Annotated in this window: 62 protein-coding genes and 6 tRNA genes (2 of these 68 only partly in view); 41 read left to right on the top strand and 27 right to left on the bottom strand. The window is 50.6% G+C overall.

Annotation, left to right across the window (positions count from 1 at the left end):
- Positions 1-335 carry the 5' portion of a DNA polymerase III subunit beta gene (gene dnaN / locus WC734_03500; GenBank protein ID MFA6198187.1) on the bottom strand. It extends 769 nt beyond the left edge of the window, so only the first 335 of its 1,104 coding nucleotides appear in the window; the start codon lies at positions 333-335; the stop codon falls past the left edge of the window.
- A 234-nt stretch (positions 336-569) separates the two neighbouring features.
- Entirely contained in the window at positions 570-1,961 is a 1,392-nt protein-coding gene (dnaA, locus tag WC734_03495; protein MFA6198186.1) for a chromosomal replication initiator protein DnaA, read from the bottom strand.
- Between the two features lie 176 nt (positions 1,962-2,137).
- On the opposite strand from dnaA, the gene rpmH reads away from it, so the two are divergent.
- Genes rpmH through WC734_03470 form a run of 5 tightly spaced genes read left to right on the top strand, consistent with a single transcriptional unit; the run spans position 2,138 to position 3,934 of the window.
- Positions 2,138-2,275, top strand: coding sequence for a 50S ribosomal protein L34 (gene rpmH, locus WC734_03490; GenBank protein MFA6198185.1), 138 nt, complete (start codon positions 2,138-2,140; stop codon positions 2,273-2,275).
- A 12-nt stretch (positions 2,276-2,287) separates the two neighbouring features.
- Positions 2,288-2,629, top strand: a complete 342-nt coding sequence (rnpA, locus tag WC734_03485) for a ribonuclease P protein component (GenBank protein MFA6198184.1) — start codon at positions 2,288-2,290, stop codon at positions 2,627-2,629.
- A gap of 4 nt (positions 2,630-2,633) precedes the next feature.
- A complete protein-coding gene (gene yidD / locus WC734_03480; GenBank protein ID MFA6198183.1) occupies positions 2,634-2,879 on the top strand; it encodes a membrane protein insertion efficiency factor YidD in 246 nt (81 codons plus the stop codon).
- Between the two features lie 10 nt (positions 2,880-2,889).
- Positions 2,890-3,669 (top strand): YidC/Oxa1 family membrane protein insertase, encoded by a 780-nt coding sequence (locus tag WC734_03475; protein MFA6198182.1) that lies wholly within the window; start codon positions 2,890-2,892, stop codon positions 3,667-3,669.
- The gene (locus WC734_03470; protein MFA6198181.1) at positions 3,641-3,934 is read left to right on the top strand and encodes a PRC-barrel domain-containing protein; all 294 of its coding nucleotides are present in this window, start codon (positions 3,641-3,643) and stop codon (positions 3,932-3,934) included. The genes WC734_03475 and WC734_03470 overlap by 29 nt, the downstream gene beginning before the upstream one ends.
- Before the next feature lie 75 nt (positions 3,935-4,009).
- Here the strand turns inward: WC734_03470 and tsaE are convergent, their stop codons facing one another.
- A complete protein-coding gene (gene tsaE / locus WC734_03465; protein ID MFA6198180.1) occupies positions 4,010-4,435 on the bottom strand; it encodes a tRNA (adenosine(37)-N6)-threonylcarbamoyltransferase complex ATPase subunit type 1 TsaE in 426 nt (141 codons plus the stop codon).
- Positions 4,436-4,536: 101 nt separating this feature from the next.
- Between tsaE and WC734_03460 the strand changes: the two genes are divergently transcribed.
- Entirely contained in the window at positions 4,537-5,670 is a 1,134-nt protein-coding gene (locus tag WC734_03460) for a hypothetical protein (protein MFA6198179.1), read from the top strand.
- Between the two features lie 67 nt (positions 5,671-5,737).
- Positions 5,738-7,462 carry a GspE/PulE family protein gene (locus WC734_03455; protein ID MFA6198178.1) on the top strand — a complete coding sequence of 575 codons (1,725 nt, stop codon included), beginning with the start codon at positions 5,738-5,740 and terminating at the stop codon, positions 7,460-7,462.
- A gap of 300 nt (positions 7,463-7,762) precedes the next feature.
- Here WC734_03455 and WC734_03450 read toward each other — a convergent pair whose 3' ends face one another.
- The gene (locus WC734_03450; GenBank protein MFA6198177.1) at positions 7,763-8,995 is read right to left on the bottom strand and encodes a hypothetical protein; all 1,233 of its coding nucleotides are present in this window, start codon (positions 8,993-8,995) and stop codon (positions 7,763-7,765) included.
- A gap of 4 nt (positions 8,996-8,999) precedes the next feature.
- Positions 9,000-11,363, bottom strand: coding sequence for a valine--tRNA ligase (locus WC734_03445; GenBank protein MFA6198176.1), 2,364 nt, complete (start codon positions 11,361-11,363; stop codon positions 9,000-9,002).
- Between the two features lie 182 nt (positions 11,364-11,545).
- Between WC734_03445 and WC734_03440 the strand changes: the two genes are divergently transcribed.
- Together WC734_03440 and WC734_03435 are read left to right on the top strand one after the other, a co-directional pair.
- Positions 11,546-11,821 carry a hypothetical protein gene (locus WC734_03440; GenBank protein MFA6198175.1) on the top strand — a complete coding sequence of 92 codons (276 nt, stop codon included), beginning with the start codon at positions 11,546-11,548 and terminating at the stop codon, positions 11,819-11,821.
- A 129-nt stretch (positions 11,822-11,950) separates the two neighbouring features.
- Positions 11,951-12,355 carry a response regulator gene (locus WC734_03435; GenBank protein ID MFA6198174.1) on the top strand — a complete coding sequence of 135 codons (405 nt, stop codon included), beginning with the start codon at positions 11,951-11,953 and terminating at the stop codon, positions 12,353-12,355.
- A gap of 147 nt (positions 12,356-12,502) precedes the next feature.
- On the opposite strand, the gene tsaD is transcribed toward WC734_03435, so the two are convergent.
- The 3 genes from tsaD to WC734_03420 form a co-directional block, all read right to left on the bottom strand.
- A complete protein-coding gene (gene tsaD / locus WC734_03430; GenBank protein ID MFA6198173.1) occupies positions 12,503-13,495 on the bottom strand; it encodes a tRNA (adenosine(37)-N6)-threonylcarbamoyltransferase complex transferase subunit TsaD in 993 nt (330 codons plus the stop codon).
- A 73-nt stretch (positions 13,496-13,568) separates the two neighbouring features.
- Complete coding sequence (locus tag WC734_03425) at positions 13,569-14,360, bottom strand: hypothetical protein (protein ID MFA6198172.1); 792 nt, start codon at positions 14,358-14,360, stop codon at positions 13,569-13,571.
- A gap of 446 nt (positions 14,361-14,806) precedes the next feature.
- Positions 14,807-14,878 (bottom strand) — tRNA-Glu (locus tag WC734_03420).
- 142 nt (positions 14,879-15,020) lie between these two features.
- Between WC734_03420 and WC734_03415 the strand changes: the two genes are divergently transcribed.
- The 4 genes from WC734_03415 to WC734_03400 are packed head-to-tail and all read left to right on the top strand — an operon-like array spanning position 15,021 to position 16,520.
- Positions 15,021-15,887 (top strand): SPFH domain-containing protein, encoded by an 867-nt coding sequence (locus WC734_03415; protein ID MFA6198171.1) that lies wholly within the window; start codon positions 15,021-15,023, stop codon positions 15,885-15,887.
- 3 nt (positions 15,888-15,890) lie between these two features.
- Positions 15,891-16,058, top strand: coding sequence for an Arc family DNA-binding protein (locus WC734_03410; GenBank protein ID MFA6198170.1), 168 nt, complete (start codon positions 15,891-15,893; stop codon positions 16,056-16,058).
- 19 nt (positions 16,059-16,077) lie between these two features.
- Complete coding sequence (locus WC734_03405) at positions 16,078-16,314, top strand: hypothetical protein (GenBank protein ID MFA6198169.1); 237 nt, start codon at positions 16,078-16,080, stop codon at positions 16,312-16,314.
- Between the two features lie 5 nt (positions 16,315-16,319).
- On the top strand, positions 16,320-16,520 hold the full coding sequence (locus WC734_03400; GenBank protein ID MFA6198168.1) for a ferritin-like domain-containing protein: 201 nt from the start codon (positions 16,320-16,322) through the stop codon (positions 16,518-16,520).
- Positions 16,521-16,636: 116 nt separating this feature from the next.
- On the opposite strand, the gene WC734_03395 is transcribed toward WC734_03400, so the two are convergent.
- A complete protein-coding gene (locus WC734_03395; GenBank protein ID MFA6198167.1) occupies positions 16,637-17,077 on the bottom strand; it encodes a hypothetical protein in 441 nt (146 codons plus the stop codon).
- A 366-nt stretch (positions 17,078-17,443) separates the two neighbouring features.
- Between WC734_03395 and WC734_03390 the strand changes: the two genes are divergently transcribed.
- The 3 genes from WC734_03390 (at position 17,444) to WC734_03380 (ending at position 19,800) form a co-directional block, all read left to right on the top strand.
- Positions 17,444-17,917, top strand: a complete 474-nt coding sequence (locus WC734_03390) for an NUDIX hydrolase (protein ID MFA6198166.1) — start codon at positions 17,444-17,446, stop codon at positions 17,915-17,917.
- 126 nt (positions 17,918-18,043) lie between these two features.
- Positions 18,044-19,129, top strand: a complete 1,086-nt coding sequence (locus WC734_03385; protein ID MFA6198165.1) for a PilT/PilU family type 4a pilus ATPase — start codon at positions 18,044-18,046, stop codon at positions 19,127-19,129.
- 164 nt (positions 19,130-19,293) lie between these two features.
- Positions 19,294-19,800: a hypothetical protein gene (locus WC734_03380; GenBank protein MFA6198164.1), complete on the top strand. Its 507-nt coding sequence runs from the start codon at positions 19,294-19,296 to the stop codon at positions 19,798-19,800.
- A gap of 53 nt (positions 19,801-19,853) precedes the next feature.
- Here WC734_03380 and WC734_03375 read toward each other — a convergent pair whose 3' ends face one another.
- The 11 genes from WC734_03375 to infB all read right to left on the bottom strand — a co-directional run bounded on the left by WC734_03375 (position 19,854) and on the right by infB (position 28,549).
- A complete protein-coding gene (locus WC734_03375) occupies positions 19,854-20,507 on the bottom strand; it encodes a metallophosphoesterase family protein (GenBank protein ID MFA6198163.1) in 654 nt (217 codons plus the stop codon).
- A gap of 125 nt (positions 20,508-20,632) precedes the next feature.
- A complete protein-coding gene (locus WC734_03370) occupies positions 20,633-20,878 on the bottom strand; it encodes a GIY-YIG nuclease family protein (GenBank protein ID MFA6198162.1) in 246 nt (81 codons plus the stop codon).
- A 76-nt stretch (positions 20,879-20,954) separates the two neighbouring features.
- Positions 20,955-21,030: transfer RNA gene (locus WC734_03365), tRNA-Lys, on the bottom strand.
- A gap of 601 nt (positions 21,031-21,631) precedes the next feature.
- Positions 21,632-21,708, bottom strand: a tRNA-Arg gene (locus WC734_03360).
- Between the two features lie 225 nt (positions 21,709-21,933).
- Positions 21,934-22,260 (bottom strand): HU family DNA-binding protein, encoded by a 327-nt coding sequence (locus tag WC734_03355; GenBank protein MFA6198161.1) that lies wholly within the window; start codon positions 22,258-22,260, stop codon positions 21,934-21,936.
- A 25-nt stretch (positions 22,261-22,285) separates the two neighbouring features.
- On the bottom strand, positions 22,286-23,098 hold the full coding sequence (locus WC734_03350) for a TIGR00282 family metallophosphoesterase (protein MFA6198160.1): 813 nt from the start codon (positions 23,096-23,098) through the stop codon (positions 22,286-22,288).
- Complete coding sequence (gene rny, locus WC734_03345) at positions 23,088-24,614, bottom strand: ribonuclease Y (GenBank protein ID MFA6198159.1); 1,527 nt, start codon at positions 24,612-24,614, stop codon at positions 23,088-23,090. Before rny ends, WC734_03350 begins: the two co-directional genes overlap by 11 nt.
- 225 nt (positions 24,615-24,839) lie before the next feature.
- Positions 24,840-25,418 carry an ATP-dependent Clp endopeptidase proteolytic subunit ClpP gene (clpP, locus tag WC734_03340; protein ID MFA6198158.1) on the bottom strand — a complete coding sequence of 193 codons (579 nt, stop codon included), beginning with the start codon at positions 25,416-25,418 and terminating at the stop codon, positions 24,840-24,842.
- Positions 25,419-25,462: 44 nt separating this feature from the next.
- Positions 25,463-26,425: a bifunctional oligoribonuclease/PAP phosphatase NrnA gene (locus tag WC734_03335; protein ID MFA6198157.1), complete on the bottom strand. Its 963-nt coding sequence runs from the start codon at positions 26,423-26,425 to the stop codon at positions 25,463-25,465.
- Positions 26,422-26,763 carry a 30S ribosome-binding factor RbfA gene (gene rbfA, locus WC734_03330; GenBank protein ID MFA6198156.1) on the bottom strand — a complete coding sequence of 114 codons (342 nt, stop codon included), beginning with the start codon at positions 26,761-26,763 and terminating at the stop codon, positions 26,422-26,424. Before rbfA ends, WC734_03335 begins: the two co-directional genes overlap by 4 nt.
- A 1-nt stretch (position 26,764) precedes the next feature.
- Complete coding sequence (gene infB / locus WC734_03325) at positions 26,765-28,549, bottom strand: translation initiation factor IF-2 (GenBank protein ID MFA6198155.1); 1,785 nt, start codon at positions 28,547-28,549, stop codon at positions 26,765-26,767.
- 128 nt (positions 28,550-28,677) lie between these two features.
- On the opposite strand from infB, the gene WC734_03320 reads away from it, so the two are divergent.
- A complete protein-coding gene (locus WC734_03320; protein MFA6198154.1) occupies positions 28,678-29,058 on the top strand; it encodes an endonuclease domain-containing protein in 381 nt (126 codons plus the stop codon).
- Between the two features lie 138 nt (positions 29,059-29,196).
- On the opposite strand, the gene WC734_03315 is transcribed toward WC734_03320, so the two are convergent.
- Complete coding sequence (locus WC734_03315) at positions 29,197-29,952, bottom strand: diacylglycerol kinase family protein (protein MFA6198153.1); 756 nt, start codon at positions 29,950-29,952, stop codon at positions 29,197-29,199.
- 9 nt (positions 29,953-29,961) lie between these two features.
- Positions 29,962-30,372 (bottom strand): polymer-forming cytoskeletal protein, encoded by a 411-nt coding sequence (locus tag WC734_03310; GenBank protein MFA6198152.1) that lies wholly within the window; start codon positions 30,370-30,372, stop codon positions 29,962-29,964.
- Positions 30,373-30,881: 509 nt separating this feature from the next.
- Here WC734_03310 and WC734_03305 point away from each other — a divergent pair.
- The 3 genes from WC734_03305 (at position 30,882) to WC734_03295 (ending at position 32,124) form a co-directional block, all read left to right on the top strand.
- Positions 30,882-30,956, top strand: a tRNA-Arg gene (locus WC734_03305).
- Between the two features lie 338 nt (positions 30,957-31,294).
- A tRNA-Ala gene (locus WC734_03300) sits at positions 31,295-31,370 on the top strand.
- Between the two features lie 511 nt (positions 31,371-31,881).
- Positions 31,882-32,124, top strand: coding sequence for a hypothetical protein (locus WC734_03295; protein MFA6198151.1), 243 nt, complete (start codon positions 31,882-31,884; stop codon positions 32,122-32,124).
- A gap of 883 nt (positions 32,125-33,007) precedes the next feature.
- Here WC734_03295 and WC734_03290 read toward each other — a convergent pair.
- The 3 genes from WC734_03290 to WC734_03280 all read right to left on the bottom strand — a co-directional run bounded on the left by WC734_03290 (position 33,008) and on the right by WC734_03280 (position 34,851).
- Positions 33,008-33,322, bottom strand: a complete 315-nt coding sequence (locus WC734_03290) for a YerC/YecD family TrpR-related protein (GenBank protein MFA6198150.1) — start codon at positions 33,320-33,322, stop codon at positions 33,008-33,010.
- 91 nt (positions 33,323-33,413) lie between these two features.
- The gene (locus WC734_03285) at positions 33,414-34,313 is read right to left on the bottom strand and encodes a hypothetical protein (GenBank protein ID MFA6198149.1); all 900 of its coding nucleotides are present in this window, start codon (positions 34,311-34,313) and stop codon (positions 33,414-33,416) included.
- 334 nt (positions 34,314-34,647) lie between these two features.
- Positions 34,648-34,851, bottom strand: a complete 204-nt coding sequence (locus WC734_03280) for a DUF475 domain-containing protein (GenBank protein ID MFA6198148.1) — start codon at positions 34,849-34,851, stop codon at positions 34,648-34,650.
- Between the two features lie 288 nt (positions 34,852-35,139).
- On the opposite strand from WC734_03280, the gene WC734_03275 reads away from it, so the two are divergent.
- Positions 35,140-35,469 (top strand): PadR family transcriptional regulator, encoded by a 330-nt coding sequence (locus tag WC734_03275; protein ID MFA6198147.1) that lies wholly within the window; start codon positions 35,140-35,142, stop codon positions 35,467-35,469.
- Positions 35,462-35,809, top strand: coding sequence for a DUF1048 domain-containing protein (locus WC734_03270; GenBank protein ID MFA6198146.1), 348 nt, complete (start codon positions 35,462-35,464; stop codon positions 35,807-35,809). Before WC734_03275 ends, WC734_03270 begins: the two co-directional genes overlap by 8 nt.
- Before the next feature lie 154 nt (positions 35,810-35,963).
- Here WC734_03270 and WC734_03265 read toward each other — a convergent pair whose 3' ends face one another.
- Both WC734_03265 and WC734_03260 read right to left on the bottom strand, forming a co-directional pair.
- Positions 35,964-36,878: a hypothetical protein gene (locus tag WC734_03265; protein MFA6198145.1), complete on the bottom strand. Its 915-nt coding sequence runs from the start codon at positions 36,876-36,878 to the stop codon at positions 35,964-35,966.
- Positions 36,879-36,998: 120 nt separating this feature from the next.
- Positions 36,999-37,074, bottom strand: a tRNA-Ala gene (locus WC734_03260).
- 547 nt (positions 37,075-37,621) lie between these two features.
- Between WC734_03260 and WC734_03255 the strand changes: the two genes are divergently transcribed.
- From WC734_03255 to WC734_03165, 19 genes are all read left to right on the top strand, one after another.
- Positions 37,622-38,815 (top strand): aminotransferase class I/II-fold pyridoxal phosphate-dependent enzyme, encoded by a 1,194-nt coding sequence (locus tag WC734_03255; protein MFA6198144.1) that lies wholly within the window; start codon positions 37,622-37,624, stop codon positions 38,813-38,815.
- A 173-nt stretch (positions 38,816-38,988) separates the two neighbouring features.
- A complete protein-coding gene (gene trxA, locus WC734_03250; GenBank protein MFA6198143.1) occupies positions 38,989-39,315 on the top strand; it encodes a thioredoxin in 327 nt (108 codons plus the stop codon).
- Positions 39,316-39,473: 158 nt separating this feature from the next.
- Positions 39,474-40,712 carry a Glu/Leu/Phe/Val dehydrogenase gene (locus WC734_03245; protein ID MFA6198142.1) on the top strand — a complete coding sequence of 413 codons (1,239 nt, stop codon included), beginning with the start codon at positions 39,474-39,476 and terminating at the stop codon, positions 40,710-40,712.
- Between the two features lie 1,016 nt (positions 40,713-41,728).
- Positions 41,729-43,075 carry a hypothetical protein gene (locus WC734_03240; GenBank protein ID MFA6198141.1) on the top strand — a complete coding sequence of 449 codons (1,347 nt, stop codon included), beginning with the start codon at positions 41,729-41,731 and terminating at the stop codon, positions 43,073-43,075.
- 137 nt (positions 43,076-43,212) lie between these two features.
- Positions 43,213-43,659: a hypothetical protein gene (locus WC734_03235; GenBank protein MFA6198140.1), complete on the top strand. Its 447-nt coding sequence runs from the start codon at positions 43,213-43,215 to the stop codon at positions 43,657-43,659.
- A 180-nt stretch (positions 43,660-43,839) separates the two neighbouring features.
- The gene (locus tag WC734_03230; protein MFA6198139.1) at positions 43,840-45,429 is read left to right on the top strand and encodes a class I SAM-dependent methyltransferase; all 1,590 of its coding nucleotides are present in this window, start codon (positions 43,840-43,842) and stop codon (positions 45,427-45,429) included.
- The gene (locus WC734_03225) at positions 45,426-46,193 is read left to right on the top strand and encodes a helix-turn-helix domain-containing protein (GenBank protein ID MFA6198138.1); all 768 of its coding nucleotides are present in this window, start codon (positions 45,426-45,428) and stop codon (positions 46,191-46,193) included. Before WC734_03230 ends, WC734_03225 begins: the two co-directional genes overlap by 4 nt.
- Positions 46,190-46,810 (top strand): ribonuclease HII, encoded by a 621-nt coding sequence (locus WC734_03220; GenBank protein ID MFA6198137.1) that lies wholly within the window; start codon positions 46,190-46,192, stop codon positions 46,808-46,810. Before WC734_03225 ends, WC734_03220 begins: the two co-directional genes overlap by 4 nt.
- A 139-nt stretch (positions 46,811-46,949) precedes the next feature.
- The gene (locus tag WC734_03215; GenBank protein MFA6198136.1) at positions 46,950-47,507 is read left to right on the top strand and encodes a class I SAM-dependent methyltransferase; all 558 of its coding nucleotides are present in this window, start codon (positions 46,950-46,952) and stop codon (positions 47,505-47,507) included.
- A gap of 55 nt (positions 47,508-47,562) precedes the next feature.
- On the top strand, positions 47,563-47,955 hold the full coding sequence (locus tag WC734_03210; protein ID MFA6198135.1) for a YraN family protein: 393 nt from the start codon (positions 47,563-47,565) through the stop codon (positions 47,953-47,955).
- A 135-nt stretch (positions 47,956-48,090) separates the two neighbouring features.
- Positions 48,091-49,158 carry a hypothetical protein gene (locus tag WC734_03205; protein ID MFA6198134.1) on the top strand — a complete coding sequence of 356 codons (1,068 nt, stop codon included), beginning with the start codon at positions 48,091-48,093 and terminating at the stop codon, positions 49,156-49,158.
- 417 nt (positions 49,159-49,575) lie between these two features.
- Positions 49,576-51,027, top strand: coding sequence for a transcription termination factor NusA (gene nusA / locus WC734_03200; protein MFA6198133.1), 1,452 nt, complete (start codon positions 49,576-49,578; stop codon positions 51,025-51,027).
- Between the two features lie 60 nt (positions 51,028-51,087).
- Entirely contained in the window at positions 51,088-53,085 is a 1,998-nt protein-coding gene (locus tag WC734_03195) for a sodium-translocating pyrophosphatase (protein MFA6198132.1), read from the top strand.
- A gap of 3 nt (positions 53,086-53,088) precedes the next feature.
- Positions 53,089-53,709: a lysophospholipid acyltransferase family protein gene (locus WC734_03190; GenBank protein MFA6198131.1), complete on the top strand. Its 621-nt coding sequence runs from the start codon at positions 53,089-53,091 to the stop codon at positions 53,707-53,709.
- Complete coding sequence (locus WC734_03185; GenBank protein MFA6198130.1) at positions 53,690-54,322, top strand: lysophospholipid acyltransferase family protein; 633 nt, start codon at positions 53,690-53,692, stop codon at positions 54,320-54,322. The genes WC734_03190 and WC734_03185 overlap by 20 nt, the downstream gene beginning before the upstream one ends.
- The gene (locus tag WC734_03180; protein MFA6198129.1) at positions 54,312-54,935 is read left to right on the top strand and encodes a lysophospholipid acyltransferase family protein; all 624 of its coding nucleotides are present in this window, start codon (positions 54,312-54,314) and stop codon (positions 54,933-54,935) included. The genes WC734_03185 and WC734_03180 overlap by 11 nt, the downstream gene beginning before the upstream one ends.
- A gap of 23 nt (positions 54,936-54,958) precedes the next feature.
- Entirely contained in the window at positions 54,959-55,363 is a 405-nt protein-coding gene (locus WC734_03175) for a hypothetical protein (protein MFA6198128.1), read from the top strand.
- Complete coding sequence (locus tag WC734_03170; protein ID MFA6198127.1) at positions 55,363-55,638, top strand: hypothetical protein; 276 nt, start codon at positions 55,363-55,365, stop codon at positions 55,636-55,638. Before WC734_03175 ends, WC734_03170 begins: the two co-directional genes overlap by 1 nt.
- A 77-nt stretch (positions 55,639-55,715) precedes the next feature.
- A protein-coding gene (locus tag WC734_03165; GenBank protein MFA6198126.1) for an AMP-binding protein crosses the window boundary here: on the top strand, positions 55,716-56,394 show its start. It continues 779 nt past the right edge of the window; only the first 679 of its 1,458 coding nucleotides appear in the window; it begins with the start codon at positions 55,716-55,718; the stop codon falls past the right edge of the window.

Raw genomic sequence — 56,394 nt, 5'->3', positions numbered from 1 at the left:
TCGGCCGATTGCCCTTTGATCGTGCTGTGGGCATTCTTGGTGGATATTTTGACATCTACGCCGATTGTCTCGGCCTCGATTTTTGAATCACTGACCAGACTGACGTAATCGCTAAAAGTTTTTCCCGGCACGGTCAGGCGCCCGTCTTCCTCGACCCGCCCGCGGATCACGGTGCTGATGCCGACTTCCAAATTCGTGGCCGATAAAGTAATTAGTCCATTGGCGCACGATACCAAAACGTTATTCAATATCGGCAGTGAGGCGTTCTTGCTGGCCAGGTGTCCCGCCTGGGTTAAACCTTTGTGTAAGTTTTCTTGCAAGCAAGAGAATTTCATAATTATATCTTTAGGTTAATATATACAGAATGATGATAATAAGGGAGTGGACAAGTTGAGCGGGCCAACGATTGATGCTGACACGATTGGTGATTTCCGCGAATGGCCGGTGCACAGACGGTTGGTAACAGGTAGGCGGTTAAGTGGGTGGCGTGTGTATAGATTCTGATGTTTGGCGATGAACGAAAAATTGTTCACGTTTGCCGCACCAGCTACCCACGCGCTGTCCACAAGTTACGCAGTGTTGTACAGGCGCTGTTTGATCAGAGTAATGTCCTGCTGGATTTTTTCATTCGTCTCAACCTCGAGCCCGATCTTGGTGTGGGCATGCATGGCGGTGGTGTGATCGCGTCCGCCCAGCTCATGGCCGATCAGCGGATACGAGCAGCCTAGCTCCTCGCGCAGCAGGTACATAATAATCTGGCGCGGAGTCACTAATTCTTTTTTACGGCTGGCGCCGGTGATGTCTTCAATTTTAATGTCATAAAATGACGCCACGGTGCTGATAATCTGTTTTGGTACTACGCTACCGCCCTTAGGTCGGCTGGTCAGGCTGGCCAGCAGCGTCTTGGTGGAGTCGAGGGTGGGCGTGGTGTGGTTTAGGTCGTGGTAGGCCATCATGCGATTAAGCGCCCCCTCAAGTTCGCGGATGTTATTTTGGACGCTATTGGCAATAAAATGCATGATTGGCGGGTCGAGGCGGTAGTTGCGCTCCTGGCATTTTTGCTCCAAAATGGCCATTCTAGTCTCAAAATCAGGTTGGCTGATGTCAACAATCATGCCCCACTCAAAGCGCGAAATCAGGCGATTTTCCAGGGCGGGAATAGCCTTGGGCGGCCGGTCGGAACTGATCACGATCTGTTTGTTGGCGTGATGCAGAGTATTGAAAGTGTGAAAAAATTCTTCCTGGGTGCCTTCCTTGCCGGCCAAGAACTGAATATCGTCGATCAATAATACGTCGACGCCCCGAAAGCGATCCTTGAAGTCAACCAGGTCACCGCGGCTAATGGCTTGGATAAATTCGCTGGTAAAGCGCTCGCAGGTGACATAGACCACTTTCTTGCCTTTGCTTTTGGCCAGCACCTGGTGACCGATCGCTTGCATCAGATGGGTTTTGCCCAAACCGACGCCGCCATAAATGAACAAGGGATTGTAAACAAGGCCGAGTTTGTCGGCTACCGCTTGGGCGGCCGCCTTAGCCAGCTCATTCCCCTTCCCAACCACGAAGTTATCAAAAGTATAGCGCGGGTTGAGTCCGTCACTGCTGACCACGATTGACGCGGTAGCCTCAGGCTGAATTATTCCAGCTGGGATGATATCGGCACCGTCGTTTGTCAAAGCAGCCATAGCCTGTTTAGGTGCGGCCATGTGGGTGCGAGAACTCTCGATCCGATATTGAACACTGCTCACCTGGTTGTTGGTGAGTTTTAAAATAATCTTTGAAATCTGAGGATTGTACTTGTTTTCGAACCAGGTCTTGGTGAAAGAGTTGGGTACGGCGATCACCAACGATTGGTCATCGAGATCGGCAATAAATGTGTTTTTGAACCAGGTGGTGAAATTGGCTTTGCTCAAGGTGAGCTCCAATTCACCCAAAACAGCTTCCCAGAGTTGTTCCTTGGTCATGAACTATTCTGTTTAGAACCTAAATGTAGAACTACTATACCACAAAAACCCGGTGGACGAAACGCGTTTTTTTATGCCAACTGTTCATAAGGTGTGGACGAATAGTGGATAGCCGCGATCGAACGATCGCAGATTGACCAGAATGAATTTTTACTGGTACAATACAAAAGAATCATATGCCAAAAAGAACATATCAGCCAAAAAAACGGCGCCGCCAAAAACGACTGGGATTTCGAGCTCGGATGTCAACGAGCGCGGGGCGAAAAGTCTTGAGGCGGCGGCGTCAGAAGGGTCGCCAACGAATTTCAGCTTAATCGCCTATCTTTATGCTGCCTCGAAAACAGCGATTGGTTCGGGAGGCTGACTTCCGGAGGGTATACCGCAAAGGGGCGACCGCGTTTTCGCCCAGTATTGTTTTAAAGGCCGCTCCAAACGATTTGATGGTGACTAGGTTTGGCATCGTAGTCTCATTAAAGGTTTCCAAAAAGGCAGTTGATCGAAACCGAATAAAACGACAGATAAGTGAAGTTATAAGACTAAGATTAGCCAAAATAAAAACAGGTCGCGATATTCTGTTGATTGTAAAAAAAGGCCAGAATATTGACAATTATGATGAAGTTAATCATAATATAGAACAACTACTCCAAAAAACGCGGCTGTATGTATAAAAATATGCTAATATTAGCCAAAAAGATTATTCTTGCCTGTTTACGACTATACCAGAACACCCTATCCCCCGATCATGGTGTCATGGCGCACGCCCACCCGGACGGATTTTGCCGGTTTTATCCCACGTGTTCCGAATACGCCTACCAAACAATTGACAAGCACGGGGTAGTTGTCGGTTCATTCCGAGCCATTTGGCGAGTAATTCGTTGCCATCCCTTTAGTCGGGGTGGCGTTGATCCAGTAAAATAACCATCCAGCCATGATTGAACTGTTTAATAAAATATTATTCGAGCCGATCCTAAATCTGCTGCTATTGGTTTACCATTATCTGCCACCGCATGATTTGGGTACCTCCATTATCGTTGTTACCATACTGCTGAAGCTTTTGTTGTTCATTCCGTCTTGGTCATCGATCAAATCGCAGCAGGCCATGCAAGAGATTCAACCCAAACTGGACGCGCTGCGCAAGAAATACGAAAACAACAAAGAAGAGCTAAGCCGGCAACTGCTGGTGTTTTATCGCGAGAACAAGATAAATCCGCTGTCGTCCTGTTTGCCGGTATTAATTCAGTTCCCGATACTAATCGCGCTGTATCAAGTGTTTATCGCTGTAGCTCGCACGCACACCGACACCGGGCTGTTGACGGCCGATCAGTTAAATCATGTGTATAGTGGTTTGCGGGGATTTTTTACCGACACGCCGATCAAAACCATGTTTATCGGCCTACTCGATCTGAAAGCCAAAAACTACGTCATGGCCGGTATCGCAGCCGTGCTACAGTTCTGGCAAACGCGCATGTTAATGAAGACCAGCAAGGCGCCGGCTGCTGGTACCAAAAACCTGGCTCAATCAATGAGCCGGCAGATGGCTTATACCATGCCGATCGTCACGTTTATATTCGGTGCTAGCGTGCCGTCTGGTTTAGCGATGTACTGGGCGGTGTCGACGCTCTTCCAGGTCGCGCAGCAATACCTATTTATACGCCGTCGCCGTCAACTAGCCGCGTCCAATGACGTTATTGAACAAAAACCTGCTTAATCTGCCGGTTTATACCCAGAGCGGTCTGCGTCTGGGCTATGTTACGTCGTTTGAAATTGATGAACTGGAACAGCGGATCAAAAGATACAGCATTAAGACCCATTACGGTATTGCGGGTTTATTTGATCGGCAGTTGATTGTCAGCGCGGAGCAAGTGGTCAGACTGTCTCGCGAGAAACTGGTGGTCGAGGATACCGTGCTGAAGCAGACCAGCACAAACACCGCCGACCTGCCAATCAAGAGCACCCAACCAGCCGGACACTAATTAATTATTGCCATAAACAAGCACCGCCCAAGCGAGACGCGGACTTATTTGATTTGGACGGCTAACCTGATTTGTTCAAAACTCGATCACGCGATGGCCGCTAGCCAGCATACGCAAGCGAACCGTGCGGTTGGGTCGATATCGGCCAAACATTCGGCCGGGATTTTCCACCGCCACGATTGTTTGCTTCTGGCCGGCTATTTCACCCCAGCCGATACCAGCCAGGTCATGGGCAGAAGTCAGACGATAGGCGTCAACGTGGACGAAGCGGTTGGCTCGGGAACGACCGGGACGACAGATACGATATGGTTTGGACAGCACAAAGGTCGGGCTCTTAACAGTTTCACGGATACCAAGGTGCTTAGCCACGCCCTTCATTAGGGCGGTCTTGCCGCTGCCTAGCCCGCCACGCAGAAAAATCACGTCGCCGCCCCTAAGTAATTTGGCTAATATAAGGGCAATATTATCAGTTTGAGCCAGTGATTTGCTGATATATTTCATAAAGTAATATTATTCCGGCCAGCGGGCTTGACAAGGACACAAAACAAGCGGTAAGCTAACCCATCAACACGTAATTAATCCCTGTCACAAGAGCGCGTCCTATGGCGTTGTCTACGTTTCAACAAGCCCAAGAATTTATTAGTCGCAGTCAAAATACACTGGTTGTGCTGCCGAGAAATCCATCGCTTGATGCCATATCGTCCGGGCTGGGATTGTTTTTGGCGCTGGAGAAACTGGGTAAGCGCAGCAAGATTGTCTGTAATGAATTCACGCTGCCACCCAACGCCGGGTTTTTGCCCAAGAGCGAAGGCATTCGAACCGACCTGTCCAGTTTGCGCAAATTCATCATCGCGCTGGATGTCAGCCGAACGGCGGTGGAGGAGCTAAGCTACGATATTCAAGACAACAAGCTTCAGATATATATTACACCACGGAACGGGTATTATGAAGAGAAGGATGTGACCACGTCGGCGGGCAGCTTTACCTACGACTTGGTAGTGGTGCTGGAATCGCCCGACCTGGAATCTCTCGGCCAGCTGTATGACAACAACACTGAGTTTTTTTATCGTACGCCGGTGTTGAACGTTGATCACAGTCCATCCAACGAACAGTACGGCCAAGTGAACATTGTTGACGTTACGGCCGCCTCGACCTCGGAAATAGTTTTTGAGTTAATTAAGTCACTCGGGGACAGCCTGATGGATGAGCACATTGCCACCAATCTGCTGGCGGGCATAATATCCAAGACGAAAAGTTTTCAAACACCCAGCGTGACGCCCAAATCTTTGGCGGTGGCCAGCCACCTGATCGCGTCAGGGGCGCGCCGGGATGAAATAATAAAGAATCTGTATCAGACCAAGTCTCTGGCCACGCTGAAACTATGGGGGCGGGCGCTGGCGCGGCTGCGCAGCACCAAGTCGCAAGACATCGTCTGGTCGCTCCTCAGCCTGGATGATTTTACCAAGTCTGGTGCGCAATTCGATGAATTGCCCGGCGTGGTTGATGAGCTGATAGTGAACACGCCCGCTGCCAAAGCCGTGTTTATACTTTACGAAAAATCCCAGGGTATGATCGGGGGCGTGGTGCATACGCCGGCATATCTGAACGACCTAGAACTATTTCGGGACTACGGTCCGAAAGGGACGCAGGATTTTACCCGAATTGAATTCAGCGGACTTGATTTGGCCGGCGCGGAGCGGCGGGTCTTGGATATACTACAACCCCGGATTAAATAGCCCGAACCATTTCTGCCGAATCGAGCAGATTTTTATTATTGGCTAGATTTTGATATACTTATCGGGTATGACCCAACCCACCAGCACATCAATCGAGGATTTGATCCGCCAATCGCAGGACTCGGCCAACACCGGAGAGGATTCCGATAATACCAGCGGAACACTCCAGAAGAAGATTGTTCAGATCGACATCAAGGAACACGAGCGCCTGACCAAGCAAAAAGCCGACGAGTTAAAATTGAACTATATCAGCCTACGCGGCTACCCGATCGGCCCGGACACCATATCGATTATCAGCGAGGAATCGGCTAATACAAATAAGGCGATCGTTTTCTATATCAGCAACGAACGGGTGCGGGTAGGCATAGTCGATCCCAGCCTGAACACCACCGCTAACCTACTCGAAGAGCTGAACGAACGATTCAAAGGCGGGGTGGATCTGTATCTTATCTCCGATGACAGTTTTCAATACGCGCTCAAGAATTACGCCCGGGTAGTCAAGCACAAGGTAGTCAGCTCCGGGCTGGAAATTAGCCAGGCGGATATCGTCCGTTATCAGGCGGAGATTGTTGACTTTGAAGTGCTTGATAAAAAAGTAAAAACCGCCTCGATCACGGATGTGTTTACCATGATATTGGCGGCCGGCATCAATACGGGCGCGTCTGACGTCCACATCGAAGCCAACGAAAACGATATCCAGGTACGATTTCGCATTGACGGCGTCTTATTTGAAGTGGCCACGTTGCCGAAGGAAAGTTGGGTCAAGGTAATCAACCGTATCAAGCTAATGGCCAAACTGAAAATGAACGTCAACACCATACCGCAGGACGGCCGGATCACCGTGACGATGGATAAAGATAAAATCGACATTCGTGTTTCCACTCTGCCGACGGCCTATGGCGAAAGCGTGGTAATGCGGCTGTTGCGATCGTCAGCCACGGCGCTGGCCTTCGATGAGCTGGGTATTCGAGGGCTAGCCTATGAGCAGCTCAAGCAGGAAATAAAGCGCCCTAATGGAATGATTATCACGACCGGACCGACTGGTTCTGGCAAGACCACTACTCTGTACGCGATTCTGAATCATCTCAATGATCCCGAGAGCAAAATTATTACGCTCGAGGATCCAATCGAATACAAACTGGCCGGCATCAGCCAAAGCCAGATCGATTCGGCGCGTGATTACACTTTTGCCAAGGGTCTGCGGGCAATTCTACGGCAGGACCCCGATATCGTAATGGTGGGTGAAATCAGAGACAGCGAAACGACCGAGATAGCGATCCAGGCCGCCCTGACTGGCCACCTAGTCTTGTCCACGGTTCACACCAACAGTGCCGCCGGCACCATTCCGCGGTTTATCGCACTCAACGCTAAGCCGTTCCTGCTGGCCCCGGCGCTCAATGCCGTCATGGCTCAGCGTCTGATCCGGCGTATCTGTGCTAATTGTAAAACGGAGTACCATCCCAGTGAAAACGAGATGGTCAAAGTGCGCCAGGAGCTAGAAGCCATTCCGGTATCTTCGGGCTATAAGGTGGATATAAATAATTTGAAATTCTACCACGGCTCCGGCTGTGACAAATGCCAGCACTTGGGGCTGAAAGGTCGGGTCGGTATCTACGAAGTTATGGTGATGAGTCCTGACGTGGAAAAAATCATTCTCAGCGGACAGGTGTCGGAATATGTCATCCAGGAGGCAGCGGTTAAGAATGGCATGATTACGATGGTCCAGGACGGCATTCTCAAAGCGCTGGACGGACTAACGACATTGGAGGAAGTGTTCCGGGTAGCTGAATAGAACAAGTAACAATTAATAATTGAGAATTTAGAATTAAGGAGGCTCCCGAAACGCTTAGCGTTTCTCGTGAAGGGAGCTTGTTTCTGATACACGAAAAGGCACCAACCCTTGACATTGAGGTCGTGTTATGATAATGTCTTGAGCCACGTCAATTGGCTCCTAACCCGGAGGCGTCCATGGGCACGAAAAGGCGCCAGTCGAGTGTCGCGCCGGTGTCCCGAGGCATTCTCAGGACGGCCGACGAGATCGGTGACAGGGCAACGCGCGGTTTGGAGGAACTGCGCCGCAGACGTAAGGCCGCTAAACGGCCGCCAGCTGGCGACGCGTCAGCTGATCACTTTCCCACGGTCGAGCCAAAATCTTGACGGTGGGATCTTCTTTTTCCGGATCGGCTAACGTCTGTTTTTGGGTAGCTAGTTTACCGAAATGTTTCACGAATGGTAATAGTGGCCGAATAACCTCGCGAACCGGATAGCCCGTGGCTTTTTCGAGTGCTTCGTATTCGGCGAGCTGTTTGTAAGCGTTTTGTAGCGCGGCCACGGTTTCTTCTCGTCCCACTTCAGCCGGGTCGGCGTTAAGATGGGCACGGAATTCGGCTACAGCCAGTTCTAGGACTGCGAATTTTTCCACAAAGGGCACAAGTTCGGGACGCTCTTCGTGCAGTAACTTGTTAGCGCGGTCCAGAAATACATTGAAGGCCAAAAGTGCTTGACTACCTAATTGAGCGTAGGCTTCTTGGGCGATATCGTAGGCTTCGGGACGGTTAGCCAATTGTTGGCGGGCGTATTCCTTCATCGCCGGTGGGTTCTGGGGATAGTCTTTGTGATACGCTTTCAATCCGAGCCGATCGCGCAGCTCCTGTAAAGCCACCTCGGGATGATAGTATGCATACAAATGCTCAGAAAGCGCGGTGATTGACGATGGGTCCATGCCAACTACTACGCGAGGAAGATTATTAATTCGTCGAACGAGTGGTTGACCACCCTCAACGTTTTCGGGGAGATATTTTACTGAGTATGGGTCGTTGTTAATTATCCTTCTTTCGTCGGCAACACGCTTTGATGATAAAGATTCCGCATCTGACCTTGCGGCTATTAGGTCAATTGCCAAATAGCTTACACTCCCATCCTTTCGTTGGTATGATATCACCGCGTCTACGAAATTGTGGCGGTCGTCATATTCGGTTGTGCCAATTATGCGAGTAGTTTCAGGATTACCAAACCAACCGAAGGACGAACCGTCAGTCACGGTGATACTTTCTAATAGATGTGCCCGTTCAGATTTCTCATCCCGTCTGTTTTGCTTATCACTAGCCAACCAGCGCATGTCTCTAGAAATCTCTTCACTTGTGTATGGGTCTGATTTGGGTGATCTGACCCCAAGCAATTCACCCGTCGGTAGGCGTTCCGGACGCCGTTCGGCCAGTCGCCGTCGGGAAAGTAAGCCAACAACCGCTTCTTCTCTTGAGCTTAGCGGTGCTTCGTGTCTGGTGTGTTCTTGAATATATGCCTGTTCAGGGTTACGATAGGACATAGTATTATTCGGTGATTTTGACTCTACTCAAACGTTCAATGATGGCGATCTGTTCATCCGGTAAATCCTTTGGTTTGGTCACCTCCATCGGCTGGCCAGCCGGAATGTTACGTTCCTGGCGCTGGCGCCGGTATTCGATCACCGTGTTTTGCAAGGCAGTGAATTCTTTTTCGGTCGATTCGCTGGTCGCGCTGGATTCAACCACCGGCCACGGCTCGATGATCAATTGAGAATCGCCACACTTCAATAGCGCCCAGAGCTCTTCAGTCACAAAGGGCATGAAGGGGTGCAGTAGTATAAGCACGGTTTTGAAAACGTCGCGCGCTAAGGCCACATTGCCTTCAATTTTAGTAATCTCTAAATACCAGTCGGCCAATTCGTGCCAGGCGAAGTCATAGATCTTTTCGCCGGCTTGGGAGAACTCAAACTTTTCTAAACGCGAAGTAATATCGTTTACCAGTTGTTGCGTACGGCTGATGATCCATTGGTCGGCCAGAGTGACAACCTTCGGTTCGCTAACATCTTTCCCCTCGCTTTGCATGGCGATGAAGCGGCCGACATTCCAAACCTTATTCACATAGTTACGATAGCTGGCGATTTTTTGCTCGTCGAGCTTTTGGTCATTGCCGGGTGTGGTGCCGATCACCAAGCTCAATCGTACCGCGTCGGCGCCGTACTTGTCCGCCATCTCAAGCGGGTCAATGCCGTTGCCTAGCGACTTGGACATCTTGCGGCCTTTGGTGTCGCGTATCAAGCCGTGTAGGTAGACAGTTTCGAAAGGAATCTGGTTAACCAGATAGGCAGACATCAATATCATTCGAGCCACCCAGAAGAAAATAATATCATGGCCGGTTTCCATCACCGACGTCGGGTGGAAAGTTTTTAGATCTTTGGTTTTTTTGGGCCAGCCCAACGTAGAAAAAGTCCAAAGTGCAGACGAAAACCAAGTATCAAGCGTGTCGTGATCCTGATGAATGTCGTTGCTGCCACAGCTTGGGCACTTCTCCGGTATCTGGCCGGTAACGAGCCAGTAGTATTTTCCAGCCGCAACCTTTTTTGGATCATCGTGACATGTCTCACAATACCAGACGGGAATGTTGTGCCCATACCAAATCTGTCGTGAAATGCACCAGTCGTGCAGGTTTTCCATCCATTGCCGATAGACTTTTGTGTATCTTTCTGGAACAAAGGCGATCTCGTTTTTATCCACCACTTCCAGAGCACGTTGTTTAAGTGTTTTACCATCCAGTCTTTGGGTTGGCCTATCTACCGCTACAAACCACTGGCGGGATGGGAGTGGTTCGATTGGTGTGCTACACCGATAGCAGATAGACAGGTTGTGGGCGATGTCTTCTTCTTTCTCTAATAAGCCCTGGGTACGCAAATGTTCCACCAGTTTTTTTCGAGCCTGTTTTACGTATAGGCCGGTGTACTCCCCGCCAGCTTCAGATGTCATCTGAGCGTTTTCATCTATCACTTTGGTCGATGGTAGATGTTCGCGTTGTGCGATGGCTTCGTCGATGGCCGAGTGGGCCGGTGTTACGCCCAGCGCGCCCGTGCCAAACTTTGGATCGACCGCCCGGTCGGCCACGATCTTGATGGTGCGCTTCACGCCGTCTAGGTCGATCTCAAATGATTGGCCGATATATTTTTGATAGCGCTCGTCGGATTGATTCACGGCCACGCCGGTATCGCCAAACTTCGTTTCGGGTCGGGTGGTGGAAATGGCGATCGGAAAACTCTGGTCGTATTTGAACGTATAGAGCTTGGTGTTTTGCTCTTTGTATTCAATCTCGTCATCGGCTAAGGTGGACTGACAACGGGGACACCAATTAACCACGCGCATACCGCGATAGATCAAACCATCTTCGTATAATAGTTTAAAAGTTTCATTTACGGACAAAGTCATCCCGGGATCGAGAGTAAAACGTTCCCGGCTCCAATCACAGCTGGCTCCCAGGCGGGTAATCTGCTCTTTGATCTGACCGCGTTTAGATGACACGAAGGTGTCGACTCGATTCAAAAACTCTACGCGACCCAAGTCGTGTTTGGTTTTGCCTTCGTCTTTCAACTCCTTTTCCACGACGTTCTGGGTGGCGATGGCGGCGTGGTCGGTGCCGGGCAGCCACAGAGTGCGTTTGCCTCGCATGCGTTCGAATCGGGTCATAATATCTTCCAGCGCCACCATGACCGCGTGGCCGATGTGCAAGATGCCGGTGGCGTTGGGTGGCGGCATAGCGATGGAAAAAGCTTCAGGACGGTCACCGGGTAGTTGATCGGGGTTAAAATATCCAGACTTATCCCAGGTTTGGTAAATCCGATCCTCGGTATTTTTCGGCTCGTATGCTTTAGGTAGTTCTGGTGCCATGACAAACAATAAATCAGTAATAAACTACGCTAAGTGTAATGAAAATAGGCGGTTTGGTCAACCGGGCGCCTTGACAAAAATCGGATATGGTGCTAAGTTGGGCGCGTCACTATTCTTTGCAGGAGATTTGTTTGACGATGGTCGTCACGTATCTCTCCTGCGCGAGCAAGGAGGGATATAGGATGGCCGACAAGCCGATGATGCCGATCGAGGTTGCCCGGGAGATGTTGGCTAGCTCACAGCGGAGTGAGTTGGTGGACCGGGCCTTCGGAGACAGGGAGGTGTACTGGTGTAGAAGTAATGTTGATGTCGCCGAGGGTTACTTCGGCTACCGGGACTACGTCGCCTACGTCGGATTTGCTGGGACGACCGAGTACGCGCCGACTATGTTTCGTGACGACCTGGCGCAGTCACTGCGCAAGCTGGGAACGCTCACGAACGTCTGGCGTAACGACTAAAGAGAACACAACCAGCAGCCAGCCCACGAGCCGGCTGCTTTTCTTTTTATGGGTATTGACAAAAGTAATAAAATAGTATAAACACAATTTGGTGGCGAGGCAGATTCGATCCAGATGTATGGGGGAAACATGGAACGGAAACGAATCTTGGTAGCTGACGACGAGATCTACGTCGTTCACATCTTGGAGTTCACTCTCACCATGGAGGGATACGACGTGCTGTCGGCTGATGACGGCGAGGAGGCATTGCGGCGTATCGAACAAGATCGTCCCGACCTGGTGGTGCTGGACATCATGATGCCCAAGATGGATGGCTATGAGGTGTTGCGGCGGATTCGGGCGGACGCGGAAGAATGGATACGCCAGATGCCGGTCATCGTGCTTTCGTCCAAGGGACGGCCGATTGATCGGGAGACTGGCTTGGAGATGGGCGCAGACGACTACGTAGTCAAACCGTTCAGTCCGAGCCGGCTATTGGAGAAGATTCGCGATCTGCTCGATCGGCGAAGGCTGGCGAGTCTGACCGGCCAGTGACAACACGAACAAGTGGCGAGACATTCTGTCCCGCCACACTTTTTATATGCAATACCGTAGGCGAGGATGGCCCCGCCTGCTGCGCCTGAGCGAAGCGATGGCGGGCAGGCATCCCCACCTACGTGGAATTTTATACATTCTCAAACTTTATACCAACTCCCAATTCGGATCGGCCTTGATGCGCGACCAGGGTTTGGGTTGGCCATAGTATCCGGCCAGTGCGATCATGGTGGCGTTGTCGGCGCAATGGAGCAGCGACGGTGCGGCAAACGCCAGGCCGTGTCGTCTTGCCTCTTTACTCAAAGAGTCGCGTAGTGGTTGATTAGCCGCGACGCCGCCGCCTAGCAGTATGGTCTTCACTTTGTATTTACGGGCGGCTACGATCGTCTTAGCGACTAACACATCAATCGCGGCTTGTTGAAATGACGCGCACAGATCGTTTATCTTTGATTTCGGTACCACACCCTTTTGATAGAGATACAACACGGCCGTCTTCAAACCTGCAAAACTAAAATCAAAATTCTTACGATCCAGCATGGGCCGGGGCAGGTCGAAAGCTTTAGGGTTGCCAGATTCAGCCAATTTTTGAATGATGGGCCCGCCCGGATAGCCGAGCTTCAACAACTTGGCCACTTTATCAAACGCTTCACCAGCCGCGTCGTCTTGAGTCTGACCGATTAGTTTGTATTGCCCAAAATCTTTCATTAATATAATTTCTGTATGTCCGCCGGAAACGATCAGCGCCACGGCGGGTAGTTTGATAGCTTTGTTGCCCAGCCAACAGGCCAACATGTGTCCTTCGATGTGGTTGACCGGAACGATTGGTTTTTGCCAGGCCAACGCCAGAGACTTGGCGGTCTCAACGCCGATCAGCAGCGATGTCACCAAACCGGGGCCGCGCGTCACGGAGATTCGATCAATGTATTTCTCCGGATTTTTTGGCAATACCGAACGCAGTACCGGAATAATATTCTCAATATGCATACGCGCCGCTACTTCTGGCACTACTCCGCCATACATGGCGTGGGTTTTGATTTGAGACGACACCACCTCGGCCAATATTTTTAATCGGTGGTTGGCCACCGCAATCAAACTAACGGAAGTGTCGTCGCAAGATGTCTCGATGCCGAGGATTTTCATGTCCGTATTGTATCAGTAAAACAAAAACCAGGCGAGGGTGATCGCCGCCCGGTTCGTTGACTATGATTATGTCCTAATAGTCTAGCACTACCTTGTAGTTGCCGCCGACCACGGGATTACGGGTGGTGCCATCAACTTCAGTCGGAGTACTATTGGGCACGCAATTGGTGCGCACAACATCCAGCGCATAGGCAATGTTGGCTTTTCCTTCGGCAAAAGATTGACTGCCCGAAAATGGCGATATCGCGCCCGTCTTCACCCAGCTGTTTACGCCATCGGGGTAATTAGCCGCCGTGCCGGACAGCGATGTCCCGCTAAGGTCAGTATATATATCCACCGAAGGCATATGGGCAATGGTGATCTCCGGGACGGCAATTGATTTCCATTGATAGACGTAGGTCAGGGTGCAATAAGTGCTGGCATACGTGCTGACTGTTTTGGAAAAATCACCCACGGCACTGGTATCGATGGTCCCCTCGTATACTTTGTGATGTGATAATGAGTCACCAGAAGTTTGAACGAAGCTCGCCGCCTCGACTTTGCCGGTGACCTGAAGGGAGTCGTTAATTTTCACCGGCTTCGTGTCTGCGCCGGCTTTGATGCCGCGAAAAATTTCACCGTCAACCCGGAGGTTGTCCCCGATCGCGACCGGATTGTCCACGCCCTTGGTTTTGGATGAATTCAACATGGTGCCATTGAACTGGGTGACGCCATTCACGATCAAGCCTTTCAGTACGGTTAGTTTGTCGAGCTTGCTGTCGACGGCTTCCAGCAGGTTCACTTTGCCGGCGGCTTGCGCGGTCATGGTGGCGCCAAACACGACAAAAAGAGCAATTACCCAAATTGCGGCTGGTTTTGATTTCATGCTAGTAATATTATTTGATTTTAATATTTGCTGGCACTAAATTGCGACCGACGCTTTGTCTAACTATTAAAGTATAGCACATTTATTGGAATAAATCAATACTTAACCCTACCCGAATACTATCATAACATTAGATTGGTTATTGATAGGTAACACAAATTCGCAATCTTATCATTGCGTGCCCATGGAAACTCATTAGTTACTGGTAGCCCCACGCCTGCCTGCGCGTAACCGCTTCGGCGGAGGCAGGCCTACGTACCGTAGCGACGGCACTTCGTCGCGCAGGCACGGTGAATCGCGTCCGGGGCAGCGCCGACCTGCCACTGGTAGTTCGGCGAGCGCTCCCTAGTACCAGGCGCTTCGCTTCGGTACTGGGTCGCTCCTGCCCTTCGATTCCAGTCAAGCCTATATACTTATCACACTATCAAATAACTCAAGATGCTATTTAGCCCCACGGGGAATCGAACCCCGATTATCGGCTTGAAAAGCCGGTGTCCTAACCGTTAGACGATAGGGCCAAGTGAAAATGAAAAATACTACAAACTTCGAATAATTCCGCTCAATTATAACGGATGATCACCGGTGTGTCAATTGTGTAACTTGACAGAATCAAGCATTTGGATATAATGATATCATTATGATATTAACTTCAAAACGATGATCAAGGAACGCAATGCTTTTCATTCGCATGGCCTGGGCACGGTCGGGCTGTTTATTGTCCTTTTGGTTCTGTGTGGATTTGGGCTATATGGAGCCGAACAGATGGGCGCGGGCTGGTTGGGGGTGGTTTCAGTGGTGATAGCAATTGCCACGTGCGGCTCCTTCGCCGGATTCTTCGTCGTCAATCCCAACGAGGGCGTGGTGGTGCAGCTATTCGGCCGCTATGTCGGCTCGGTAATCGAGGACGGTTTTTGGTGGACCAATCCATTTACCACCCGGCGGCGGGTGATGCTGCGCATCAGGAACTTCGAAAGCAGCAAGCTGAAGGTCAATGATCACGATGGCAATCCGATTGAGATCGCCGCGATTGTGGTTTGGAAGGTCGTTGATACGGCCGAGGCGGTATTCAATGTCGACAACTTTGAAAATTACGTACATGTCCAAAGCGAAGCGGCGGTGCGTAATCTGGCAACCACTTACCCATATGATACCCACGTCGAAGGGGTGATATCATTGCGAGGCAACACGTCGGATGTGGCGGATAAATTGCGCGGGGAGATTCACGAACGGCTAGCCAAGGCCGGCGTCGAAGTCATTGAAGCCAGGATCAGCCATCTGGCATACGCACCCGAAATCGCCGGCGCCATGTTGCGGCGCCAACAGGCCGGCGCGATTATTGCCGCGCGACAGCAGATCGTGGAAGGCGCGGTCAGCATGGTACAGATGGCGCTGGAGAAACTGGAAAAAGATCACATTGTCACGCTCGACGAAGAACGCAAGGCTACCATGGTCAGCAATCTGCTGGTAGTGCTAACCAGCGATCGCGACGCCCAGCCGGTGGTTAACGCGGGTACGCTGTATCAATAGCTAATGGCTAAATCAAAACAAAAGCCATTTCTGCTGCGCATGGACGCGGATATACTATCCGCGTTGCAGCGTTGGGCGGACGCGGACTTGCGTAGTCTAAACGGACAAATCGAATGGTTATTGCGAGCCAGCCTGCGCAAAGCCGGGCGGCTCGAAAAAGATAAGCATTAATAAGTGACCCCGTAAAATTATGGAGGACATAAACATACCCAGCGTAGAAAAGGAAACGCCTCAACGCATGATCAAGAGCGGAGTAATGTTCGAAGAAAAGGTCGTGGCGGTTCTGGCGGACGATATCGTGAAAACCGAGGAGTTCATTGGCTTACCGGAGGCGCACAAGCAGAAGATCGTTGAAATACTGACCAAGTTAAAAAACGATTCCAAGCGCCACGAAAGCATTCTTCAGGCATTGGTAAATAAATATTAAATAATATGAACGAAGCCAACGAAAAATTGTACCGCGACTTCAACGAATTAAAGGGCATGGAGCGCCAAGCCTATACTTTGTACCGGGGCCTCGTGCCATTGATCAGTGATCCGGTGGACCGCAAGTATGTCGAGGGAATTATGGCGGACGAATTAAGGCACGAGCAGATGGTACAGGAAATACTGGACCTACTGGAAACTGATTAGTTAGACGCTGTCCCATCACCGAGTAGCATTTCAAATAGAAAGCCCCAGGGCGCGGTGCGCACTGGGGTGATGCCTGGTCTGGAACCTACTGCCGGGCTGTGCGGTGTACGCTAGCTCTAGGCGTTGGTCCAGGCAGTCGGCGTCGTCCACTTGATGACGACTGCGACCTCGCGACCAATCGGGTAGGTCTTGCCCTGGATGACCACAGCCGGCGTGGTGTCCTCACCGGCAATGTCGTTGGGAGCCCAGACCTCCGACTGGACGAAGTTGACGGCCGCGTCTTGCGGGTTCGTCGGGTTCAGCGATTGCTGGTTGACGGAAACACTCCGGGCCGCATCGACCGGGCTCTTCTCGGTGGTCGCTGTAGCCGGGTAATAGTTCGCCGCGCCGTCGGTCGTCACTTCGCCGACCGCCGTCGCCGCCTGCTTCATCTCGCCGTCGATCGGCTGTGTCATGTAGCCGATGCGGGCGCCGTCCTCGTCGGCAGCGTTCGCCGTCTTGACCTGCGCGATCTCCGTCTTGGAGTTGGTCTCGGTGAAGCTGCTCTCTTCGGTCATTACCGCTGCGCCGTCGTGAAGGACGCTTACGCTGGCGGTAGCCGCGGTAGCCAAGGAGCTCATTGCACCGAAGATCACGAACACCGAAAGTAACCAGAGCCATCGTCTCTGCATAGAGGGTCTCCTTTCCGTGAGACTCACTCGACACACAACCTGTGAAACGCACCGACATTCGCCGGAACGCCTGAAGCAACGCTTCGAGATAAATATAATCCAGACTTATAATTCAGTCAATACGCGGTGAAATAGTCAACCGGCGACTGTTTATTGTATACTTAGGCAGTGTTAATAATAAGCGCTTAGAAGTAGATGAAAAAATGGCGAAAAATATCCGAGAAAACCGTACGCATAAACCGATTTCGTACTATGGTTAAAGTACGGTATGAATTGCCGAATGGTCGACGCGATAGTTTTTATTTGAATAACAGCGGCCGGATCGTATGCGCGCTGGTGGTGACAAAAGATAAGCAAGTAGTATTAGCGCAGCAATACCGCCCCGGGCCAGACCGGGTTTTTCTCGAATTACCGGGCGGTAAGATTGAGGCTGGCGAAACACCCAAGCAAGCGGTGGCGCGGGAAATATTGGAAGAAACCGGTTATCGGGGTAACGCGCATTTTATTGTGGCCACCAATGACGACGCCTGGTCACGCAAGATCCGCTATCATTTTGTGATAACCGATGCCGTGAAAGTGGCGGAACCGCATCCGGACGAATTGGAAAATTGCCGGGTTCGATTGATGCCGCTAAACAAACTGCGTCAGCATCTTCGTTCCGGCCGGCTAACCGACGTTGAGACGGGTTATCTGGCGCTGGATTATCTAAAACTGCTATCTGGTTAAGTTGACAAATATTGATAAATGTGATATTATTACTTTAGAAAAACAAAAAGACCAACCAAAACGAATGAGACCGAATTACATGTTAGCATTAATCAGAGTTAGAGCAATCTAGCTTTTTTATTTGTTATGAAAACAATCGACGATCTTCTAAAGGTAGCGGTAAATAAGGGCGCATCCGACCTCCACTTGGTGGTGGACATGGTGCCGATGCTTCGGATTGACGGCGAGTTAATTGAAATGGCGGATGAGCCAGCCATCAGTGCGGCTGTAATGAAAGACATGATTTTTGCCATGCTGGATGCCCACCTCAAGGATGCGCTAGTGCGCGATCGGGAGCTGGATATTTCTCATGAAATCAAAGACTTGTCCCGGTTCCGGGTTAATATCCATTGGGAAAAAGACCAGCTGAGCGTGGTGGCTCGGGTGATCTCAAACACCGCTCCAACTATGGAAGAAATCATGCTGCCGGAGGTGGTCTATGAGCTGGTGCGACTGAAGCAGGGTTTAATCCTAATGACCGGACCGACCGGGTGTGGCAAGTCAACCACGCTAGCCGCGATGATCAACCTGATCAATAGTGAGCGGCGCTGCAATATTATTACGCTGGAAGACCCAATCGAGTTCGTCTACGCACCCAAAGAAAGCATCATCAGACAGCGCCAGCTAGGTACCGACACGCTTTCTTTCCAACAGGCGCTGAAGCACGTCGTGCGGCAGGATCCGAACGTGATACTGGTGGGCGAAATGCGCGACCTAGAAACGATTGCCGCAACTATTACCCTGGCTGAAACCGGCCACTTGGTGCTGGCCACATTGCATACCTACAATGCTGCCCAGACCGTCGACCGTATTATCGACGTGTTTCCACCCAACCAGCAAGCCCAAGTGCGTCTGCAGTTATCATTATTCTTGAGAGGCATCATATCCCAACAGCTCTTACCCACCACGCAGGAACAAAAAGCCAAGTCATCGGCCGCTCATGGTCCGGTGTCGGCTGGCCGGGTAGCGGCGCGTGAAATACTGATCAATACACCGGCAGTGGCCAACCTGATCCGGGAAAATAAGATTGCCCAGATCAAAGCCGTAATTCAAACCAGCTCAGACTATGGCATGCAAACAATGGATCAAGATATCCGACACCTATACGACAAGGGCTATATCTCCAGAGAAACGGCGCTGACATATATGACTGATCCTGAAACCCTGAAGTAACGATAATAAGACCAAAACATTATAATATCCATCCAGCCCCATCAGGGGCTGGGCTGGTTTTACATGCAGGATTTTGAGGTGTTGACAAAACTATAATATTTGGGCAAGATTGTCCCAGACCTAATACTGTCTGGGGTGTGAGTACGGACAAAGGAGGCGCTCTGATGGCTGAATCGAGGAGTGTTTATCTGGTCGTAGGCGGCGGTGTGGCAGAGGGGCCAAATCCCGGCTTAACCGTGCCGGCCAGGGAGGAGGCTGTCGCAACAGCCGACTTGTTGCCCCCGAAGCCACCCGCGGTCATCTGTGGCACGGGGCAGCGTCATGAAGATCTGGCCAAGGCGCTTGGCCTGACCCCCACGTACTGGACGCCGACTATCGGTACGCCGGAAAAGTTTCGGCGCGGCGCTGGCACGGAAAAAGTCGTGCTTGGACACGGCACGATCATCTCACGCCATGAGTACGCCAGTCCGGAGGATCGGAGTGTGGGCGTATGGGCTCTGCTCAACGGCCTACCCGACGGCAGCGTGGTGGTGACCAGTCGCGGTACCACCAAGGGGGTCCTGGGTCTGGATCATTCGAGTCAGACGACCGTGATTCGCATTTGGCTGAATGGTGAGAACAGGATGGCCGACTATCGGATATTCAACCTGATGGATGATCCGACCACCTGATGGAGGGCAAGCTTCGCTGATAACCGGCGAAGTTTTATATTTTACAGGAGTATTTAATAGCGCCCACTAATCAGGTTATGTTGCCCATTATCGATAACCAGGTGGTGAGCAAAACGATGTCGGATATAGCCAGTGTTATAGAATCGTTCCGACTCATTGCTCTCCGGCCAATGACTGTGTCCGCATATCAGTATCTGATCGGGGGCAATATTTTGCCGCTGCCACCGTTTAATTTCGGTATTCTTGGGCTGGTTAATAATAAAAAACTTCTGTCCCAGCATCCAAGCGCCAGCGTGTTCAAAACCAGCGGCAGTTTTTGCTACCCATTTGCGCTGAAATAGGCTGGGGTATATTTGGTCCATGGTCGGCGCAATCCGGTGTCCGTGCTCGAAGCGATACTTTTGTCCATTTATCATCAGCTCGAGCACCTCGCCGCACCATTGAGCAAATTGATTGGTACGCCGGTCATGCAACGCTGCCGTGTCGTGATTGCCGCACACGTAGTAAGTTTTCTTGCCGCTTAAGATTTCCAACAGCTTCGACCATTCGCTATTGAGCAGGTCGGTAAAACTGGTCATATATCCATCCCAAAAGTCACCGTTGATAATCACACGATCGGCTGGTTCGATGATGTTTTGTAAATAAAAATATTTCGCCGGGTCGAATTTAGCGATCAGGTGGCTGTCAGAAAACGCGACGGTGGACATTTGTCTATGGGCCGAATTTTATTACTAGAATCCTACCAGACGAAGCTCAGTCTCTGAGCGTAGTCTGGTGGGCGCAGGCTGATTGCGCAAGAGCTTCGTCAGCTCGAACAGGCCTAGAATAAATCCTATCCATTCATGATAAAGCGCTTTTTCAAAATTGCTTTACCTGAACCAACCTTGAAGTACTTTTCTAAATGGCGTGCTTGAAATTCGTATTGCACGGCCATATACCACACAAGGCGTAGAGGTCGTTTATATCGCGTTGAACGTGATTGACCATCCTGATGCTCAAACCAGCGTCTTTTTATGCTATTCGTTGATCCGACATACAAAGTACCATCATTACAGTGAAGTGCATAGATATACCACATACATATTACCCCAACTCTCCCAACCGTACTTTGCTATCGGATCCTACCAGACGAAGCTCAGTCTCTGAGCGTAGTCTGGTGGGCGCAGAGGGATTCGAACCCCCGACCGTTTGCTTAAGAGGCAACTGCTCTACCAACTGAGCTATGCGCCCGCACTGCGTTCCGATTCCATCGGAACTTCGTGGGGCAAGCCCTGGATAATGTTCCAGCTGCCTGCCCACCGAAGCTCGGATGCAATGAGTAGCGTAGGTGGAAGCTATGCGCCCGCAAAAACTCGGAGTGAGTATATATGAATGTTTATAATTTATCAAGTGGTAAAGAAAGGCGGTGGCCAGACTGAGCCACCGCGGGTAAACCACGAATGATTGTTGACTTCGTCGTAACTCACGCGATCCCCTCTAGAATCGCGCTAGGTTTTGGATCACCTCCCTCCCGAGGGGAACGTACTGGCCGGCGCCAGCGGATGCGAGATGTAGGGTTGGTACATTTGCCGTTATCCTCCCTTCGGGAAAGTCCATGTCGAGTGGCGCCCGGCAGCTGCGTATAATTCTACCGTGCCACTGATTAAAGTATACAGCCATTTGTTGCAGTGGACAACGATTTGTCCGGGGGCAGCCAACAAAGCCGGACCACCCAACTGGGCTGATCCGGCCTTTTGTATGTGACCCAGTTAAACTTTTATATTAAATCCAGCACTAATGGTGCGCCCAGAGAGATTCGAACTCCCGACCTTCTGGTCCGACCCTGAACCGCTGGTGCCCTCAGCAGGACTTGAACCTACAACCTCTTGGTCCGAAGCCAAGCGCTCTATCCAATTGAGCTATGAGGGCAAGTGAGGGCACCACTGGTACGGGGCTATCCAGCTGAGCTATGGGCGCGTCATTAATGTGGGATCGTAGTTGCGCGTGATTTTGTATGGGTTGATTGTGGTATTTTACCCCACGGGCGGTTGGCGATAAAAGCGCGCTAATATCATCCTCGCAATTTAGATAGATTGCGAGACCTCGCCAACCCCGCTCAATTTGATGGGGCTTGGTTACCTAGTCAGCACTGGGCTAGTCGCCACTGGGTTTCTCGGGAGTCGCTGTCGTGGTGGGTTCGGCATGAGTCTTCAGGCCATCCTTGAGCGCCTTGCCAGACTTGAACTTCGGTACGGTGACAGTTGGGATTCGGATACGTTCGCTTGGATTCTGCGGATTGACGCCCATGCGGGACTCGCGCACCCGGGCTAAAAAGGTTCCGAAGCCAGTCAGCGTAACTTCCGATCCGGCACGCAAACGTTCTATCACTAGATTTTCAAACGCTTGCATCACGTCCTCGGCTTGTTTTTTTGTCACCCCAGCCTTAGCGGCCAAGGTTTCCATTAGTTCAGCTTTGTTCATAGTGGTCACCTCCCTTCGTAACTGTCTAAACGATTATCTCTTCCTGCGCCAGGGCAACATCGATCGCCTGGCCGGTATTTGGATTTATATTCACCACCAGCGCATTGATCACGGCCGGGCCTGACTCTGGAATGATAAACCCAACCGGGGTTTGCGTCAGAAAACGTCTGATTATCACGTCCTTGTCCACGCCCAGCACCGTATCGCGCAAGCCCGTCATCCCGACATCGGTAATATAGGCGGCTCCCTTTGGCAATACTTTGGCATCAGCCGTCGGTATGTGGGTGTGAGTGCCGTAAACCACGGCAGCGCGTCCGTCGAGATACCACCCCAGGGCGCTGGCTTCGGAGGTGGCTTCGGTGTGGGCGTCGACCACCACGGCGTTCACTTTCTGATTACGGTATTGCTTTAGGATCCGGTCAAACTCGCGAAAGGGATCCTCGAAGTCTTCATTGAAGAATACTCGGCCAATCAAGTTTATCACCAGAATGTTTAAGGTTCCGACAGACAATAGACGATGACCGACGCCCGGTGTTTCCGGCGGATAGTTGGCCGGACGAATCAATATCGGTTCCCGCTGGGTCAGCAGCGGCAGGGCGTCTTTGCGCTTGAAGATGTGATTGCCTGAGGTGAAGAAGTCGACACCGGCGGCGCGCGCCTCTTCGAGCGTGGACGGAGTTACCCCGCTGCCATGCGCCAGGTTTTCGGCATTGGCAATGACCAAATGCGGCGAATACTTCTTGCGCCACTTTGGCAGCACCTCTTTCAGGGCGTTGCGGCCGGCGCGCCCGACCACATCACCGAAGATTAGAACAGTGATAGGCTTTCTAGCGGGCATATTCGATGACGCGTTTTTCACGGATCAGATTGACCTTGATTTCACCGGGGTAATGCAGATCCTCTTCAATCTTGCCGGCGATTTCACGGGCTAGGTTTTCGGCCTTGAGATCATCGATTTCTTCGGGCCGGACAAACACGCGAATCTCCCGGCCGGCTTGAATGGCGTAGGTTTTTTCCACGCCGGGGAAGGAATTAGCCAGTTCTTCAAGTTCGGTCAGGCGCTGGATATAGTTTTCATAGGACTCTTTCCGAGCCCCGAATCGGGCGCCGGAAATGGCATCGGCCACTTTGACTACGATCCCTTCCAAAGTGTGCGGCGAATCTTCGTGGTGGGCAATGGACATGTAGGCTACTTCCTCGGGCAGGCCATATTTCTTCATTATCTCATAGCCGAGTTGCGGATGGGTGCCCTGAACCTCATGATCGATTGCCTTGCCGATATCATGGAGCAGGCCGCCTTTTTTACATATCGACACGTTGGCGCCCAACTCGGCGGCGAGCATGCCCGACAGGTGGCCAACCTCAACGGAATGTTTCAATACGTTCTGGCCATAACTGGTGCGGTATTTCAGGCGGCCGAGCAATTGGGTAATACGCGGGTCCAGGCCGGCCACGCCTAGTTCATAGGAAGCCTCTTCGCCGGCCTCCTTGATATCTTTTGCCAGCTCCTTCTTGGCCAGCTCGACACATTCCTCGATTCGAGCTGGGTGAATGCGTCCGTCTTGGATTAATTTTTCCAAGGCACGTTTGGCCAGATGCCGGCGGATCGGGCTGAATCCGGAGATGAGGATGGCTTCGGGGGTATCGTCAATGACTATTTCAACGCCGGTTAGCTGCTCGATTACTTTGATGTTCCGGCCCTCGCGGCCGATGATCCGCCCCTTCATTTCATCGGATGGCAGGGCGACGGTCGTAGTGGTGGTTTCGGTAGAATGCGATCCGGCATAACGCTGGATCACGACGCTGAGCAGTTTCTTGGATTCCTTTTCCATCTCTTCCGAGCCGTACTGTTTGAGTTTTCGGATTCGCTGCAGCAGCTCATCCTTCATGCCATGTTCGGTGGTTTCCAAAATCCGCTCTTTGGCCTGGAGCTGAGTAAGTCCCGATATTTTTTCTAACTGAGCTAACTGGTCGGCCCTGATGCTTTCGATTTCTTTCTTCAATCCTTCCAGACGCTGAGCCTTGTCGAATAAACGCTGCTGGCGCGTTTCCAGCTCAAGCAACTTCTGGTCGAAGAGTCCCTCCCGTTTTTCCAAGCGTTCTTGGAGTCGGCGCACTTCCTGTTGCTGTCTTTGCTCCTCGTTCTTGGCTTCCTCAATGATTTGGAGCGCCTTGTCTTTCGCGCTGAGCAGGATCTCCTTCTGCTTGTTGCTGGCCTGCTTAACTAATTCTTGGGCTTTGGATTCGGCCGATTCGACTCTCTTTGATGCAACTAATTTGTGAATGACAAACCCAACCAAGCCGCCCACCACCAGTCCGGCGACCAGCCAGAGTACCGTTGTTAATGCTGACATAATGTTTCAAGGGTGTTTATTGAATGAATTTAACCGGCGCCGAAGCGCCATCCCAATGTCTGGGTAACCGAGTCTAACGAACAGAATGGTATCACAAAGGAAAAAAAGTAGCAAGAATTGGCCACATTTTTATTAAATTGTCAATTATGTCATTTATCGTATCAAATACAAAAACCGACCCAGCACAAAGGGTCGGTTGCTAACTTTATATTCTCTGGCTAATGGTTATTTGGCGATGATCTTGTCGACAATGCCGTACTCCTTCGCCTCCTCGGCTGACATGAAGAAGTCGCGGTCAATATCCTTCTCGATCTTTTTCAACGGCTGCTTGGTGTGGAGCGCCAGTATCTTATTGAGCCGATCCTTGATTTTCAAGATATGCCGGGCGTGAATCCCCACATCAACCGCCTGACCTTCGGCGCCGCCCATTACTTGATGCAGCAAGACTTCAGAATTTGGCAACGCAAAACGCTTGCCTGACTCGCCGGCGGATAATAGTACCGCCGCCATACTCGCCGCCATACCAATACAAATAGTTGAAACCGGCGATTTCACGTACTGCATGGTGTCATAGATGGCCATGCCGGCTGTGACTGAACCGCCCGGTGAGTTGATGTAGAGTTTTATTTCCTTGCTCTTGTCCTCGCTGTCGAGGAACAGCAATTGAGCAATCACCGTATTGGCGACATTGTCGTCAATTGTCGATCCTAGAAACACGATCCGCTCTTTCAATAAGCGGGAATAGATATCGTAGGCCCGTTCGCCGAAGTTGGACTTTTCAATGACGGTGGGAATTAGCTGCATAGAAATGGTGGTTAATGATCGGGCACTGGTGAGTATATCGAAAACTATTTTATCTGCCAAGTTTCTCCCTGCGGCACCAGCCGCCCTCTAACCATAAAACCAGCCGCTTTCTTATGACCGCCCCCGCCTAGCTGCTTAGCCAGTTTCGAGACGTCAATGCCTGGCGCCGTGCTCCGGATACTGCCTTTAACTTCGCCGTCGGTTCCTTCCTTCAGAACTATCACCGCCTTGGTCTGATCCAGCGCATTGAGGAAATTGGCAATCCCATCGGTAGCTTCATCAGTTACCTCGAGGCCCTGCAAATCATTTTGCGTAATCACCGTGATAGAGACACCATAGCGCGGATGATTTTGCAATCGGGATAGCGCCAACCCTAAAAGTTTTAGTTGGGTCATGGACTTACCCCGATGACGTCCCACAATAGCGCGAAGACGAGCTCCTTGAAGTAACAGCTGCGAGGCGATTTTAACGACCCGCTCGGTCGTATTAATGTGTACAAAATTTCCCGTGTCATAAACAATGCCGGCCATCAGACAAGTGGCAATTTCTTTATCGTATACGATGCTATTAGTTTCAAAATATGTATACACCAACTCAGTGGTAGCGGCCGCCTCAGCATCAACCAAATTTAAGGATCCAAAATTGGCATTCGTGCCATGGTGGTCGATGTTAATAAGCGGCTTGGAGCTTAGCATTTTCCAAACTTGTGGCGAAACCCCCAGCTGCTTAGGATCGGCAAAATCAACGGTCACAGATAATTCAACTTGATTAATGTTTATATCATTCCAGTCGGTAACAATCGCGTCGTGACCAATTAAAAAATCAAACCGGGTGGTTTTTTTTCCGGCATACACGATGACGTTTTTTCCCAGAGTCAGCAAATGGTGGCGCAATGCTAAGCTGGCCCCCAGGCTGTCGCCGTCGGGATCCTTGGGGTTGAGTATCAGAATAGATTTAGCGGCTTGCAACTGTTGGTGGGCTTGCCGCCAGACTTCGGGACGGATCATTTTTTAGTCAGATTATCCAATACGTGCAGAATTCGGTCGGCCGCGTCCTCCGAGCGGTCAATTTCGAACACTATTTTGGGTGTGAACTTCATGACCAATCGGCGATTGAGCACCTTCTGGATAAAGTAAATTTGGCGCTGGATGATTTCAAATACATGATCGGACTGTTCGACCGGATAAATCTTGAGCCAAGCCCGGGTATGTTCCAGATCGGGCGACGTATCCACCCGGCCGACCGTCACCAGCGTATCCAAAGGCAACTCGATCTCGCGAGTCAGGGCGCGACCCAGCTCTTGGCGGATCAGGGCGTTAACCTGGGCAATGCGCTTGCTGGCCACGTTAGGAGAGAATTAATTTCTTCAGGCGAGTAGTCTCGGTGTAGGCCTGGATGGTGTCGCCAGCCTGGACAGCTGCGGTTAGGTTTAGTTTCATGCCGCATTCCCGGCCGCTGTTGACCTCATCCACGCCTTCTTTGTTGAGTTGTAGTTGCTCAATCTTGCCAGTGGCTATTTCCACCTGCTGACGCAGCACGGCAACCTTTGAACCGTTGTGCAGTTTGCCTTTGAATACCTTGCCGCCGGCGATCACCTTGGGCAGTTTCGTTTGAAAGACGGCCAGCACGTTTAATTCTCCGGTGACGGTCCGAATAATGTCCGGCGGAAGCATCTGTTCCAGCTCGCCGATGGCCGCATTAACCAGGTCATAAATAATTTTGAAAGTCTGAATCACATATTCCTGGCCGCGCGCCACATCTTCGGCCTGCGGTGTCACGGTGACATTGAAGCCATAAAGCCTGGCTTGGGCAGTGGTGGCTCGGAGTACGTCGGCCTCGGTGATGTTGCCCAGGCTCTTGGCTACCACGTGAACAGACGCTTCGGGGGTGTGGATTTTCTTAAGTGACTCGATGATTGCTTCCAGCGAACCGAGCGTATCGGCCTTGAGGATTACGTTCAGTTTCTTGGGTTCGGTCGATGACTCCGATGATTCGTTTTCCAGATCCTTTTTCTTCAGATGCACCGTGGGCGTCGTTGGTGTGTATTGTTTCTGCTTCTTAATTTTGTACAACTCTTTCTTGTCAATCACGGTCAGGATATCTCCGACCTTGGCGGCTAATTTCAAACCGAATATTTCCACGGCTTGGGACGGCGTGGCTTCGGGTTGAGCTTTAGCCAGATGATTCTTGATCGCTTTGACCTTGCCGCCCTGCAGACCGCCGACCGTGATCAAATCATTGACGTGTAATGTGCCGGTCTGGATGACGACCGTGGCGACCGGCCCGCTCCCCTTGTCGATGTGCGATTCAATCACCGTGCCCACCGCATCCTGGGTCGGGTCAGCCACGATGTTTTGCTTGTTTAGGTCGGCTACTAATAGAATTAAATCCAGCAACTCGGAAACGCCGCGCTTATCTTTGGCTGAAATCTCGGCGACCGGTACTTGCCCGCCCCAGCCCTCAACCAGGACTTCATGTTCGGACAGCTGTTGCTTGACCCGTTCCACGTTTGCTTCCGGCAGGTCGATCTTGTTGATTGCCACGATCATTGGCAGATGACTCTTCTTAATGATGTTAATTGCTTCGACGGTTTGAGGTTTGACGCCGTCATCGGCCGCGACAATCAGAATGCCGATATCAGCTACACGGGCACCGCGCGAGCGCATGGCGGTAAATGCTTCGTGGCCCGGCGTATCAATAAACGTTATCTGCCGGCCTTTTTTATTCACCTGGTAAGCGCCGATGTGCTGGGTAATACCGCCCGCCTCGCCGGCCATCACGTCAGTTTCACGGATCGTATCGAGCAGTCTAGTTTTGCCGTGATCAACGTGGCCCATAATAACCACGACCGGCGGCCGCGGTTGGAGGCGGTCGGCTGATTGCGGTTTGAGCAGCTGCTCCAGCTCAGCCTCCTCAGCCGCGTCCTCGGCTTTGGGCGAGGGTTCGAAACCCATGTCTTCGGTAATGACCGCCGCGGTCTCGTAATCGATCCATTCATTCAAAGAAGACATGATGCCATTCTGCATCAGTTGGGCGATCACGTCGGTCACCGGCCGTTTGATCATCACGGCCAGATCGCGCACGATGATCCGGCTGGGTATTTCGATTTTCGGCTTGCTGGTTTCGGGCATAGATTATTCCTGTAAAGTCAGTTTATTTTACATAAACAACGGCCGTTTGTCAACTGCCGGTAATGACAATCTATTGATCAACTCTTATAATGTCACTATACTACTATCAACGGCAGGAATATAATTCTATGCCGATTTTATATAATCAGTCGATCCGAAAAGACCTGCGAAGAAAGTTGCGGAATAATCTTACTCCACCCGAGGTCGTACTTTGGACATATATCAAGAATACGCAGTTATCGGAATTAAGATTTCGTCGGCAATACGGCATCGGTAGATATGTTGTGGACTTCTATTGCCCGAAGAAGCGTTTGGTTATCGAGATTGATAAAAGTTATCATACAAGACCTGAGGTAAGAGAATACGATCGTATTCGCCAGAGATTTATTGAGAGCTTCAACATTTGCGTGCTACGTTTCTCTAGCGGCGATATCTTCGACAACATCGATGGCGTTTTGGCACGAATAATGTCTGTGGCCGAAAACCTCCCCCATGCCAAGAAACCATAAAGCAAGTTAATGGTTGAACTGATACTACAACGTGTCCCCTCCTTAGCTAAGGAGGGGACACGTTGTCAGTAAGAACTAACATAAATAATGCCGCCATTCAATTGAGTACGGGGGAGGTTAGATCGGGTTCCCTCTCGCTCACGCGAACTTCCGGCCTTTTCCCACTACGATCTTGAACTTCTTTGGCAGTACGGTCAGAATCACCGGACACTGGACGATGGTCTGGCCATCGAGAATTACATTGGTGTTTGGTTCGGCGCCGATAAATTCGGCTCGTTTGATCCGAAAAACACTCTGGCCGGCATTTCCCCGCCCAAACCAGCGCCCGCCCGATGGTTCATCAACAACAATATCCAAGCGAGCGTCACGCGGGTCGGTATTGAAGCCGGCAGCTTCGTTAGCCGGACCCAGATTGTAAACCCGGATAGTCTGGCCTGGGCTAGTAAGTTTGAGCTGAAAGCTATTGTCGCATTTCATGGTCACACCGGGAGCCGATACCTCGGCGCTCGATAGAAAAAAATGATTGTTGGCGCAACCCAGATCCAGCCGTTCGATTACCCGCGCCGATAACACGTCGCAGGCTTTCTCATCCGATGGTATATCCAAAAGCCTGGCAAAGTAATTCGGCGCGCCGATCGGTATGTACCCAAAAGTAACCGCGCGGTCGGCGGTAGCGGCAATTAACTTGGCTAGCGTGGTATCGTTCCCTACCGCGACGATGGTGTCGACGCCTTTTTTAATCGCCTCGTCCACTTGTTCGGTCAGGCTGGTCAGCAAAGACAGCCGGTTGATCTTTCCAGAGATACCCAAATCGGTTAAGCGAGTTTCAATTCGGGCGATTTTGGTTTGATTGCGCGCGTCACTGACAAACGAATCGTAGAGATATGCGTACATGCCGGTAGGTTAACGGCCCAGCTTCTTAAATTTGTCGTTTGTATCAGCGTTGACTATTGGCTCGGTTGCTTCCGATCCGGTCATAGTAACTTTTCCCGTCAACACCGCTCCGGCTTCCATCGTGATCACTTTGGCTTTGACATTGGCATAGACACGCGCCGACTTTGTCAGATCCAAGCGATCCTTGACGGTCAAGGTATTGCCGCGTACTTCACCGGAGCACAAAATATTTTGTGCTTCAACGTCGGCTTTAATTTTGGCGCCCTCGCCAATTTTTATATCAGCCGCGGTTTTTAAAGTCCCGGTGACTCCCCCTTCAACGATAACATTTCCTTGTCCCGAAAAATTTCCTTCGACCTGAACCGATGGCCCGATTACCGTTTCCATTTCATTGCTAGTCTTGGCATCTTTTGAAAACATATTTTTATGGTACTATTAAGAAGTTGCGTCAATACAATAATAGGTGGTTGCCAGCTGGTTTGTCAAAGTGCCAGGCGCAACAGTGTGCCGCAAGTTAGATCTGAATTTGTTAACCCGTTAAACTACCAGAGAGAACTAATTACTTTTATATCGCATAATCACTATGACGGATCCGAACACGCCCATCGAGCAACAGGAAAGGCAGATCCAGGAAAACAAGATACACAAACGAGAGTTATTGACCATATTCATTGTTTGTGTTATAATAGCAATCTTGTTAGCAGTGTTGTACTACTTTGAGAATAATGCACAGATCCTGACAAAGTTAGGTGATTATATCACAAATAGTATATTATAGTTTTACGACACTATAATAATACTAATACTAGCTCAATTAGTATAGATTAGCTCTACCACTGCCAAGGCCATTCCTTCATAGCACAAAGGATAGACCCGCCCGCCTTTGCCTGAGCCCCTATAGTTCAATGGACCTGCCCGCCAATGCCCGCGCCTTCATAGCTCAACGGATAGAGCAAACCCGTCCTAAGGGTGAGATGGGGGTTCAATTCCCTCTGAGGGCACCACACATTAGATAATCAGCTGAAAAGTAATTTGTAAGAATTAGTTTGTTAGGTTTTGTTCCACGTGGAACGCTAAGCGTTTAGTGAAACATTTATGGGCTATTAGATTAGTTGGGTACCGTCATACGGGACGGGCAGAAGCGACCCAGTACCTAAGCGAAGCGCATGGTGCTGGGGAGCGTCGACTATTCCGAGCGTGCGCAGGAGCAGGCGCTGCCCCGGAAGAGCGCCGCATTCGAACCCGCCTGCCGGAGTATAAATTTAATTGGTAATATTGAGCATTGTCAGGCGCCATGATGGGCCTGTAGCTCATCTGGTAGACCTGCCCGCCTGTGCTTGCTGGGGATGTAGCTCATCTGGTAGAGCGCAGCATTCGCATTGCTGAGGTAGGGGGTTCGAGTCCCCCCATCTCCACCAAGCACAGGCAAGCAGGCGGGGCAAACCCGTCATTAGGGTGAGATAGGGGTTTGTCCGGTCATAAGACCGGACGACCAGTCGAATGACTGGTCGATTCCCCGCAGGTCCACAATTATGCTTGATAATACAAAATACAGGCGCGGCGGTCGGGTTTCAGAGGTCGGGAGTTCAAATCCCCCGTGGTCCATCAAGGAAAATATAGCTAATATAAAACAAATATGTTAAAAGACTTTAGTATCAAATTCATCGATGTCATGATTGGTGTAGTTCTTGGTATTGGCTTTCAATGGTGGGGCGATTTACATTACACCTAGCAATTTATTGCGTTTTTATTCGTATATTTGAATTTGGTCGATTATTGGATTGATTACTCGCCTACCGTAAAACGATTTCCCTTGAAAAGAGAGATCGACGTAATTCTCCATACGTATATTTTGTTTATGATGTTTTATATAGTTTATGCAACAAAACTGTTGATTATTAGCTTTTTATAGGATACATATTATATCGTATGGGAGATATCATGTGGATTTGGCGGATGTTCAAAGAATACCGCGAGAAAAAACGTGATAAAAAATTTCTATTTGGCTGGTTAGGCTCTGATATAATAGAAATTATTGTTTGTTTGGCATTATTGGCTATTAACCGTGTATTTGTGATCGCACCATTAACACTTTTAATTATCTTTATTATACTCAGGCTAACCTCTAGAATAATGGCTAGTGTTTATTATAAAGAACTATATTACGAGTAAATAATAACCTACACAATATAGTAATACGTAGTACTTATAATGTTCCACGTGGAACAAATTCTTATCCACATTTGATAAGAAATAAATTAAACTAATTTAAGCCAATATCACGATAATATAAAAGCTATACACAGTTTATTAAGGTTTATGTATAAAATAAACACACCCAACGACAGGGGTGTGTATTTGTTTATGCACAGGCAATAATTAAAGAGAAAAGCTCACCGGGGGTGAGCTTGGGTAGTCCGATCGGGTAGCGCGAGTTGCGGTTCTTTTTGGTTTTTTGGGAATTCGCATCAAGGCGAACTACGGGAGCAAATCATTTGGAGGTCGCGTGTTTGATGCAACACGGGCAAATGATCAGTCCCGCAGAGCGACGCTTGTACCCTCACCAACGTCTCGGTGCTGAGCGGGTGCTTTTGCAAGAACCGATTGCTTCTGGCGCATCAAAGCCAAAGCGCCTGGATAAGAACCGAATAACCCAACCGAACGAACGTGAAAACATAATAATTCAACTAAAAGGTTGTGTCAAATGACAACCCAAGGATGCATGGTACGGCTAACTAGGATTACAGTAGTACCAACTACCTTCACTATCTGGTTCGGTAGTGTCGGGAGACTTGTTAGCGCTTTGACCGGCTGGAGGGTGAACCTGAGACTTACGATTGAAAAGAGCTTTACGCAACCAAAATGCGAAATGACACACAAATGAAAACACTGGCCACCTCCGTTGATAAAATGTGAATCACCCTTCCAAAAAGAAAATCCCTTCTGGAAAGGGATCGACGTTGGTTAGTTTGCTGACGAGCTATTTAACCACAACCAGACCCTTTCCATAAGAGGTGATTGTGGTGATGGTTGAGCAGACAAACAATGTTTGAAATCATAATAGTTTCTTTCGGTTGAGACGGTCGATCATCAAGCGATATCCATTGGTACCGTGCTGTAGCCAGCGTTGTACTCGCGCGACGGTGGTAGAACTTAAACCGGTATCTTTAACTATCTTGGTATACGGAACGTTTCGATCGAGCATTCGGGCGGCTTGCCAGCGAGCGCTAAATTCTTTGATTTCGGACTCGGTTAACAGGTCGCGTAGGTAATTTTGAATTTCACGTTTGTTTTTAAGTTTAGAAATCGCCAGTATCAGGGCTTGGTTAGCGGGCGCATTCCAGATTGTTTTGCGTAAGCGTTTATCCATATACTTTAGTTAACTAAAGTATATACTAGATGATATACTGTGTCAAGTAGCCTATTTATATAGAAAATCCAGTCATGGATGACTGGATGTGCTAGGTTCTGATACCGACCGGTTCGGAGGATGGCCTGGTCTGACGTTCGGCGTGCCTTTCCGCCGCGCCGCTATTACGACGCCGGCAATCTGCTGCGATGGCCTCCACTTCATCGGCGCTCAGTTCCAGGTTCACAAAACGTGCCCGCTCCTGCATATCCTCCCGGAAGGAGCTCATGTTGCCAGCACTTTCAACGAGGAGTTCACCGACCCACCTCTTCAGATTGTCTTCCTGTCCGTAGGCTTCGGCGATAATGGGCAGCTTCTCTTTCCAGTTGAGCGAGCCTGATGCCGGAGGCTTGGCAGTGCCAGCCGGTTTCTGCCCGTACTGGCGTTTGACCTGGCCAAATTCCGAGGCCGATAGTGGCTTCAGGTTGGCCTTGGTCAGTGAAGACTTGGCGGCTTCATTGAAGGCCAAGATACCGGGATGATCTTGCAGCATGCGATACATGGTCTGCTTGGGTGTCTCTTGGCCGCGGTGATTAGCCTGGCAGATGGCGTCGACCTTGGCTGACAGATTCCGACTCGGTTGGTAAGGCCGGTGTGGTCCACGATCAGGTTTCGAGTCTGCTGGAGAGCCGGTGTCCGTATGCTCCCTGGCTGACCTGCGAACCTTTCGTACTGGCGGTTCGGTGATAACTTCCACCGCACTGAATCCTTGAACCAGCCGAAGAATCTGCGCCAGCCCTTCGATCTCATCCAGTCCCAGTTGTTCGAGGAGCGGTGCTAGCAAATCCGAGTTGAGCACGGCCTCACCGGCCATGATTTGTCGAACCAGTGGATGCCAGTCCGGGTGATCGATAACGAACTGATACGCTGCAGCCACCACTGTGGCCGGAACCGATCTTCCCCGGAAGTAGGGTAGTAACGATGAAAGATCCATGACAATGGGCTCGGGCATGGCCGCACCTCCTTCTCGATAACTGAAACGGCCGGTTTATGCTTCCCTCCGGTGTTACGCCAAGCACGCTGTCGCGTAGAGTATAGAATGCTTTCCGATCTTGAGTCAACCAAAAAGCCGCCAGCTGAGGCAGTCGGGATAGTTAAATCAGGTATGACTATGCTTGACTGCAACTTAACATGCTTGGCTTTCAGTTCGCGCGCCGACAGGAAAAAGAAAAGGCCGACAATTAACAGGGTTATCAACGGTGGCATCCACGAGTCAATATGATGGCCAAAACTTTCTAATATCATAATGACGCCCAGCAAACCAACCGAATGCATGGCGCCATTTTTTAAGTAAGCGAATTTCTTGACGGTTTTACACCGCGCACGGTCAGATACCGTACCACCAAGGCACCCAGGCCATTACCGATCAAGATCAATGGCACCGACACGGTAAACGCGAAGGCGCCCAGCACGCCGTCCATTGAAAAAGTGGCGTCGATCATTTCGAGATACAGCACTTTGCTAATGTCGGACAGGTGGCCGTGTAGCAATTGTTTTTCTTTTTCCTCGGCATGGCGCTGTCCTCCTTGTACCCAAGACTACTGGGTAGGAATGACGCTACGGGTTGTATTACCTTCGTTGTATAAAGATGCCGTGCTGAATATTATACGTTACGAATGGGGATGTCAATGAAATATTGATTATTTACAAGTATTTCCAAAATTGCAGCGGATAAAAAGGAATAATAATCGTATTGACCAGCTTACTACTATTTGATACTATATAGTAGTAGTGTGTATAACTACATACCATATAACAATATAGAAAGGAACAATATCTTGGAAAACCTCACCGAAATGCTAAAAGGTGTGCTCGAGGGCTGCGTCCTCGAGATCATCAGTCGCGGTAAAACCTATGGTTATGAAATCGCTTCGTCACTGCGCCGGCTCGGTTTCACGGATGTCGTTGAGGGTACGGTCTACGCTATTCTATTGCGCATCGAAAAATATAATCTCGTCAACATCGAGAAAAAGCCTTCCATCATTGGCCCGCCGCGAAAATTCTACACGCTCAACGGCGCCGGGCGCAAGGAACTCGCTACGTTCTGGGCCAAATGGGATCATGTGTCTTCAAAAATTAATGACTTAAGGAAGGAATCAAATGGGTAACTTTCTAAAGAAAATTATCGGGGATAAAAAGGCATGGAAAGAGATGGAGGCGCGCGCCAAAGTCATGCCTAGAGACTATCAAGTCGTCTATGGCGAAATAAAAAAGTACCTGTGGAAGTATCCTGCCGGCACGGGCATGGATACCGTCTCTATCCTAGAGGGTTTGCTGGGACTGTTTGAAACCGGATCGGCTGATGGCAAGAACGCGCTTGAAATAACCGGGGAAGACGTGGCGGCGTTCTGCGACGAGCTGCTTAAGAACACCAAAACCTACACGGGAAATTGGCGCGAGGCACTGAACCGCGACGTGATGAAAAAGATTGGAAGCGGCCAAAAATAAAAAATCCTTGTTATTATTGCCACGCATCTGTTGTGGCGCTGGCATCGATCCGGTTTATCGATCTGACGGCTACACACATTTGGATGCAAGGTGGTGGGTTTGTGGTGCCGGCGTCTTTGTGGTTGTCCGAAAATTCACATCACCTATAAATGCTTTAGAAACCAGCATTATCAGCTGTTTCGTCAAACTTAATGATTATTCCGTCCTCCTTCAGGAGTCTAGGTAATTCACGCTTCACATTATTAAGCGCAGTGATATGCGGGTGGCAATCTCTCCGCAATGGATCAGAGGCACCTCTGCGCCAGTGCGACTCTCTTAGCATCGGCGAATTGAAAAGATAGTCCGAAAATACCCCATCAAACGAATGATCTGGCAGAAACGCCAGCGCATTTTCTTTAACCAGATCAGCACGATGATGTTCGAATTGCTCGCCTTCAAGGTTACCAATATCGATACCGACCGGTTTAGCACCCAATTCCAACAGCAGACGGCAAAACCACGGCTCAAATCGTCGTGAGATCGTACCCGACTCGTAATTAATCCACATGAGATGATCGGGAAGCTGAGAAAATCCTCCCGCGAGTTCCTCTTCGATGCTCCCACTCCACCGTCGTGGATCCCGGCCTTCTTTTAACGCATGGACGCCTCGACGGATTATTGCTAGCTCATCGTCAGTCGCAAGATTACCGCAGCCTACATCGAGAATGCGTTTACCTCGTAGATTGCCCAAGTCGCCATATTTTTTCAGCAAGATATCGAAGTAGGAATTAAATTTGGGGGCAATAACATATTGCCACTCCATCCATTCTTCCACCTCGACGCTTTCGGGCGTTTTTGCGCCCTCAATCACAATTAACCCCCGATATCTTTTATAAAGGTCGGTGATTATGCGGTCAATGATTTCTTTATTTTCCGGTGAAGGATATGCGGCGTCAAACATCAACACGCTACCTCTTACTAAAGTACCCCTGACTCTATTAATCAGCGCACGAATTTTATCCGGATCGCGCTGTAGCTCTCCGTTGTTCTCGGTATCAAAGTGGTAATTTAGGCGTTCACCTGGCGACATGGAGCGTTTTATAATTTGTTGAACACGCGCTACCCAAAAGGTCATTGGTGGACCCTACCGGGATCGAACCGGTCACCTCCCCGCACCGTTTCAGGTGCGGGGCGTCAGTCAATCTGCGTCTGGTGGAGACGATGGGAATCGAACCCACAACCTCCTCCATGCCATGGAGGCGCGCTACCAATTGCGCCACGTCCCCGCACAGACGCAGATTGACTGCTCTACCAGATGAACTAAGTGCCCACGATGAATTGATTGACCACGAACTGATTAATATCTCGCAGATGAGTCCCGATGTGGCCATGGGCCAATCGGGATCCCGAATCCCGCCATGCGGGACTTCGGGGCTAAGGGCCCATGAGTGTTGCTACTGAATCTTACTGAAATACATTGTTGGTATAACCAGCTGAACCTGGGCGGGTCGGTCAGAGACATCGCCCCGCCCGTCTCGGTGGCACGCGACTGAAGCAGTTCAGTCGCTCTGCGGCCACCTCGACCCATGGAAGCGCTTTATGAAATAAGTTATGCGTTGACCATTGGCTGCTTCTTGGTTGCGGGCCCAAGTATTAAATGCATTTCGGATTATAGAGGATAATCGTAAATGTTTCAATGGGTGGCCAAGGGGTCTTGACTTTAGCGTAATCGTTAGAGTAAGATGCCGGCACAGGGTTACCGAATATACACTGTTGCAATGGTCGCTGTTTTCACATGTTCGAGAAGTTCCTAGGGGGAACAGAGGAGGATCGATGCCGAACGCTGATTTGCAGACCAGGGGTTTGGTTTCGCACCGGGCCAAACAGCTCAAGGAGGAAGGTGCGTTCGTTGCGGGCGATGCGGCCGATAGGCGCGCGGCGCGCGGCGACATCATCGTTGTCCGAGATCATATCGGCCAGCTCGATTTTCCCATGAGCCGGCGGGTATCGGGCAGGATCGCGACTTCTGTTCGCCAGCGAAGGTATCAACGGTATTGCTCCAGCGCGGGTCTGTCTGAACTGCGTACGCGGGTCGCCCGTGAGTTTCATGAGACGCGCGGCCTGCCGAACGATCCAGAGCATATCCTCATCGGCGCTGGAGCCAAGGACACCAATTTTCAGGCTATCGTGACGGTTCTCGATGAGGGCGACAGGGCGGCCATGTTCCGGCCCTGCTACCCGCAGTACCGCGATGCCGTGCTGATGGCCGGCGGTGTCCCTGTCGCACTGGACATGGTGGACACGGGCACAGGTTTCTCGATCGACTTCGACGAACTCGAGTCACATCTTCCCACTGCCCGAATGCTCATCCTCAATCTACCGCACAATCCCACGGGAACGGTGCTGTCGGAGGGGGAGACGAGGCGACTGCTGGACCTTCTGCTGAAGTACCCGCACGTCATCATCCTGCTCGACGAGGTCTACTCGAAGATCCTCTTCGACGGGGAGGTCTTTCACTCCCTTTCCATGTATTCCCAGCTGTGGAGCCGTATCATCGTGGTGGATGGACCGTCCAAGCCGTTCCTGATGACGGGCAGCCGTCTGGGATGGGCGTGGATGCCGAAGGAGCTGGCGGTCTACGCCGCTCGCGCCCTGAACGTGGGGCACTCATGCACCGCTCCGTTCGTGCAGGCAGGTGGTCTGGAGGCGCTCGATCTTCCTCGGAAGGACGTGGAACTCATGGTGGCAAAGCTACAGCGCCGCCGCGATGAAATGGTCCGGCTCCTGAATGGCATCCGCGATTTCCGGTGCTGCAGTCCACAGGCCGCTATCTACGTCTACGCGTATGTCGGCGATCTCACCGACGATGCCGATGCCCTGAAGGATCGCATGCTCGAGGAGATCGGGGTGTCGGTCTTGTCGGGGAAGGACTTCGACGATCCGCGGCCGTACCTGCGGTTCTCACTCGGTCTTCCGATCACCCAGATCCGTGTGATGGCTGGGAGGATCAAGGCGCTTCTCAACTAGAATGGGGTAATTCCGACTTCGACCTGACCCAGAGTGATCCGGTGCTGATCAGCTGACTCAATAAGGCCTTTCCTTCGGGAGAGGCCCTTTTATATTTATCAGCTAACTTTCAGCCGGTGCTGATATGTGTTAAAATGTAAATCCGATTCAGTAATTAAACATGACATAAATCTATGAGTGAGATTATCTTAACCGATCAAAATTTCAATCAAGAAGTATTGAACGAAAAAGAACTGCCGGTCCTAGTAGATTTCTGGGCCACTTGGTGCGGACCATGCCAGTTACAGGGTCCAATTATTGAGGAAGTCGCTAAAGAATTTGCCGGCCAGGTTAAGGTTGGTAAGCTGGAAGTAGATCAAAACCCCGAAACAGCGGCGAAATACAACATCATGAGCATCCCGACAATGGCGATATTTAAAAATGGCCAAATTGTAAAGCAAATGATTGGCTTGCAACAGAAAGCGCGCATTGTCGAAGAACTAAAACAAGTAATGAAATAATCAGACACACGTGAAACGGATAAGTAACAAGGAAGAAGTAACAGTAACAAGGTTGATTGGTTAATTAGTTGATTAAGTTAATTAGGCAATTCGGAAATCAGTAGAGAGGGAGCCCATAATTTTACATTTTTAAATTATTAATTTTGAATTTCATCCATATGTCTAATCCTTTCCAAAACGCGTTGCGTCAGCTGGATAAAGCGGCCGAAATCATCAAACTCGATGCTGGCGTATTAAATATTCTTCGAGCTCCGGCGCGGATTCTTCAGGTGGCGATTTCGGTGCGAATGGACGACGGTAGCGTGAAAGTGTTCGAAGGTTACCGAGTCCAACACAGCACCGCGCGCGGCCCGGCCAAGGGCGGCATTCGCTATCATCCCAAGGCGGACCTGAATGAAGTCAAAGCGCTAGCCATGTTGATGAGTTGGAAGTGCTCCCTGCTCGACCTGCCCTACGGCGGCGCCAAGGGCGGTATCGTGGTTGATCCGCGCAAGTTGAGCGCAGCTGAACTGGAACGATTGACGCGGGGGTATGTACGCGCGATTCGAGACTTCATCGGACCCGAGAAGGATATTCCCGCTCCGGATGTTTACACCACTCCACAAATCATGGCTTGGATCATGGATGAGTTCAGCCAGCTTAAGGGCTATAACGTACCCGGTGTCGTGACTGGCAAGCCATTGGCGGTCGGCGGGAGCTTGGGACGCAACGCGGCCACGGCTCAGGGCGGCGCGTTTGTACTGGCGGAAGTATTACGATTGCGGAAGATCAAAATGCCCAAGAAGCCCACAGCTATCGTGCAGGGCTTTGGCAATGCCGGTAGTATCGCGGCGGATATTTTGGAACAAGCCGGTTACACAATCATCGGCGCGGCAGATTCGCGCGGCGGTGTTTACCATCCCAAAGGATTGGATCTGAAGAAACTAGCAGCGCACAAGGAAGCAACCGGTAGCGTGGAGGGATTTGAGAAACTTAAGATAATCACCAGCGAGAAAATATTGGAGCAAACTTGCGATGTGCTAGTACCAGCGGCGCTCGACAATCAAATCAACGAAGCGAACGCTGGTCGTATCAAAGCCAAAGTCGTACTCGAGCTGGCCAATGGCGCGGTGACACCGGAAGGCGATGCCAAACTCGACAAACGCGGCATCGTGGTGATCCCGGATACGTTAGCCAATGCCGGTGGCGTCACCGTGTCCTACTATGAATGGGTGCAGAACCAGCAGGGACTTTATTGGTCAGCCAAAGAGGTGGCCGATCGTTTGCGTAGTCGGATGACAGCGGCTACGGGTGACGTGGTAGCGACCGCGACCAAACATTCCATCAATCTGCGCATGGCGGCGTACGTTCTGGCGGTAGGACGGGTGGCCGAGGCAATTAAATTACGAGGATATTGAGGAAACTAAGAATTTAGAATTCAGAATCTAGAAAGAAGGGGGCTTCCACGCGGGAGCTTCTTTTGATTTTCGTTTGACATGCGCCTGAAACGCGAGTAAGGTGATGCGTGAGGACGACCCATGCCGTCCTTCTTTCAACCGCCACAAGCCCGTGCGCGGCGCTTTTGTTTTTTAGAGGTAAAAAACAGGATTGCGCGTCTGAAAGTGTAGCTGAGTAGAAGGTAAGTATGCTTAGCTGAGTAGATTGAGTTAGAAACATCTAATCGGTAATCAGACCACCTAAATACGTTATGTCATAAGACAGTAACGTTATTTAGCATATATTAATTAGGCTTATATTAGCATAATAGTAGTTAATTGATGTAGACTAACTGTCAACACCTCTTGACAACATTAGAAAGGTGCGCTATACTACTCCATTAAACATAAAAAACCCAACAAAAGTTCATTCAAATCAGTATCTAGAAAGTACGAAGAGAGAGGGTAATACATCCGGCTATGTCATATAGCTATGACGCATTACCAGCCACCCTGAGCCAGTGGCGCAGAAGCACCCGGTACATATATAGATTAGTTTTTCGCGGGCGGCTAGCTGTCATTCAATATTCTCTTCATAGAGTCAGATGTCAGCCGGTCGCCGGTATTTGTTTCCTGACACGACATACACAGAAGGAGAGACGATCAATGCAAAAGATTCGAAGGACTATGGAAACGCTTGCTTCGATTACGATCGTGGCGAGCATCGTGTTCCTGGTTGTGAGGTTTGGATGGTTCCGCGTGATGGTCGTCTTCTTTTACGTATTGGGATACCTCTGCATATTGATGTTGTTGGCAATGCCTGTTCTCTGGTTGATTTTCATTCTCTCATGTTTGTTAGGTAAACGACGATAGTCAGTGAGTAGAGTTCTTTACGCATTTGCCCCGTACTATACAACGGTCGGGGCCCTTTCCCAGGGTACGACGATGCACGTCGCGCACTGGGAATCGAAATCGGTTCTTTGAAAAGGGGGATGGTCATGTCGAAGTTTGCTGAGCTGGTGGCCGCGTTCTTCGTCGAGAAGACCGAGGGGAACGAAGCGTATTGGGCCATCAACGACGGATTGACGTTGGCGCTCGAATCGGTGCAGGAGCGATGCGCTTTCCTCGCTGATGTCATCCGGTACTGGCACGACAGGCGCAGGTTCTTCTGCCACGACAACACGACGACGTGGGAAGGTGAAGGTGAAAACCGTGCTCGCGTCGATCTGCCGGAGAGTAGCTGGACATTCAGCTACAAAACACCGTCGGATTGTGGCGGCTGCGTGAACGGTCAGAGGTTCATTACCAAGATCTTCGGCAACTGCCGAGTTTTCAACGCACTGTCGTTCGTCACATTCCACGGTGACCGGGAGTACTCGTTCCGCTTCGATCTGCTCGTGCTCTTCGCAGAGCAGGGTGAAGCGGCGGTGAAGGCGAAGGTTGCCGAGGAGAAAGCCGAAGCGGCGCGTTGCCAGGCGGAAGTCGAGGCGGAGGCAAATCGGAAGCAGTTGGAAGCCCAGAAGGCGAAGCTAGCGGAGCGATTCGCCGGCGTCGAGATCAGCGATGAACTCTACGCCCAGATCCTGAAGCACGCCGTCGATTCGACTCTGACCATCTCAAGTCCGAACGTGGCGGCTGTCGTCACGTCCCGCAGCGAATGGGGTTCGTCCGGTGGCATCGGCTACTGGAGCGGAGTGCGCGTCTACTACGGCGCGCAGTCTGACCACCAGGAGTGGCAGTGGCGCGATCGGTACTCGGCTGACAACGATCGTCCGTATCTCTCAATCAACTCACTTGGCGCCATCACGGTCATCGAGACAGGTGGCAAGATCGAGATCACCGTCGAGCTTAAGAACCGCACGGGAAGCCGCACCACGACGTTCATCTTCGAGAAGAAGGAGGCATTGCCGGTGTCGACGCTTTCAACGAAAAAGCAGGCGGCGTTCCTCGCTGTCGTACAGAGCGAGCAGCAGCGTATCATGGCCGAGCTCGAGCGCATGTGGGGGTTCAAGCCGCAGATGATCGCTTCCACCCCTGGTTCGACGTCGGGATACCGATCGTACCAGAGGCCGAATATGAAGCAGAGCGAGGTGCGAGCCGAGCTCGGCGTGGCCGCCTTCATCACCGAAGAGCAGATCGATCACCATCCTGGTGGCGACCCGCAGATCCGGTTCGAGATGTACGTTCTGACTGTGGGTGATACGAAGGCTGTCTGTAAGGCCGAGGATCACGGGTACGGTCGGGATGGCGGTGCGTTTCTCGCGATCCTCGAGGTGACGGCCGATCAGGTCGTCATCAACACGAAGTCGGGCAAGCAGACGATTTCGCTCACGAAGAAGCAGTAACGTTCTTTCTCAATCAACAATTTTACCCCCGAGCCATTCGCACACGCGTTGGCTCGGGACTCTTTCCCAGGATACGACAAATAGCGTCGTGTACTGGGAATCTGAAACAGTCCTTTCTAAAATTAGGGGGGTCAGCAATGAAACAGGAGTGTGTCTTTACGGTCACCGTCAACTATGATCTGACTCTCGAGGAGATGATCGCCACGGGTCGGTACGACTGGAAGAACGGTGACATCACTGCCGATCATTTCCTTGTGAGGGGTGGGGGCCAGGCCGAGATCGAGATCATTATCGTTCACTTTGGACGAGACATGCGCACCGAAGATGTGCTTAGGGAAATAGACGCTCGGGGTTTCTGCGCGGCTACCTTGCCGGAGCTTCTGGCTCTCGGTGTCGCCAAACCGGAACTCCAGCGGCTATTCCCGATCGTTGCTCTGGGCTCGGTATGGCGTAGCCCGTGTCACAGCCTCCACGTGGCCTGTCTCGACAGTGGCAACGCGAAACGGGGCTTGCGCCTCCGCTGGTACGAGAATGACTGGTTTGACAACTACCGTTTCGCCGTCGTTCGTAAGACCACGTCTTAACGTTCTTTCTTCTTTCGCCCCGTCTAATTTAAAGACGGGGCTCTATCTCAACGTATGACCAAAGGGTCGTGCGGTGAGAATGAAGCGGGTATAATGAACTATTTGATTGACGAGGGTTGGTATTATTGTACTGCCACCTAGTAGAAGTTTAAAATTATTAATTCGTGATATAATACTTGCATGAAAGAAGGCCTACATTTAGAAGAACCACCAGTTGATCAGCGTTCCGAGCAGGAGCGCCGAATTGATGATCTGATAGATAGATATCGAGCGACGGCTGATCAGCGCTCACCCAAAGAGCAGGCCGAAATAGAAGCCGATCTTATGGCGGCCCGAGGCTTGAAACGCCCGATCGATGTTTATATTGACGACATGCTGGATAAATCTCGAGCCACCGCTCATTTGCGTACCGAGGTCGAGCAACTAGAAGTCGAAGCTAAATTGGAAGAAGCGCGTAACCGTGTGTCGCTCGATAAACGTACTCCCGAAGAGGAAGCCGAATCCGAACGGCGATTGGACGCGATCGGCGCGGAGCATGGCCGGCGCGAACGAGCGACCGAATGGCGCACGGAGGATAATACTTTTGAAGATCCGATTCGTTTCGCGGTCGAGGCGCACGAGGGACGTCTGCAAGATCTGCGGATGTGGGCCATGCCGACCGATCGGGAAACTTGGGGAACAATTACTTATCTGACTGAACCGCATCGCGGCGATCAGGGTATTGGCTATGTGCGTCGGGTAATCGATGTGGAAGACTTATTGGCACAGCTAGATCAAGCCAATAAAGCTGATGCTGGAACACTACCTGACATTATTATGCTCATGCCGCGGGATCGCGCCGCTGATCCGATTGGATTCAATCCGCGCGGTCAAGCGGATTTGTTGCGTGCCATTACTAAGATTCGTAATAATCCCAACCTAAGAAACCAACCGTTTATTATTGGCACTGGTTACGACCATAAGGGGTCATCGACGCGTGAGCAGCTGCTCGATGCTGGTGCTGATTTATATTTACCCGTGTTTGGTTACGCGCCGGTACTCGAACGGAAATTTCGTTCGATTCCAGATCTTCTCAACGCGGTTGAGGATACTTATGGTGCTCGAACTTCACAGGGTAAAAGGAATTTCTATACCGAGTATCGGAATAAATTGGAAGATCGTTCAAAGATCACCGCCGATACCGAACACGAGCTGGAGATTCTCGATGAAATATTTCAAAAACATCAAGTCCATGATGTCCTGGATGCCGGATGTGGCAACGGTCGAATCGCATTACCATTAGCAGAACGCGGCCTGCAAGTTACCGGCCTTGATGCGACCGAAGATTTAGTCAAAGACGCGCAGCACAAAGCCGAGGCTGATGGCTTTTCCGGACGAGCGAAGTTTCTTTCGGCTGATCTGCGGAGTCTGCCAATAAAAGCCAAGAGCCAAGACGCCATAATGTACAATTGGCACGTGTTCTGCGACCTACTGGGTAACAAAAGCAAAGCGTTAGTATTGGGAGAGGCGTACCGCACTCTGCGTGAAGACGGTGTGCTGGTGCTGGATATTCCCGACCGTGAGCAATTGTCTGACGAGCGCGATGGCGTATACTTGAATAATCCTGGCGGTGAACATATCTATATTGGTTATGTACCGAGCATTGAAGAAATGCAGACACATCTCGAGCGTGCCGGATTTAAAAATGTTGAAGTAAAAAAATGGCAGACCGCGCAAGGATTTCCCAAGCTAACATTCGTGGCTGAAAAATCATTACCCAAAAAACCATGATCAAAGAAGCATTGCAACAATTTGGCTTGAGTGACAAAGAAACCGCCGTGTATATGGCGACTTTGGAAATGGGTGACGCCACCGTGCAAAAGATCGCCCGAAAATCCAATGAAAAGAGGCCGACGACTTATGTCTTGTTAGAGTCATTGAAACAGCGCGGCTTGGTAACCGAGCATGTCGAGAAAAATAGCCGGCATTTTTATGCCGCGCCACCGCAGACTCTATTACATATATTGAAAGATCAGCAACGCCATCTGGAACGTCAAGAGTTTTCCATTACCAAAATTATTCCGGAACTGGAAACACTGTACAATCTCTCCGATCGAAAGCCAAAAGTACAAATGTACGAGGGGGTTGACGGGCTCAAGGCAATTTACGAGGATACGTTGCGCGACAATAAAGAAATATTAGCCTTCACCGGCGTGTCGGAAGCGGTTACCCGGGAGCTAGCCGATTGGCTGAATGCAGATTATGTCGCTCGCCGGGTGAAAAAGAAAGTCTTGGCCAAGGTAATTGCTCCTGATACCGGGGTAGCTTTGCAGTATCATAAATCCGATGCTAAAAGTGCTCGCGAAACACGCTTGGTGTCAGCGCAAAAGTTTCCTTTCACTATCGAGGTGAATATTTACAACCACAAAGTTGCCTTGGTGTCCTTCAAAGAAAATGAATTGATCGGCGTTTTGATTGAGAGTCCCGAAATCGCCCGAACGATGCGTTCGATCTTTTGGCTGGCCTGGTCGGCCAGCAGCAAAACTGCCAAATGATAATTCATCCGACTTGGCAGATCGAAGAAAAATACCTTGTACAAGGTTATAAGCTAATTGCCGGCGTAGACGAAGCCGGTCGCGGCGCGTGGGCCGGTCCGATTGTGGCCGGCGCGGTTATTTTTGATAAGCACGACCTGATTGGTTTACGTGATTCAAAACTTCTATCACCGGCCCAGCGTGAAAAAATATATGCTAAAATTATCACCAACGCCATAGCGTGGAATGCCGGAATTGTCACCCATGAAGAAATTGATACTATTGGCATTGGTCCGGCCAATAAACTGGCGATGGAGCGGGCGGTGGCGGGATTAAAACCAACACCTGACGTGGTGTTGATCGACGCGTTTAAGATTGACTGTGGACACACGATTGAAGCAATCATTAAAGGTGATCAAAAAGTCTGTACGATCGCAGCGGCGTCGATCATTGCCAAAGTCACCAGGGATCGAATGTTAATCGCAGCACACGCCAAATATCCTAAGTATGGTTTTAATCAGCACAAAGGATATGGCACTGCGTCGCACCGCCAAGCCATTGAAAAGTTTGGCGCGTCGGCATTCCACCGGATGAGTTTCGAGCCGATGAAGAGCCTCGGAAAAAATTTGAAGCACTAATATCGAAATCCCAAACAAATTCGGAACACACAAATCACAATTTTTAAAGCATTTGAATATTCGATATTGTTTAGAGCTTAGATATTAGGATTTGTCCCACCGGCGGAATCGTTGTATAATAACAACATAACACAAACATATGGATCGCATACCCAGCGGCAACGAATTACTCAACCCGACCAAACTGGTCGTCAAAGCGAATATCCAAGCTCGCATGACCGTGGCCGATTTTGGGTGTGGCAGCAGCGGTGTGTTCGCGCTTCAGGCCGCTAAAGCCGTCAGTGACAAAGGTGTCGTATACGCGATCGATGTCATGAAGTCTTCCTTGGACAGTGTTATCAGTCGGGGTCGCATGCAGGGTCTCAATAATATCAAAACAGTCTGGTCAAATATCGAGATTTACGGCGCTACCCAAGTGCCCAGCGGATCGGTGGAGCGCGGTTTGCTGATCAATGTTCTCTTTCAAACCAAGAAACATCTCGAAATACTCAAGGAAGTAAAACGAATGCTCAAGCCGGAGGCGATGTTGCTGGTCGTGGACTGGAAGCCACATGGAGCTCCATTTGGTCCCCTGGATAAGGACCGGGTGCCGGCGGAACGGGTAAAAAACCTGGCCAATGAGCTTAATTTCAAGTTATTAGAGGAGTTTGAAGCCGGTCCATTCCACTACGGCTTATTACTGGTAAATCCGGCCTAGATATGCCATTATTCAAGGATAAAGACGGCCGCCTGGAGACAGGAGCCTTGTTTTGATGCAAGCCACAAAGGTTATTGGAGTATGGGGCGAAATAGTCGCCAGCCGGGTGCTTGAAGCTACGGGATACCAAATAATAGCCCGAAACTACCGCACTTTTGAGGGTGAGGTGGATATTATTTGTCGGTGGAATAATATAGTGATATTCGTCGAAGTGAAAACCCGACGGAGTTTTTGCTTTGGCGGGGGCGAGGAGTCGGTTGATCAACATAAGCTGCTAAAATTAGCGAAGTGCGGCATGCGGTATCGGCAGGAACAGGCAGTCGACGCCACGGTTGACTGGAGAATTGACGTGATTGTAATCGAGACCATCGGCAAGCATTTTTACGGTTACCGGCACTACCAAAACGTGTTGTGGGAGGTGGATGAAAAATTGCTTGACGATAGTTAAATCGCTGTTGTAAGATACATATCTGCTTATTAACTAAACAGGCACGCCAATCTCATGGTTCGAATCAATCTCGTGGAGGGATTAGAGAGGACCAGACCGCACAACGGAGCGAAATTCGCCTTCGTTCTTTTTGTAATGTGCAGTTTGGCCGTGGTGTGGCCTACTTGGTCGGCCGCCAATGCCACCGTAGACCCGGCACCGCCGGCGCCTACTCTGGTCGCCCCGGCCAATTCCAGTCACACAGTCAAAACAAAACCCGTAATTGTCGGTCTAACCAAGAACAACACCTGGGTCAAGGTGTACATTGATGGAACGTTCAACGGACAGTTCAAAGCCGTGGATCATCCATCGGGTACGGCCAACTTTGCTTACGAACCGTTTCTAAATCTGAAGCCGGGTTGGCACAAGGTGTACGTTCAGTCGATGGACACTACCGGCCGGTCTAGTCTGCCTTCGGCCACGCTGGAGTTCTATGTCGAGCATCCTTATCCGGCGCCGACACTGTTTGCTCCCGTGGTTGATGAGGCTACCACGGCCCAGCGTCCATGGATTGTCGGCGTGGCGCACAATGATTCGCTGATCAAGATTTACGTTGACAGCCGTCTCAATGGGCAGCTGATGGTCAAGAACGATCCGTCGGGTACCGGCAGCTTCGCGTACCGCACGTTCTACCCGATCACACCCGGTCGGCACACCGCTTATGCGATTGCCGTCGATGCCCAGGGCAAGGCTAGTCGAGCATCAGCCGTGATTGAATTCAAAATCGCGACGCCAGTGACAGCGAGTTCTACCACTACCAACAGTTCAGGTGAAGTTAAAGGCGAAGAAACTCAAAACCAACAGAGCAATACGAATAGTAACGGTAATGCCAACACGAACGGCAATACCAATTCAAATGAGAACCCAGACGCCAATGCAAATGAGGATACCAACAGTGCGGCAACGACTACCGACTCTGATAAGGATGATAATCGTTGGCCGCTGATTGTCGGATTGACCGTATTGGCCGTTATCATCATTGTGCTGATTGATAACATGGTACGCCGGTCACGAAAGAAGGCTTCGGAAGATTCCAACGCGAAACCGTTTAGCAGCAACGGCCAGATGACTCTGAACGAAACGAAACCGCAGACACCGCCGAACCAGAACAACAGCCGTCCCGCTAAGGACTTCTTTCCGCCACCTCCGCCCAAGATGAAATAGCCACAAAAGGCTCCGCTTTACGGCGGGGCTTTTTGGTATATGGAATTAACGCTTTATTATTTAACGTACCAGTGGACAAAATTCGAAATACTAAATCCGAAATCCCAGACAAGATCGAAATACGAAATTATTAATACCAAAACGAAGGAAGTATCGTGATTTCAATCAGACTTGCCAATAAATACAGTTTCGTGTATCATAACAGCAGACTAGTTCTTTATGAAACTGGTTTTTTTGCTAAGGTAATATGCACGTGAACATGTAGTGGCCTGTCATTGCGAGCGAGTCCACGAGCGTGGCAATCCCATTTTTACACAGCAAAAAATCAGTACGTATTTCAAGGGGATTGCTTCGCCTTCTCGATGACTCGTGAGGCTCGCAATGACCGGTTACAATATTCTTAAATAGATAATATCTATGACCTCACCTATCAGCCAAGCTATTAAGCAGATCTGCGACGAAAAGAACATACCAGTCGAGTCTGTGATTGAAACTATTGAAGCCGCCCTGGCGGTGGCCTATCGCAAGGACTTTGGCGAAAAGAATCAAAACGTTAAAGTTGAGTTTAATGTCGAATCAGGTCAAAGCCGTATTTATGACGTTAAAACTGTGGTGGACATATCAGCCGAAGAGATTGCCGAGCAGGAGCGGGTGCGCGAGGAAGCACGACTGGCCAAGCTAGCCGCAGTCGAGGCTGCGATTGCTGTCAAAGCCGGCGATCAACCCGCACCCGAAGTCGAAGTAAAACCTGAAGCGGTCGAGGTTGCAACAGCCGAAACGCCGGAGCCGATTGAAGGCGAAGAGGAAAAACTAGTCTTCGATCCCAAAACGATGATTCCATTATTTGAGGCGATAGCGGTTAAAGCTGATGCCAAAGTCGGGGATGAAATCAGAACCGAACTTTTCCCGCCGACTGCGTACGGCCGCATGGCCGCTCAAACGGCCAAGCAGGTTATTATACAGCGGTTGCGCGAGGCCGAACGGGATACGATATACAAGGCCTACAAAGGGCGCGAGGGTGAGATTATCAACGGCACTGTTCAACGCGTAGAAGGCCGTTTAGTATTTGTCGACTTGGGTGACGCGGCCGCCATCATGCCGCCGCAGGAACGGGTGGAGACCGAACACTACCAACCAGGCTTACGCTTGAAGTTTTACTTGATGGGTGTTAATCAAACCTCCAAAGGCCCCGAGATTACCGTGTCACGAGCTCATCCGGAAGTGGTGCGCAAATTGTTCAGCTTCGAAGTGCCCGAGATCGCGTCCGGTGCCGTCGAGATCGTGTCGGTCGCCCGCGAAGCCGGATCTCGTACTAAGATCGCGGTTCGCTCGCTCGAGGCCAACATTGATCCGGTGGGATCGTGCGTGGGCCAGCGCGGCACGCGGGTGCAAACCGTTATCTCTGAATTGGGCGGTGAAAAGATTGATATCATCGAATACTCGGACGACCCGGTGAAATTTATCATCAATGGTCTAGCGCCGGCCAAGATTCTGAGCGTTAAAACTTTCGAGGAAGAGAAAACCGCTCTGGCGGAGGTGAAGGAAGATCAGTTGTCGCTGGCCATTGGCCGCGGCGGGCAAAACGTTCGATTGGCGGCTCGATTAACCGGTTGGAAAATCGACATTGTCAAAGAAGGTGTCGATGAAGCAGTAATAGTTCCCAGCGCAGATCAAATTGTGGCTGAGGCCACGCCGGATGATAAACCCTCCGAAGTCGCACCGACTGAGGAAGAAGCCGCGCCGGTTACAGAAGAAGTTGCGCCAGCAGCCGAAGCAGTTACAACCGACGAAACTCCGTCGGTGGACAAGCCGGTTGCTGAAGCGTCAGACACCAAAAAGAAGCCGACCAAGAAAAAATCAAAAGAATAAGCCTCTACCATAATTCTACGTTCATAATTCTAAATTCATAATTTCATAAAATAATCTACCATGGAAAGCCCCCTCTTGTTCGCACTTCTAGCCAGCGCTGTGGCGATCATTTACGGCATCGTCTTGATCCGAATGGTACTGCGTCTGCCTAGTGGCGATGACAAAATGAAGAAAATTGCCCGCGCTATTCAGAACGGCGCCAAGGCGTATCTTAATCGCCAGTACCAAACTGTCGGCGTAATTGCCGCGGTAGTATTCGTACTGTTGTGGATTTTTCTGGATATTAAAACCGCGCTCGGTTTTGTGGTCGGCGCGGTATTCTCCGGTGCGGCGGGTTACATCGGTATGAATGTTTCGGTCCGCGCCAATGTGCGCACAGCTGAACAGGCGAAGTCGGGCATGTCTCAGGCGCTCAACGTAGCCTTTCGCGGCGGTGCCGTAACCGGCTTGCTCGTGGTCGGTTTAGCGCTATTGGGTGTGGCTGGTTTTTACGCCCTCACGCATGATGTACGCGCTCTGATCGGTCTCGGTTTTGGCGGTAGTTTGATTTCCGTCTTTGCCCGGCTGGGCGGCGGTATCTATACCAAAGCGGCCGATGTGGGCGCCGACCTGGTGGGCAAGGTTGAGGCCGGCATTCCGGAAGACGATCCGCGCAACCCGGCCGTGATTGCTGACAATGTGGGCGACAACGTGGGTGATTGCGCCGGCATGGCCGCCGACCTGTTTGAAACATACGCGGTGACGGCAGTGTCGGCCATGTTGCTGAGCTCGCTGTTATTCGCTGGTTTCGAAAACGCCATTCTCTATCCACTGGCGATCGGGGGCGTTTCAATTATTGCCTCAATAATTGGCACGTTGGTGGTTCGGCTGGGCAAAGATCAAAACATCATGGCCGCCCTGTATCGCGGGCTGGCTGTGGCTGGGGTACTCGCCTTAGCCGCGCTATATCCCGTTACTAATTGGTTAATGAAAGACCTGCCCGGTGACTATTCCATATGGGAAATCTATGGTGCGGCAGCGGTTGGTTTCGTGGTGACTGCTTTGCTGGTTCTGATTACCGAATATTATACCTCAACCAAATACGCGCCAGTACAGCATATTGCCAAGGCTTCGGAAAGCGGCCACGGTACGAATATCATTGCCGGATTGGCTCTATCAATGAAGTCAACGGCTTGGCCGGTGCTGGTGATTGCGGCCGGCATTCTGATATCGTTTAATCTGGCCGGCATCTACGGTGTGGCGCTGGCGGTAGTAGCCATGCTTTCGCTTACCGGTATAATCGTCGCGATCGATGCATACGGGCCGATCACCGACAACGCCGGCGGCATTGCTGAAATGGCCAATCTGCCCGAAGGTGTGCGTGACATTACTGACAAATTAGACGCGGTAGGCAATACGACTAAAGCGGTAACGAAGGGTTATGCCATCGGCTCGGCTGGCTTAGCGGCGCTGGTATTGTTCGCGTCATACATTCAAGATCTAAAAGGCGGCACAAAAATATATGAATTTGCGCTTGATGATCCCAAAGTTATCGTCGGCCTATTCATCGGTGGATTATTGCCCTACATCTTCGGTGCCTTGTCGATGGAAGCAGTCGGTCGTACGGCTCATAAAGTAGTTACCGAAGTCCGCCGCCAGTTTCGAGAAATCGCCGGCATCATGGAGGGAACCACCGAACCGGAATATGGCAAAGCCGTGGATATTGTCACCAAGGCAGCCATCAAACAAATGATCGTACCGGCATTATTACCGGTGGCGGCGCCAATCGCGGTTGGATTTCTACTGGGTCCGGTCGCGCTGGGCGGTTTGTTGGTTGGTAGCATCGTCACTGGAATATTCGTTGCTCTATCGATGGCCACCGGTGGCGCCGCTTGGGACAACGCCAAGAAGTATATCGAACAAGGCCACTTCGGCGGCAAGGGCTCGCCGGCGCACCAAGCGGCCGTGACCGGTGACACCGTCGGTGACCCCTACAAGGATACCGCCGGTCCAGCTATCAATCCGATGATAAAGATTCTCAACATTGTCGCCTTATTGATTGTCGCGCTGATCGCATAAACTATGATCTATTGGATTGTCTCTCGGACAATCATGCCATTGGCTCGCCGGCGCATCAAGAGCGTGCTCGGGCTGGAGCATCTACCGACCGATGGCCCGGTCATCCTGGCTGCCAATCACGCTAGCTGGGTCGATCCGGTGCTACTCGGTAGCGTCGTGTATCGCGCCGTCAATCGCAAGATATATTTCATCGCCGCGTCGGGTAAGTATCACGGCCTAGGCGGTCTGCCAATTACGAACAAAGAACGCGGAGCGGTCATTCTGACCGCTCTTCGTGTGCTCCAGGGCGGGTATCCTCTAGGTATTTTCCCCGAGGGCAAGACCAATCACAATCGCGAGCTGTTGCCCGGCAAAACCGGCGTGGCTCGGCTGGCGATCTGGTCCGGCGCGCCGGTGATACCGATCGGCATCAAAGGTATAACGGGCACGAATCCAATCCGGGCGATCTGGTCATTCTTTGTGGCGCGTCATATTGAATTAACTTTCGGACAGCCGATCCATTTTCCCACCCAGCCCATCGGCGATCTCGATCAGGCGGTGCTGGATGGGGCGACTAATGCCATCATGGCTCAAATAGCGATTTTATCCGGTAAAGAATTTAACCATGGCGTTTCCAGTACTTAGGCGAACTTTGATTCCCATCTTTCTAAGAGGCGTCCATGTGTCTGGCGTGGAAAACCTGCCGGATGAACCGCCCTATATTCTAGCCGTCAGCCATGTTAATTATCTCGACGCGCCGATGGTGACCGCAGCGGTGATTCGGGCACGGGGTAAGGCTGTATCATTTCTGACCAAGATGCCGATCGTCAAAATGTTTGGTCCGTTGAGCCGCGGATACCTGGGCATGATACCGGTCGACCCGGTCGACAAGAAACTGTCTGTCACCATCGCGTGCCAACGTTTAGCGGCCGGTAAAATTGTCGGAATATTTCCTGAGGGTACGCGCAATGCCGATCCCAGCCATCTGTTGCGGGGCAAAACCGGCGCGGCACGGTTGGCGCATTTGACCGGCGTGCCGGTAATACCAGTTGGCACATTCGGTCCGACTAAGATCTCGGCATTCAAATCGCTCCGACTGGCGCTAACGCACGGTACCCATCTAGCGGTAAAGTTTGGTCCGGCGATCCGATTCCCGATGGTGCCGGAAGAGCAGCTAACCAAAGAGCTGCTGGTCAATTCCACTCGGGTAATAATGCGCGCGATCGGAAAGTTAACCGACAAGTCATATGACTTTTAGAATTCCTACCTACGCCCTGAGCTACCTATTTCTAGGTCGTCAGATGCGTCGTTACATCGCGGGGATAAATGGCCAGGAACATATTCCGATTGGAAACGGGTTTGTGATTGCTGCCAATCATATTGATTACCTGGATGGCATATATATCGGCATGATTATCTCCCGGGTGACAAACCGGCGCGTATACTTCATATCTCGGACGAATAACTATCGTTTGTATCGTTCGACGATCAAGATTCCCAAAGAAAACAAAGAACGGGTAGTGGTGCAATCGATCGAGCGTCTGCGGCGGGGCTTTTCGATTTGCTATTTTCCCGAGGGCGCGCGCAACGACCAGCCGGAATTACTGCCATTCAAAACCGGCGTCGTCCGTACGGCCATTATAGGCCACGTGCCGGTATTGCCCATCGGGTTAATCGGACCCTCTGGCGCTAGTTACCGGGATTCGATACTATTACTCTTGAGGGGGCGCGGGCGGCTAACGATCAACATCGGCGCGCCCATCAGCTGGCCAGCACCGGTGGGTGAACTTACCCGCGAACAGTTGGATGCGGCTACTGGGCAGGTGGCGGAGACGGTCGCTCGGCTGTCGGGTAAGTTGTATAATCACTAACTATCTGTTGTTTATTGTCACAAATGGATTACGATATCAGCAAGTTAATAAAGACAGCAACAGGAATTAAGCTTAAAGGCGGTATTTTTACAAAAGTATGCGTTGTAATTATTATTGTATCGCTATGCATATTTGGAATTGCAATTCGGGCTAATAATCAGTGGATGAGCATTGGCAGCATACTACTTATTTTCATATTCGCTATAGTCATACTTTGGAGGTTAATAAACTTTGCGAATAAAAACCCACAAGCCGCAATTTTAGAGGGCGCCGAATTTTTGATTCATGAACAGATTCAATTAGCAGCAAAAGGCAAGCCGGAAATCTCCAAGAAGTTATCTGAAATGGAGGAGGATAAACCAATCGAAATTACGGAAAGCGCCGCACAAATACCAGATGAAAATAACTCTGAGGGAGGAAAACCATAATGACCGAGGGCAGGTTCTACCATATTTACATCGTGCCAAAAGAGAGCGTTGCTTTTGATACCGTGGAACAAAAGATGAACCTAGCAGTTGACTGGTTTAGGTACAATAGTAAAAATTGGGTTGTATATTCTACATCCGACGTAGAAAAGTGGGTTAGTAGGCTACAGCCACTTGTAGAGCCGACTGGAGATTTATTTGTTTGTGAACTGAACATACAAAATAGAAATGGTTGGATGTCGAAAAAATTTTGGGAGTGGATAAAAAAAGAAAGATAATAACAACTACACCGTAACACCTTATGAATACTTCGCCCATTCTACATTCTCAATTCTAAATTCTTAATTGCCCTAACATGTCCGACACCTGGTACCGTCTAAGTCACGCATCCGCCGACAAAATCCGATCGATCCAGGACCGGCAGGTGCGGAAATATTTTCGTCATTACGTTCCCTATAGCCCTTATTATCGGGAGCTTTTTAAAAAGCACAATTTATCTTTCAGCGATATCCGCAGTACGGCGGACTTGGTTAAGATTCCATTCACTTCCAAGGCTAATCTGGCGCCGACCGCCGAAGATCCGGCCAAACCGCGTCAGTTCATTCTCCAGCCGACGCCGGAACTGATCAAGCAATACGCCACCAAGTCGCAGTTAATGAAAATTCTCTGGGCCAAATTGACCAAGCAAGACGTGAAGAGAAAATTAGAGCGCGAGTACAAACCGATCCATATGCATTTCACGACCGGGCGAACCGCACTGCCGACGCCGTTTACGTATTCCGAGTTTGATGTAAAGCAAATGCAAGAAAGCGGTCGACGCATGTTGGATGTCATCAAACTGGATCGAAGTTTGGTAGCCATCAACGGCTTTCCCTATTCGCCGCACCTGGCTTTTTGGCTGGCGTACAACGCGTTGGTTACACTTGGTTTAACTTCGTTGCAAACCGGTGGCGGCAAGGTAATGGGAACACAAAAGATCATCGACGCGATCGAACGGCTGAAGGCCGGGCTACTATTATTCATCCCCGGATACG

Source organism: Patescibacteria group bacterium (genome assembly GCA_041661625.1).
Taxonomy (GTDB): domain Bacteria; phylum Patescibacteriota; class Patescibacteriia; order JAHIZJ01; family JAHIZJ01; genus JBAZUB01.
This window is presented reverse-complemented; position numbering and strand designations above follow the sequence as displayed.

Bases quoted from the DNA above. Each gene is read 5' to 3' on its own strand.
- WC734_03395 (MFA6198167.1), bottom strand. From the start codon at position 17,077: ATGACCGAAGAGAGCAGCTTCACCGAGACCAACTCCAAGACGGAGATC.
- WC734_03225 (MFA6198138.1), top strand. From the start codon at position 45,426: ATGATCAAAGAAGCATTGCAACAATTTGGCTTGAGTGACAAAGAAACC.
- WC734_03470 (MFA6198181.1), top strand. From the start codon at position 3,641: ATGACGTTATTGAACAAAAACCTGCTTAATCTGCCGGTTTATACCCAG.
- WC734_03170 (MFA6198127.1), top strand. From the start codon at position 55,363: ATGACCGAGGGCAGGTTCTACCATATTTACATCGTGCCAAAAGAGAGC.
- WC734_03255 (MFA6198144.1), top strand. From the start codon at position 37,622: ATGCCGAACGCTGATTTGCAGACCAGGGGTTTGGTTTCGCACCGGGCC.
- WC734_03235 (MFA6198140.1), top strand. From the start codon at position 43,213: ATGAAACAGGAGTGTGTCTTTACGGTCACCGTCAACTATGATCTGACT.
- WC734_03220 (MFA6198137.1), top strand. From the start codon at position 46,190: ATGATAATTCATCCGACTTGGCAGATCGAAGAAAAATACCTTGTACAA.
- dnaA (MFA6198186.1), bottom strand. From the start codon at position 1,961: ATGACCAAGGAACAACTCTGGGAAGCTGTTTTGGGTGAATTGGAGCTC.
- trxA (MFA6198143.1), top strand. From the start codon at position 38,989: ATGAGTGAGATTATCTTAACCGATCAAAATTTCAATCAAGAAGTATTG.
- WC734_03335 (MFA6198157.1), bottom strand. From the start codon at position 26,425: ATGATCCGTCCCGAAGTCTGGCGGCAAGCCCACCAACAGTTGCAAGCC.
- nusA (MFA6198133.1), top strand. From the start codon at position 49,576: ATGACCTCACCTATCAGCCAAGCTATTAAGCAGATCTGCGACGAAAAG.
- WC734_03435 (MFA6198174.1), top strand. From the start codon at position 11,951: ATGGAACGGAAACGAATCTTGGTAGCTGACGACGAGATCTACGTCGTT.
- WC734_03320 (MFA6198154.1), top strand. From the start codon at position 28,678: ATGCCGATTTTATATAATCAGTCGATCCGAAAAGACCTGCGAAGAAAG.
- WC734_03175 (MFA6198128.1), top strand. From the start codon at position 54,959: ATGGATTACGATATCAGCAAGTTAATAAAGACAGCAACAGGAATTAAG.
- WC734_03455 (MFA6198178.1), top strand. From the start codon at position 5,738: ATGACCCAACCCACCAGCACATCAATCGAGGATTTGATCCGCCAATCG.
- WC734_03205 (MFA6198134.1), top strand. From the start codon at position 48,091: ATGTGCAGTTTGGCCGTGGTGTGGCCTACTTGGTCGGCCGCCAATGCC.
- rpmH (MFA6198185.1), top strand. From the start codon at position 2,138: ATGCCAAAAAGAACATATCAGCCAAAAAAACGGCGCCGCCAAAAACGA.
- WC734_03190 (MFA6198131.1), top strand. From the start codon at position 53,089: ATGATCTATTGGATTGTCTCTCGGACAATCATGCCATTGGCTCGCCGG.
- tsaD (MFA6198173.1), bottom strand. From the start codon at position 13,495: ATGAAAATCCTCGGCATCGAGACATCTTGCGACGACACTTCCGTTAGT.
- WC734_03405 (MFA6198169.1), top strand. From the start codon at position 16,078: ATGGAGGACATAAACATACCCAGCGTAGAAAAGGAAACGCCTCAACGC.
- WC734_03310 (MFA6198152.1), bottom strand. From the start codon at position 30,372: ATGTTTTCAAAAGATGCCAAGACTAGCAATGAAATGGAAACGGTAATC.
- WC734_03450 (MFA6198177.1), bottom strand. From the start codon at position 8,995: ATGTCCTATCGTAACCCTGAACAGGCATATATTCAAGAACACACCAGA.
- WC734_03185 (MFA6198130.1), top strand. From the start codon at position 53,690: ATGGCGTTTCCAGTACTTAGGCGAACTTTGATTCCCATCTTTCTAAGA.
- WC734_03215 (MFA6198136.1), top strand. From the start codon at position 46,950: ATGGATCGCATACCCAGCGGCAACGAATTACTCAACCCGACCAAACTG.
- WC734_03195 (MFA6198132.1), top strand. From the start codon at position 51,088: ATGGAAAGCCCCCTCTTGTTCGCACTTCTAGCCAGCGCTGTGGCGATC.
- WC734_03290 (MFA6198150.1), bottom strand. From the start codon at position 33,322: ATGGATAAACGCTTACGCAAAACAATCTGGAATGCGCCCGCTAACCAA.
- tsaE (MFA6198180.1), bottom strand. From the start codon at position 4,435: ATGAAATATATCAGCAAATCACTGGCTCAAACTGATAATATTGCCCTT.
- WC734_03350 (MFA6198160.1), bottom strand. From the start codon at position 23,098: ATGCCCGCTAGAAAGCCTATCACTGTTCTAATCTTCGGTGATGTGGTC.
- WC734_03295 (MFA6198151.1), top strand. From the start codon at position 31,882: ATGGGAGATATCATGTGGATTTGGCGGATGTTCAAAGAATACCGCGAG.
- WC734_03270 (MFA6198146.1), top strand. From the start codon at position 35,462: ATGGGTAACTTTCTAAAGAAAATTATCGGGGATAAAAAGGCATGGAAA.
- WC734_03440 (MFA6198175.1), top strand. From the start codon at position 11,546: ATGGCCGACAAGCCGATGATGCCGATCGAGGTTGCCCGGGAGATGTTG.
- WC734_03355 (MFA6198161.1), bottom strand. From the start codon at position 22,260: ATGAACAAAGCTGAACTAATGGAAACCTTGGCCGCTAAGGCTGGGGTG.
- WC734_03245 (MFA6198142.1), top strand. From the start codon at position 39,474: ATGTCTAATCCTTTCCAAAACGCGTTGCGTCAGCTGGATAAAGCGGCC.
- yidD (MFA6198183.1), top strand. From the start codon at position 2,634: ATGCTAATATTAGCCAAAAAGATTATTCTTGCCTGTTTACGACTATAC.
- WC734_03390 (MFA6198166.1), top strand. From the start codon at position 17,444: ATGGTTAAAGTACGGTATGAATTGCCGAATGGTCGACGCGATAGTTTT.
- WC734_03180 (MFA6198129.1), top strand. From the start codon at position 54,312: ATGACTTTTAGAATTCCTACCTACGCCCTGAGCTACCTATTTCTAGGT.
- infB (MFA6198155.1), bottom strand. From the start codon at position 28,549: ATGCCCGAAACCAGCAAGCCGAAAATCGAAATACCCAGCCGGATCATC.
- WC734_03475 (MFA6198182.1), top strand. From the start codon at position 2,890: ATGATTGAACTGTTTAATAAAATATTATTCGAGCCGATCCTAAATCTG.
- WC734_03400 (MFA6198168.1), top strand. From the start codon at position 16,320: ATGAACGAAGCCAACGAAAAATTGTACCGCGACTTCAACGAATTAAAG.
- WC734_03370 (MFA6198162.1), bottom strand. From the start codon at position 20,878: ATGTGGTATATCTATGCACTTCACTGTAATGATGGTACTTTGTATGTC.
- rnpA (MFA6198184.1), top strand. From the start codon at position 2,288: ATGCTGCCTCGAAAACAGCGATTGGTTCGGGAGGCTGACTTCCGGAGG.
- WC734_03375 (MFA6198163.1), bottom strand. From the start codon at position 20,507: ATGTCCACCGTCGCGTTTTCTGACAGCCACCTGATCGCTAAATTCGAC.
- WC734_03240 (MFA6198141.1), top strand. From the start codon at position 41,729: ATGTCGAAGTTTGCTGAGCTGGTGGCCGCGTTCTTCGTCGAGAAGACC.
- WC734_03410 (MFA6198170.1), top strand. From the start codon at position 15,891: ATGGCTAAATCAAAACAAAAGCCATTTCTGCTGCGCATGGACGCGGAT.
- rny (MFA6198159.1), bottom strand. From the start codon at position 24,614: ATGTCAGCATTAACAACGGTACTCTGGCTGGTCGCCGGACTGGTGGTG.
- WC734_03460 (MFA6198179.1), top strand. From the start codon at position 4,537: ATGGCGTTGTCTACGTTTCAACAAGCCCAAGAATTTATTAGTCGCAGT.
- WC734_03265 (MFA6198145.1), bottom strand. From the start codon at position 36,878: ATGTCGCCAGGTGAACGCCTAAATTACCACTTTGATACCGAGAACAAC.
- WC734_03230 (MFA6198139.1), top strand. From the start codon at position 43,840: ATGAAAGAAGGCCTACATTTAGAAGAACCACCAGTTGATCAGCGTTCC.
- WC734_03380 (MFA6198164.1), top strand. From the start codon at position 19,294: ATGGCTGAATCGAGGAGTGTTTATCTGGTCGTAGGCGGCGGTGTGGCA.
- WC734_03285 (MFA6198149.1), bottom strand. From the start codon at position 34,313: ATGCCCGAGCCCATTGTCATGGATCTTTCATCGTTACTACCCTACTTC.
- clpP (MFA6198158.1), bottom strand. From the start codon at position 25,418: ATGCAGCTAATTCCCACCGTCATTGAAAAGTCCAACTTCGGCGAACGG.
- WC734_03425 (MFA6198172.1), bottom strand. From the start codon at position 14,360: ATGAAATCAAAACCAGCCGCAATTTGGGTAATTGCTCTTTTTGTCGTG.
- WC734_03385 (MFA6198165.1), top strand. From the start codon at position 18,044: ATGAAAACAATCGACGATCTTCTAAAGGTAGCGGTAAATAAGGGCGCA.
- WC734_03315 (MFA6198153.1), bottom strand. From the start codon at position 29,952: ATGTACGCATATCTCTACGATTCGTTTGTCAGTGACGCGCGCAATCAA.
- WC734_03210 (MFA6198135.1), top strand. From the start codon at position 47,563: ATGCAAGCCACAAAGGTTATTGGAGTATGGGGCGAAATAGTCGCCAGC.
- WC734_03445 (MFA6198176.1), bottom strand. From the start codon at position 11,363: ATGGCACCAGAACTACCTAAAGCATACGAGCCGAAAAATACCGAGGAT.